Annotated in this window: 30 protein-coding genes and 6 pseudogenes (2 of these 36 cut by a window edge); 18 read left to right on the forward strand and 18 right to left on the reverse strand. The window is 49.9% G+C overall.

Annotated elements, in window-relative coordinates:
• A pseudogene (locus tag UNDKW_RS29730) lies at positions 1 to 90 on the reverse strand (IS6 family transposase) (its annotated part extends 479 nt beyond the left edge of the window); the annotation flags it as partial.
• 75 nt (positions 91 to 165) lie between these two features.
• A complete protein-coding gene (locus tag UNDKW_RS29735; RefSeq protein WP_162062192.1) occupies positions 166 to 792 on the reverse strand; it encodes a hypothetical protein in 627 nt (208 codons plus the stop codon).
• A 359-nt stretch (positions 793 to 1151) separates the two neighbouring features.
• Here UNDKW_RS29735 and UNDKW_RS29740 point away from each other — a divergent pair, with 359 nt between their 5' ends.
• The 3 genes from UNDKW_RS29740 to UNDKW_RS29750 are packed head-to-tail and all read left to right on the forward strand — an operon-like array spanning position 1152 to position 28626.
• Positions 1152 to 25817, forward strand: coding sequence for a LysM peptidoglycan-binding domain-containing protein (locus UNDKW_RS29740; protein ID WP_162062193.1), 24666 nt, complete (start codon positions 1152 to 1154; stop codon positions 25815 to 25817).
• A 38-nt stretch (positions 25818 to 25855) separates the two neighbouring features.
• Entirely contained in the window at positions 25856 to 28054 is a 2199-nt protein-coding gene (locus UNDKW_RS29745; RefSeq protein WP_162062194.1) for a polymorphic toxin-type HINT domain-containing protein, read from the forward strand.
• Between the two features lie 14 nt (positions 28055 to 28068).
• Positions 28069 to 28626: an SMI1/KNR4 family protein gene (locus tag UNDKW_RS29750; RefSeq protein ID WP_162062195.1), complete on the forward strand. Its 558-nt coding sequence runs from the start codon at positions 28069 to 28071 to the stop codon at positions 28624 to 28626.
• 252 nt (positions 28627 to 28878) lie between these two features.
• Here UNDKW_RS29750 and UNDKW_RS29755 read toward each other — a convergent pair whose 3' ends face one another.
• From UNDKW_RS29755 to UNDKW_RS29800, 10 genes are all read right to left on the reverse strand, one after another.
• Positions 28879 to 29067, reverse strand: a complete 189-nt coding sequence (locus tag UNDKW_RS29755; protein ID WP_162060115.1) for a hypothetical protein — start codon at positions 29065 to 29067, stop codon at positions 28879 to 28881.
• Between the two features lie 367 nt (positions 29068 to 29434).
• On the reverse strand, positions 29435 to 29623 hold the full coding sequence (locus tag UNDKW_RS29760; protein ID WP_162060115.1) for a hypothetical protein: 189 nt from the start codon (positions 29621 to 29623) through the stop codon (positions 29435 to 29437).
• Positions 29620 to 30291, reverse strand: a complete 672-nt coding sequence (locus UNDKW_RS29765; RefSeq protein WP_162062196.1) for an AAA family ATPase — start codon at positions 30289 to 30291, stop codon at positions 29620 to 29622. The genes UNDKW_RS29760 and UNDKW_RS29765 overlap by 4 nt, the downstream gene beginning before the upstream one ends.
• A 200-nt stretch (positions 30292 to 30491) precedes the next feature.
• Positions 30492 to 30680: a hypothetical protein gene (locus UNDKW_RS29770; RefSeq protein ID WP_162060115.1), complete on the reverse strand. Its 189-nt coding sequence runs from the start codon at positions 30678 to 30680 to the stop codon at positions 30492 to 30494.
• Positions 30677 to 31540, reverse strand: coding sequence for an AAA family ATPase (locus tag UNDKW_RS29775; RefSeq protein ID WP_162060114.1), 864 nt, complete (start codon positions 31538 to 31540; stop codon positions 30677 to 30679). Before UNDKW_RS29775 ends, UNDKW_RS29770 begins: the two co-directional genes overlap by 4 nt.
• The gene (locus UNDKW_RS29780; protein ID WP_162060113.1) at positions 31494 to 32738 is read right to left on the reverse strand and encodes a DDE-type integrase/transposase/recombinase; all 1245 of its coding nucleotides are present in this window, start codon (positions 32736 to 32738) and stop codon (positions 31494 to 31496) included. The genes UNDKW_RS29775 and UNDKW_RS29780 overlap by 47 nt, the downstream gene beginning before the upstream one ends.
• Positions 32739 to 32902: 164 nt before the next feature.
• Positions 32903 to 33460, reverse strand: a complete 558-nt coding sequence (locus UNDKW_RS29785; RefSeq protein WP_162060112.1) for a hypothetical protein — start codon at positions 33458 to 33460, stop codon at positions 32903 to 32905.
• 26 nt (positions 33461 to 33486) lie between these two features.
• Positions 33487 to 33786 carry a hypothetical protein gene (locus tag UNDKW_RS29790; protein ID WP_162062197.1) on the reverse strand — a complete coding sequence of 100 codons (300 nt, stop codon included), beginning with the start codon at positions 33784 to 33786 and terminating at the stop codon, positions 33487 to 33489.
• Entirely contained in the window at positions 33779 to 35023 is a 1245-nt protein-coding gene (locus UNDKW_RS29795) for a DDE-type integrase/transposase/recombinase (RefSeq protein ID WP_162060113.1), read from the reverse strand. The genes UNDKW_RS29790 and UNDKW_RS29795 overlap by 8 nt, the downstream gene beginning before the upstream one ends.
• 164 nt (positions 35024 to 35187) lie before the next feature.
• The gene (locus UNDKW_RS29800; protein WP_162060112.1) at positions 35188 to 35745 is read right to left on the reverse strand and encodes a hypothetical protein; all 558 of its coding nucleotides are present in this window, start codon (positions 35743 to 35745) and stop codon (positions 35188 to 35190) included.
• A 298-nt stretch (positions 35746 to 36043) separates the two neighbouring features.
• Between UNDKW_RS29800 and UNDKW_RS30790 the strand changes: the two are divergent.
• The 3 genes and pseudogenes from UNDKW_RS30790 to UNDKW_RS29820 form a co-directional block, all read left to right on the forward strand.
• Positions 36044 to 36741 (forward strand): annotated as a pseudogene (locus UNDKW_RS30790) (IS3 family transposase); the annotation flags it as partial.
• A gap of 512 nt (positions 36742 to 37253) precedes the next feature.
• The gene (gene ltrA, locus UNDKW_RS29815) at positions 37254 to 38495 is read left to right on the forward strand and encodes a group II intron reverse transcriptase/maturase (protein WP_162058968.1); all 1242 of its coding nucleotides are present in this window, start codon (positions 37254 to 37256) and stop codon (positions 38493 to 38495) included.
• Positions 38496 to 38574: 79 nt separating this feature from the next.
• Positions 38575 to 39045 (forward strand): annotated as a pseudogene (locus UNDKW_RS29820) (IS3 family transposase); the annotation flags it as partial.
• Between the two features lie 102 nt (positions 39046 to 39147).
• On the opposite strand, the gene UNDKW_RS29825 reads toward UNDKW_RS29820, so the two are convergent.
• Together UNDKW_RS29825 and UNDKW_RS29830 are read right to left on the reverse strand one after the other, a co-directional pair.
• On the reverse strand, positions 39148 to 39900 hold the full coding sequence (locus tag UNDKW_RS29825; RefSeq protein WP_162062200.1) for an SIMPL domain-containing protein: 753 nt from the start codon (positions 39898 to 39900) through the stop codon (positions 39148 to 39150).
• A gap of 187 nt (positions 39901 to 40087) precedes the next feature.
• Positions 40088 to 40383, reverse strand: a pseudogene (locus tag UNDKW_RS29830) (IS3 family transposase); the annotation flags it as partial.
• 619 nt (positions 40384 to 41002) lie between these two features.
• On the opposite strand from UNDKW_RS29830, the gene UNDKW_RS29835 reads away from it, so the two are divergent.
• Positions 41003 to 41760 (forward strand): IS5 family transposase gene (locus UNDKW_RS29835; RefSeq protein ID WP_162062201.1). Its coding sequence is split into 2 segments (ribosomal slippage): positions 41003 to 41333 and positions 41333 to 41760, totalling 759 coding nucleotides; the frame shifts between segments, so codons are not numbered across the junction.
• A 149-nt stretch (positions 41761 to 41909) separates the two neighbouring features.
• On the opposite strand, the pseudogene UNDKW_RS29840 reads toward UNDKW_RS29835, so the two are convergent.
• Both UNDKW_RS29840 and UNDKW_RS29845 read right to left on the reverse strand, forming a co-directional pair.
• Positions 41910 to 42032: pseudogene (locus UNDKW_RS29840) on the reverse strand (IS5/IS1182 family transposase); the annotation flags it as partial.
• Positions 42033 to 42147: 115 nt separating this feature from the next.
• Positions 42148 to 47163: a FliJ family protein gene (locus UNDKW_RS29845; RefSeq protein ID WP_162062202.1), complete on the reverse strand. Its 5016-nt coding sequence runs from the start codon at positions 47161 to 47163 to the stop codon at positions 42148 to 42150.
• A 1504-nt stretch (positions 47164 to 48667) separates the two neighbouring features.
• On the opposite strand from UNDKW_RS29845, the gene UNDKW_RS29850 reads away from it, so the two are divergent.
• The 10 genes from UNDKW_RS29850 (at position 48668) to UNDKW_RS29895 (ending at position 54179) form a co-directional block, all read left to right on the forward strand.
• Positions 48668 to 48910 carry a hypothetical protein gene (locus tag UNDKW_RS29850; RefSeq protein ID WP_162062203.1) on the forward strand — a complete coding sequence of 81 codons (243 nt, stop codon included), beginning with the start codon at positions 48668 to 48670 and terminating at the stop codon, positions 48908 to 48910.
• Positions 48911 to 48990: 80 nt separating this feature from the next.
• A complete protein-coding gene (locus UNDKW_RS29855) occupies positions 48991 to 49530 on the forward strand; it encodes a hypothetical protein (RefSeq protein WP_162062204.1) in 540 nt (179 codons plus the stop codon).
• Between the two features lie 417 nt (positions 49531 to 49947).
• Positions 49948 to 50172: a hypothetical protein gene (locus UNDKW_RS29860; RefSeq protein WP_162062205.1), complete on the forward strand. Its 225-nt coding sequence runs from the start codon at positions 49948 to 49950 to the stop codon at positions 50170 to 50172.
• A 26-nt stretch (positions 50173 to 50198) separates the two neighbouring features.
• The gene (locus UNDKW_RS29865; RefSeq protein ID WP_162062206.1) at positions 50199 to 50480 is read left to right on the forward strand and encodes a hypothetical protein; all 282 of its coding nucleotides are present in this window, start codon (positions 50199 to 50201) and stop codon (positions 50478 to 50480) included.
• A gap of 37 nt (positions 50481 to 50517) precedes the next feature.
• Entirely contained in the window at positions 50518 to 50817 is a 300-nt protein-coding gene (locus tag UNDKW_RS29870) for a hypothetical protein (RefSeq protein WP_162062207.1), read from the forward strand.
• 55 nt (positions 50818 to 50872) lie between these two features.
• Positions 50873 to 51106, forward strand: a complete 234-nt coding sequence (locus UNDKW_RS31260) for a Lar family restriction alleviation protein (RefSeq protein ID WP_370529159.1) — start codon at positions 50873 to 50875, stop codon at positions 51104 to 51106.
• 774 nt (positions 51107 to 51880) lie between these two features.
• A complete protein-coding gene (locus UNDKW_RS29880; protein WP_162062208.1) occupies positions 51881 to 52849 on the forward strand; it encodes a hypothetical protein in 969 nt (322 codons plus the stop codon).
• 58 nt (positions 52850 to 52907) lie between these two features.
• Entirely contained in the window at positions 52908 to 53294 is a 387-nt protein-coding gene (locus UNDKW_RS29885; RefSeq protein ID WP_162062209.1) for a hypothetical protein, read from the forward strand.
• A gap of 46 nt (positions 53295 to 53340) precedes the next feature.
• Entirely contained in the window at positions 53341 to 53805 is a 465-nt protein-coding gene (locus UNDKW_RS29890; protein WP_232063481.1) for a hypothetical protein, read from the forward strand.
• Entirely contained in the window at positions 53781 to 54179 is a 399-nt protein-coding gene (locus tag UNDKW_RS29895) for a hypothetical protein (RefSeq protein ID WP_162062211.1), read from the forward strand. The genes UNDKW_RS29890 and UNDKW_RS29895 overlap by 25 nt, the downstream gene beginning before the upstream one ends.
• 317 nt (positions 54180 to 54496) lie before the next feature.
• Here the strand turns inward: UNDKW_RS29895 and UNDKW_RS29900 are convergent.
• Positions 54497 to 55490 (reverse strand): annotated as a pseudogene (locus UNDKW_RS29900) (IS3 family transposase).
• Between the two features lie 162 nt (positions 55491 to 55652).
• Between UNDKW_RS29900 and UNDKW_RS29905 the strand changes: the two are divergent.
• A protein-coding gene (locus tag UNDKW_RS29905; RefSeq protein WP_162062212.1) for an IS5 family transposase occupies positions 55653 to 56445 on the forward strand; the annotation gives its coding sequence in 2 pieces (ribosomal slippage) (positions 55653 to 55918 and positions 55917 to 56445; 795 coding nt in all).
• Between the two features lie 630 nt (positions 56446 to 57075).
• On the opposite strand, the gene UNDKW_RS29910 is transcribed toward UNDKW_RS29905, so the two are convergent.
• Positions 57076 to 57671, reverse strand: partial view of a DNA-binding protein gene (locus tag UNDKW_RS29910; protein WP_162062213.1) — the 3' portion only. It continues 475 nt past the right edge of the window; only the last 596 of its 1071 coding nucleotides appear in the window; its start codon lies beyond the right edge, outside the window; it ends in the stop codon at positions 57076 to 57078.

Raw genomic sequence — 57671 nt, forward strand, 5'->3', positions numbered from 1 at the left:
ACTCAGCGCGAACCGGGAGTAGAGCCACACTACGTGACTGATGATTTCTGCCGAATAGCGGAAGCTGCAGTAAAGTAGGGATTTTTTCATCCCCCTACCTTATAAAATTTTTCTAGACTCCGTAAGTTGACAATACCTGTTTTTGAGCTGCAATTGATGATTTACTCAATGCAAAGGTTCATGCTGTTGGTAATTCGAGAGCAAAAAATGTACATTTGCATCTTCATCTTCGTTACTGCCATCTGCGGTTGGAGCGATAGTCGAAGTTGCATTAGCTTGGTCCGCAGCGGTTAATGCTGACTTGTCTTGCAGACCCTTGATCTCCGCAATCACGCGCTGGATATCGGTATTTAAAGGTGGAATATCTGCATTGACCTTGATGCCGCGTTCAAAGTAATTGATGGCTACTTCAAAATCATCTCGCGCTATATGAGCGAAGCCCATCACGAACAATTTCAATGCATTTTCATCTGACAACGCCAATAACGGCTGCCATGTCAGTAGCGCTACTGGTACCCTGGCAGATGTGAACTGCAGTAAGCCCATCTGAAAACGTGCCAAATGAAACTCTGGTGCCAACATCAACGCATTGGCATAAGCTGCTTCACTTTCTGCGACTTGACCTAGCGTAATGTACTCTGCCGCCAGCAAACAATATGTCGCTGCCGATTGGGGGTTGATGGCCAGCGCCTCCTGAAACAGCTTGATCGCGGTTGGACCATCATTTGCCTGGCTGAGACGTAAGGCTTCTTGCAAAATCTCATCAAAACTTGCGGCGGTAGCAGTATTCATCGATAAATTCCTAATTATTGTTGCTGCAAATGCGCAAACACGACGTCATTCTAGCCAACAAATTAGGGCGTAAGCAGATTTAAATAGGCTTCTTTCAGAATAATTCCAGCAGTTTTGATCTCTAAGCAAATTAAGGAGTAGCATTTTTTGAAATTTAGATGCCGCTATTTATTCTGTAATTATTTGTCTAATTACTTATATTCGGCATAAAAATTAATAAATATCAAAATAATCAACGGATATGCAAATTATTTTCGATTTCACCTAAACAAATTTCTAAATCTTTGGACTATTACCTCAGAACGAACATCACAGTATGTTTTGCATTTGGAAAAATATTTCGAAATTTAGGAAAAGATATGTCATCGATTGTTACCGGCAGTGGACTTGGTTTGCAAAATACTTCCCTCTCGACTTTGGGTAACCGGGGATCGTCAGGAAATGCTAGGGCAGGGGCGAACAATGACAATGTTTACCTCAATGCTGCCAATGGCAATTTGCTGATTCAGCGCCAGGAGGAGTTTCTGGTGTCGAATGGTATCGATCTATCAATACTGCGCACCTATAACAGCCAGGGACAATTGAATGATGGAGATAATGACGACAACTGGCGCATTGGCGTCTATAAGTCGGTGGCGTTGCAAAGTGGAGTCATTAATACTGCTGGTAGCACGGTTATCCGCATAGACGGCGATGGAAGTAAGCAACTGTACACGTATGATGTCACCAAAAGTCTCTATGTCAGTACTGACGGCGGCGGTGCTTATGACAATTTGACTTTCAAAGGTGACTCTACCTGGGAATGGCGGGATAGCGACACTCTACAAGTTGAGTCCTACAATGACCAGGGTTTGATAACGACTATTGCCGATCCGGTTGGTTATCTAACGAGATTCACTTACAACGCCGACAAATTAATTACGACTATCACGGATGGTACTGGTGACGCCGTCTACATGGACTACGTAGGCAAAAACTTAGTCAGCTTACGCACAAATGCCTACGGCTATGCAGAAAACACGACTAAGTACACCTATGACAATTTGAATCGTTTGACCAAGGTGACGCTTGATCTCGGTACGACGACAAACGGCGTCGCCAATAAATACGAAACTATTTATACCTATGATGGTGATAGCACACGTGTCGCCAGCATTAGCCAGACCGACGGCAGCGTGCAGAGTTTTACGTATGTACAGGTCGGTGATAAGTACAAAATCGCCACAATGACGGATGCCCAGGGCAACGTCACGACCCTTAATTACGATCCGGCTTCTGGTCGCACTGATCTGATTGACCCTCTAGGTTATCTGACCAGCTATTTTTATGACGTAGATGGGCAGCTCACTAAAGTGCAGAGTCCCGCTGTTAATGGTGTTCGTTCTGAAACTCGTTATACCTATGATGACAAGGGCAATGTGACCCAAATCATTGATGGTAATGGCAACATCACCTCAATGACTTATGACGCTAATGGCAATCAGATCGAACGTAAAGATGCATTGGGAAACACCGTCACTCGCGTTTATGATGGCAGGAATCAGTTATTACTCGAGACCGTTGCAACGCCTGGCTCAGGTCCCGCTCCGGCAGCAAGTCGCTATGTCTATGACACAAAAAATCATTTGCGCTTCAGCATTAGTGCGGAAGGCAGAGTCGTTGAGTACCGTTACACATGGCAAGGTTTTGTTGACAGGAAGTATTCCTATGGTACTGCTGCCTATGACGTCAGCAGCCTAAATCAGAGTGCGCCGACAGAAGCAGAAATGGTCGCATGGGCCGCAACTCAAGACTATTCTAAGGCTGGCTTAACTCAATATTATTACGATTATCGTGGGCAGGTACAGACTACAACTACCTTTAAAAACCTCAATAGCGATGGTTCTCCGATTTATTCATATGGTGGCTACGATTACTGGTATAGCTCATACGATCAGCATGGAAAATTGCTGCAAGAGGGCAATCCATCATTATATGGTCGGTACTCGTACTTCACATACGATAGTCTGGGTCGTTTACTGAGCAGTAATAAAATGGGGGCCATTACCCTCAATCAATACGATGATGCCAATCGCACGATAATCACGAAATTGCCGAATGGTCTGGCAACAAGCTCTGTTTATGACACTGCGGGCAATTTGATCAACGTCATTCAAAGTGACTCGACAAGCAATGCCGTCCTTGCGCAAGCCAAAAACTTCTTTGATGCCGATGGCCGTTTGTTAACTGCGCAAGATACACACGGAGTACGTACGCATTATCTTTATGATGCGGTGGGAAGGCAAGTTGGTGAAATTAACGGCTTTGGCAGCTTGACCGAAAAGATCTTTGACGCTACTGGCAATCTGATCAAATCCATTCATTACGCATACATTGTCGACACCAGTTTGCTGGCAGATGTAAATGGAGCACCTTTACACCCTAGCCTGGATCAAATCAGGCCAGCATCATCAAATGAGGACAGGATAATACGTAAAGTATATGACAAGGATAATCGCGAGATTTATTCGGTTGATGAATTAGGTTATGTCACTCAGCAGATGTTCGACAGTAATTCGCATTTGATTGGGAAATTGTCTTATGCCAATGCCATTGATGCGGGGAGTCTGCCTGTTCAGTTGAGTGCAAACGATCTGCATATTCTGACTTCAACTGAAGACAGGCTGACCAGGTATTTCTACGACAATGACGGCAAGCAGACTGCTGTTCTTGATGCAGAGGGCTACCTCACCCAAAATGTCCTTGATACTTTGGGGAGAACTGTTGAGACAATAAAATATGCACGGGCAACAAATACTACGCTGAGAGCAACTGGTAGCCTTGCGCAGCTCTTGCCACAAACGTCAACATCAGATATCAGTAATAAGACCTTTTATAATGCAACGGGACAAATCCTGGCAACTCTCGATGGTGAAAATTACCTGACAGAGTATGGTTATGATATGGACGGTAATAAATCGCAAATGACGCGATATGCAAACAAGGTCAGCAACTACACGCCTGGCAGTACCTTGGATCAATTGCGGCCGCTGACAAATAGTCAGGATAAGGTCGAGCAATATGGATACCGTGCCGATCATCTGCTCATTCAAGAAACAGCTACCCAAAAAAATGCCAAGTTTTATAAATACGATGAATTGGGGCGTTTGGTTTTGTCACAGAATGCTGGTAATTCGACTGGCAATATGGCAGTTCGCTATGATCTTTTGGGTAGAAAAATTGCAGAAATTGTCGGCATTGGGGCGTTATCAATTTCTGATTACGATGCGAAAAGTGGCTACTCCATTTATGACGAAGCGACCTGGCAAAAATACCAGACCACTTATGAATACGATGCCAATGGCTACCTCGCGCGTTCCCGAAATGTAGCTACGGGTGCCACGACTCTGTATTTTTATGACGAGGCTGGTCGCCGCACTCATACCGTCAATAGCTTGGGCGAGGTTGAAACAGTTCGTTATAACAGTTTTGGTGAAGTCATTGCAACGACAAAACTAGCGAATCGCATAGATACTGCAGGATTGGTCGGTGGTAGTAATTCTGCTCTGCAGGCAAAGCTGAGCGGTACAGCAGACCCCTTGCATGACTCACTAAAACAAACTGAATACAATCTGCGCGGACAAATCAAAAACGCCTTTGATGCCATGGGAAACAAAACAGCCTATGTCTACAACGCATTTGGTCAGCTCGCGCGCGAAAATCTCATTGCAGGCAATGTGGTGCTGGAGACTCATGCCTACCAATATGATCATCGTGGTTTTAAAATTGCCGATACTGCAGGTGCTGGCCCGACAGTATCAACTCAATCCACGCAATTTGATGCATTTGGTCGCGTTACGGCAGTGACAGATGGAAACGGCCAAACAGTTACCAATCAATATGACAGAGATGGTCGCTTAATCGTCACGACGGATGGTAACAATGCGCAAAAGACCATGTCTTATGATGCCTTTAGCCGCACACTGGAGGTCAAAGATGCTTTAGGTCATTCAACTATCTACCGCTACAACGATGTTGAGCATAGTATGATTATGACTACGCCTGAAGGCTTGTCAACGAAAACCACCTACAACGGATCTGGACTGGTTTTCATGGTTGACGATCCTGTTGGTAATGCAGAGTATTACACCTACAGAAACGACGGCAGCATAGATTATGCATTGACTGAACATGCTAACAAACTTGTCCGTAATTATTACGACAATGCTGACCGCGTCATACAAACGACGGACAACGCCGGTGTGATCACTCAGTTTACGTATGACACAGAAAACCGTGTCCTGACAAAAATCTTTGATCCGAACGGGCTCAAACTCAAGACCAGTTATACATACGATGCGCAAGGTCGCGTCAGCACTACTACCGATGCTAGCGGAGTCGTTACGCAGAATGAATACGACCTCAATGGAAACATTGCCAAAGTAACTGTCGATCCAACCGGTTTGAATCTGCAGACTGAATACACGCATGATGCTAAGGGCAGGGAACTGACAGTCAAGCGTAGCCAGGGAGGTGTTTTGGCTACCTCCGTAAAATATGTGTATAACGATCAGGGACAGCGCATACAGGAAATCAAAGATCCTGATGGTCTGGCATTAACTACAGCCTATGAGTATGACGGTGTCGGCAATGTTATTCACGTTACCGATGGCAATGGACACGTCACGACGTATTCCTATGACGCAGCGAATCGTTTGCTTAGTACCACGGATGCTCTTGGTAACGTCAGTAGCAATGTTTACGATGGCATAGGCAACAAAATCAGTAGTACGGATGGGCTGGGAAAAACGACCACCTATAAGTACGACAAAGATAGCCGATTGCTTGAGCAAACGAGTCCGCTAGGTGTCGTATTGAAGTACACCTACGACGTCGGTGGTAACCGTATTACGGCAACCGATGGAAATGGGCAGGTTACCAAATACACCTACGACGTTGCGCACCGCGTACAGACAGTAACAGACCCACTGGGCCGTGTCCGTACCAATTTCTGGGATACATATGGACATTTAACAACTGAGAGAGATTGGTCTGGTGGCCTGACAAATCATTCTTATGATGCAGCCGGGCGAATGACTTCAGAGTCTGTTCCCTTTGGCAATCGTATTTATACATATGATGCCTCTGGTAATCGTCTGAGTGCGACGCAGCCAGGTAATCTGACTACCAAGTATACATATGATTCCGCGAACAGACTTACTTCACAGATCGATCCAGAGGGTAATGTCACCCGCTATACCTATGATGCTGTGGGCAATCGACTGACCGAAACCGACGCACGAGGTAATACAAAGAGCTATGCTTACAATGCGGCCAATCTGCTTGTGCAAGAGACGGATCCATTAGGTAATAAAACGCAATATGCTTACGATGCGGCGGGTAATCGCATCAGTGCAACGTTGGCGAATGGCTCAAAAATTCTCTATGGCTATGATGCTGATAGCCAATTGGTCCAGGTTACAGATGCTGTTGGTAATATCACCCGCTATGGCTATGACGCAAATCATAACCGCACAAGCGTGACTGATGGATTGGGTAATATCAAACGCTTCGAGTTTGATGCGGCAAACCGACTGACCGCCGAGATAAATGCTCTTGGCAAGAGCAAGGTCTATGTCTACGATCTGAATGGAAACAGGACCTCGCAGAAGGATGAGAATGGTAATGTCACGCTCTATGAGTATGACAAGGCAAATCGTCTGATCAAAGAAACCAATGCATTAGGGCAGATAAAATCGTTTTCTTACGATGTAATGAATAACCTCATTAGCTCAAGTGAAAATGGGGTAACTGTTCAGCGAGAATACAACTACGATACGCCAGCTCAACTCACTCGGATTTATGACAATACGTCCCTCCGGGAAGGTGATCTGCAATACACGCTGGATGACGCCAGAAACCGAACCTCGGTCTACATAGCCAGAAGAAATTCTCGCATCTCCTACACTTACGATAAAAATGGACGGTTACTGACAGAAAAGGATGAGCTCAATAACGGTGTCGCAAAAACATATTCTTACGATGCCGTCGGCAATCTGATCAAATCTACAGATACCATGGGTCGTGTCACGACCTATACCTATGATGCCCTGAATCACCTGACAAAAGAAACAGATGCACTGGGTTACACCAGACTGTACGCCTACGATGTCATGGGTAACCGTACCAGCATCACGGACGAGAACGGCCATGTGACCCAGTTTGCTTACGATGGCGATAGCCGCCTTGTCAGCCAAACTGATGCACTTGGGAAAGTAACGCAATACAGCTATGATGCCGCAGGTAATCGTACATTAGTCACCGACGCGTTGAACCAGGTCACGAAGTATGACTACGATGCAGAACACAGGCTCATTTCCGTCACCGATGCGCTGGGTAACAAGACCAGCTATACCTATGATAATGTTGGCAATCGCACAGAAATAAAGGATGCCAAGGGCTTTGTCCAAAAAACGACCTATGATGCAGCTAATCGTGTTACCAGCCATATCGATGAACTTGGTGGAATCGAGACATACGCCTATGATGCAGGTGGAAGCCTTGCCTCAGTAATCGATGCAAACGGCGGTACGACCAGTTATACCTACGATACTGGCCACCGTCTGGTCAGCAAAACGGATGCTCTCGGCAAGGTAACAACCTACAGCTACAGGAATTATGGCTATGAACGAGACCAAACCGTAATAAGCACCACTGATGCCAATGGCAATATTGTAGACGATATTGTCAATACCTCTGGCAAGGTGACCATGCATGGTCATGATTATGTATGGGCAAAAAATACATATGATGCTGCTGGCAATAAGATCGCATCCTATGATGAAAAAAATCAAGCCACTACCTATGCCTACGATGACAAAAACCGTTTGACTAGCAAGACGGATGCACTTGGCAATAAAATCAGCTACGAATACGACGGAGTAGGCAATCTCACTAAAATGACAGATGCCAATGGCAAAGTCACCACCTACGTCTACGACGCCAACAACCAGCTCACCAGCACCACTGATGCGCTTGGTAATGTACAAAGCCAGAACTACAATGCCGTAGGCAATATCAGTAGCAAAACTGACGGTAATGGCAATACCACCAGCTATTACTACGATGCTGATAATCGTCTGAACAAAACAGTCGACGCCTTGGGCGTAGCAGAAACCTACACCTATGACAGCGTGGGCAATCGTGCAACGGTCACAGACCGCAATGGCAATACCGTCAGCTACGAGTACAACGGCAAGCATCAACTCAGCAAGCTGACGTCTGCACTTGGTTTTAACGAAAGCTATGCCTATGACAAAGTTGGTAACCTCACCGCAGTCACCAACAAAAACGGCTTTACGACGCTGTATGAATACGATGCCGATAACCGCATCACCAAAAAAACGGATGCACTTGGTTTCACCACCAGCTATACCTACGACAATGTGGGTAACCTGCTCAAGGAAATCAACACCAACGGCATCGTCATTACCAGTAATACTTACGATGACCACAATCGCTTGACCAAGACAGTTGATGCGCTCGGCAATACGACGTCATACACCTACGATAATATTGGCAATCGCCTGACGATGACGAATGCCAACGGTAATCTCACCAGTTATAGCTATGATGCGCTCAATCGCATCAAGGTCGTGACCGATGCATTGTCAAAGACAACGGTCTTTACTTATGATGCTGCTGGCAATCGCACCAAGATCACCGACAAGAATGGCAATGCCACCACTTATACGTATGATGGCCTCAACCGTGTCGTGGCAGAGACTGATGCGCTAAACAACGTTACGTCTTACACCTATGATGCTGCCGGTAACCGCACCTTGCTGACCGACGCAAATGGACACGCTATCACCTACATCTATGATGCTGACAATCGTCTCACGAGTATCAGGGACGCACTGAATCAATCCACAGTCATCGAGTACGATAAAGTTGGCAATAGCAGCAAAGTCATCGATGGCAATGGTCACGCGACCACCTACAGCTATGACGCTGACAATCGACTGGTCAGCGAACAAGACGCGTTGGGTCACATCACCAGCTACGAATACGACAGCATAGGCAATCGCAGCAAAGTCATTGATGCCAATGCTCATGCGACCAGCTACACTTATGATGGCATGAATCGCGTCACCAGTCAGACAGACGCACTGGGCCATGTCACCACTATCGAATATGATGCCTTCGGTAATCGCAGCAAGGTCACGGATGCCAATGGCCATGCAGTCAGCTACACCTATGATGTCAACAACCAACTCCTGACTGAAAAAGATGCACTCGGCAAGATCAGCACGTATACCTATGATGCCATGGGTAACCGCATCACCAGTACCGATGCCAGAGGTAACACCACCAGCTACAGTTACGACAAGCTCAACCGCCTCATCAGTAGCACTGATGCATACGGCAAAATCACCAGCTTCACCTATGATGCCGTCGGTAACCGTATCAGCAGCATTGATGCCAATGGTGTCACTACCAGCTATGCTTATGATCTTGCAAACCACCTCATCAGTGAAACCGATGCCTACAACAAGGTAATCAGCTACGCCTATGACGCCAAGGGCAATCGCGTCAAAGTGACCGACAAAAATGGCCATGCCACATTGTACGTCTATGATGCTGATGACCAGCTCACCAGCCTGACAGATGCAGATGGCAATGTGACTACCTATGCCTACGACGCAATTGGTAAGCTCACAAAACTGACCGACCCTAACGGCCATGTCACAAGCTATACCTACGATGCAGCTAATCGCCTTGCTAGTGAAAAAGATGCGCTGGGCCAAATCACGTCCTATGCCTACGACGCCGTTGGTAACCGCACTACATATACAGACAGAAATGGCCACACCACGACTTATGTCTATGATGCCGATGACCGTCTTGTCAGCGAAACTGACCCTATGGGCTTTGTTACTGCCTATGAGTACGACGCCGTCAATAATCGCAGCAAGGTGACAGACAAAAACGGTCACGCCACGCTTTACACTTACGATGCCAATAACCGCATCAGCTCGGAAACTGATGCGCTCGGCAATGTCACTGCAATCAGCTATGATGCCAACGGTAACCGCAGCACAGTCACTGATGCCAAGGGCAATGTCAGCAGTTTTGCCTATGACAAGCTCAATCGCCTCGTTGCTCAGACGGACACACTTGGCAATGTCACCAGCTACACTTATGATGCAGTCGGTAACCAACTCAGCAGTACGGACGCCAACGCACATGTCCGTACTGCCACCTACGACAAACTCAACCGTATGGTCACCCAGACCGATGCCTTGGGTAAGGTCACCAGTTTTATCTATGACGCTGTAGGTAATCGTATCAGCAGCACCAACGCCAGATTAGCTACCACCACTTACACTTACGATGCCGCCAATCGCCTTATCGCGCAGACAGATGCATTGGGTAAAATCAGCCGTGTAGATTACGATGCAGCCGGTAACCGCGTTAAATTGACCGATGCGAACGGCAATGCGATAACTTACGTCTATGATGCGAACAACCGTGTTGCCAGCGAAACTGATGCTCTAGGCAAGATCACTGCCTATGAATATGATGCCGAAGGTAACCGTACCAAAACCACAGATGCCAACGGCCATGTCACCACCTTCGTCTATGACGCAGATGATCGCCTGGTCAGTGAAACTGACCCTATGGGCTTCGTCACAGCCTATGAGTACGATGCAGTAGGCAAGCGCACCAAGGTGACGGATGCCAATGGTAATGCCACCACTTATGCCTACGATGCCGATAATCGCGTCATCAGTCAGACCAATGCGCTGGGTCACGTTACCACCATAGAATACGATGCTCTGGGTAACCGTAGCAAAGTCACCGATGCCAATGGCCACGCTACCAGCTACACCTATGATGCTGAAAACCGTTTGCTCACTGAGACAGATGCTTTGGGCAATGTCACGAGCTACGCATATGATGCGGTCGGCAATCGTATCAAGCGCACAGATGCGAATTTGCATGCAACCACGTATGCCTATGACGCCAATGACCGCCTGATTAGTGAGACAGATCCTTTCGGCAAAGTCACGTCCTATACTTATGATGCCGTTGGCAACCGTGCCACCATTACCGACAGGAATCTGCATGTCACCAGCTTTGCCTACGACTTGCTGAACCGCGTAAGTAGCGAGACAGATGGTACAGGTGCTACTACCAGCTATGTCTATGACAATGTAGGTAACCGCATCAAGGTGACGGATGGCAATAACCATGCCACTACCTATGTCTATGATGCTGATAACCGCGTCACCAGCATGACTGACGCGCTGAGCAAGGTCACCAGCTATGTCTATGATGCCGTTGGCAACCGGACCAAGGTCACCGACGCCAATTTGCACAGCACTACTTACATCTACGATGCCGATGATCGCCTTGTCAGCGAAACTGATGCGTTGGGCCATATCACCAGTTATGAATACGACAAAGTAGGGACTTTGACCAAGCGCACAGACGCCAATGGTCATGCAACGACTTATGCTTACGATGCCATTTATCGCCTGCTCAGCAAGACTGATCCGCTCGCTCTGGTCACTGCCTTTGCCTACGATGCCGTCGGTAACCGCACCAAAGTAACAGATGCCAATGGTCATGCAACGACCTATACCTACGACGCCGACAATCGCCTGACATCAGAAAAAGATGCGCTAGGCAATATCACAGCCTATGGCTACGACGCCGTTGGCAACTGTACCAAGGTGACAGACGCTAACAATCATGCCACCAACTTTGCCTATGATGCAGAAAACCGACTCATCAGCCAGACCGATGCATTAGGCAAAATCACGACCTATGCCTACAATGATGGTGGCAACCGTATCAAGATGACCGACGCCAACGGCCACAGCACCAGCTATACCTATGATGGTGTCAATCGTCTTGCCAGTGTCACCGATGCCTTGGGTAACAGTAGCTACCTCACTTATGACGGTATAGGTTTGCTGATCAGCCGTAATGAAGGAATAGGGCACGTCACCGGTTTCACCTATGATGCCGCCAACCACCTGATTAAGCAGACAGATGGCCTGGGTAATTTCAAGACCTTCGACTACGATGCTGTTGGTAACCGTACCAAAATGACCGATGCCAACGGCAATGTCACTACCTACGTCTATGATGCCGACAACCGCCTCAGCAGTCAGACAGATGCCCTGGGTGACATTACCGGTTACATTTATGATGCCGTTGGCAATCGCGCCAAGTTCACCGATGCCAATGGCCATGCCACGACCTACGTATTTGATGCTGACGACAGACTCATCAGTGAAACCGATGCACTGGGGCAGGTCACAGCTTATGAATACGATGGCGTAGGCAAACTCACTAAACGCACAGACGCCAACGGACATGCCACGACCTACGTCTATGACGCAGTCAACCGCCTGTTGAGTGAAACTGATCCCATGGGTTTCGTGACATCTTACGTCTATGATGCGGTAGGTAAACTCACCAAACGCACCGACGCCAATGGCCATGAAACCAGCTTTACCTATGATGCCGATAATCGCCTGGTGACAGAAAAAGACGCGCTGGGTAATATCACCAGCTACGACTACGACGCCGTTGGTAACCGCATCACCATGACAGATGCCAACCTGCACGTCACGACATATACTTATGATGCAGATAACCGCCTGAGTACTGCAAAAGATGCCCTGGGCAATGTCACCAGTTATGCCTATGACGAAGTAGGCAATCGCGTCAAGGTCACCGACGCAAATGGACACGCAGTCAAATTTTCCTTTGATAAAGCCAACCAGCTCATCAGCGAAACTGATGGCGTTGGCGCTGTAACATCCTATGCTTATGATAAGCAAGGCAACCTCATCACCAAAACCGATGCCCGTGGCGCTGTCACGACATTTGGATATGATGCTGCCAACCGCATGGTCAACCAGCAAGATGCTCTGGGCAAAATCACGACATTTGAATACGATGCCGTCGGCAAACGCACAAAGGCCATAGACGCCAATGGCCATGCCACAACCTATGCCTATGACGCCGATAATCGTCTTGTCAGCGAAACGGATGCGCTGGGTAAAATCACCAGCTACGCCTATGATGCAGTTGGCAACCGCACTAAAGCGACAGATGCCAATGGTCACTCCACAACCTATATCTATGACGCTGATGACCGCCTCACCAGTGAAACAGATCCGCTGGGCTATGTTACTGCCTATGAATATGATTCAGTCGGCAAACGTACCAAGCGCACTGATGCTCATGGCAATGTCACCATTTTTGCGTATGATGCCGATGACCGTCTGGTCAGCCAGACCGATGCGCTGGGCAATGTCACCACCATAGAATACGATGCAGTTGGCAACCGCAGTAAAGTCACTGACGCCAATGGCCACGCTACCAGCTATGGCTACAACGCCGCCAACCGCCTGGTCACGCAAACAGATGCACTCGGCAATGTCACTTCCTATGGCTATGACGCAGCCGGTAACCGCATCACCGTAACTGACCCCAATCTCAATGTCACCACCTTCAGCTACGACGCAGACAATCGTCTTGCAGGTGAAAAAGATGCCTACGGTAATACCATCGTCTATAACTATGATGCTGTCGGTAACCGCAGCAAAGTCACAGACAGGAACAATAACGTCACCATCTATGGCTACGACTTACTCAATCGTCTCACAAAAGTCACCAATGCCCTTGGTGAAATAAGCACCTATGCCTATGATGATGTAGGTAATCGCATCAAGGCTACCGATGCCAATGGTGGCATCACAAGCTACAGCTACGACGCTAATAACCGCCTACTCACACAGACGGATGCGCTCGGCAATGTCAGTACTCTTGAATACGATGCAGTCGGCAATCGTAGCAAAATCACTGACGCCAATGGTCATTTCACTATCTACGTCTATGATGCTGACGACCGCCTGGTCAGTGATACAGACCCGTTGGGTCATGTCACTTCTTATGAATACAACAAAGTAGGCAAGCTGACCAAGCGCACTGATGCCAATGGCCATGTCACCACTTACAAGTATGACGACATCTACCGTCTCACCAGTGAAACAGACCCAATGGGTTTCATCACGGTCTACGCCTATGATGCCGTCGGTAATCGCACCAAAATCACGGATAAAAACGGCAATGCCCTTACTTACACCTATGACGCAGTCAACCGTGTCCTCAGTGAAAAAGATGCACTGAACAAGCTGACCTCTTATGCCTATGATGCTGCTGGCAACAGGACTGCACTCACAGATAAAAATGGTCACACCACCACTTGGGGCTTTGATGCCGATAACCGCATCATCAGCGAAACCGACGCTCTTGGTAAAGTCACCAGTATTGAATACGACGCTGTCGGCAACCGCGTCAAAGTTACTGACCCTAATCTGAATGTCACCAAATATGCCTATGATGCACTCAACCGTCTGGCAATAGAGACTGACGCATTAGGTAAATTCACAACTTATAATTACGATGCCGTCGGCAATCGCAGCAAGATCACCGACAAGAATGGTCATGAAACTACTTTCATCTACGATCTCGCCAACCGCCTGACAGGTCAGGTCGATGGCGTCGGCCAGCTCACCAGCTATGCCTACGATGCTGTTGGTAACCGTATCAAGACCACAGATGCCAACAAGCATGCCACCATTTTTGCATACGATGCTAATGACCGCCTCATCAGTCAGACAGATGCACTCGGTCAAGTCACCAGCCTGGAGTACGATGCCGTCGGCAATCGCACTAAATTTATTGATGGCAATGGCCATGCCACCAGCTATGCTTATGATGCAGATGACCGCCTCATCAGCCAGACTGATGCACTCGGCAATATCACCTCGTATGAGCTTGATGCCGAAGGCCACCGTATCAAACTGACAGACGCCAATGGCCATGCCACCAGCTACGTGTACGATGCTATTTATCGCCTGACCAGCGAAAAAGATGCATTGAACCACATCACCGCCTACGAATACGATGCCGTCGGCAACCGCAGCAAGATCACTGATGCAAACGGTCACGCCACCAGCTTCACCTATGATGCCGTTGACCGCCTCGTCAGCCGTACAGATGCACTGGGCAAGACCGCAGGCTACACCTACGATGCCGCAGGCAACCGCGTCAGCACGACAGATGAAAACGGCCATACCGTCAGTTACGCTTACGACAAGGTCAATCGTCTCATTACCCAGACAGATGCGCTGGGTTATGTAGTCGCATTTGAATACGATGCCGTAGGTAACCGCAGCAAGATGACAGACCAGAACGGTAATGTCACCAAATACGGCTACGATAGTAATAACCGCCTGTTCACAGTCACCGATGCCCTCAGTGGCATGACCCAATACAGCTATGATGCCGTAGGTAACCGCATTAAAGTCACCGACGCCAATCAGCACAGCAATTATTTCCAGTACGATGCCGTCAATCAACTGGTTGCCAGTGTCGATGCCGAGGGTTATGTTGTCAGCCGTCACTATGACCAGGCAGGCAACCTCGCATCGCTAACACATTTCGCCAACAAGTTTGCAGTTGCCAACTGGGATGGCAAAACGGTCATCAGCGTTACCGGCAATGCAGCCCTGGATCAGTCCGAGGGCTATGCCTATGACGCCGTCAACCGCCAGATTCAACACACCGATGGTGAGGGCCATACCAGCAGCCAAAGCTATGATGCAGTAGGTAATGTCCTCAGTGTCACCGACGCAAATGGTCACGCCACTACAATGGCTTATGATGCCGTCAATCGCATGACGACTCAAACCAATGCCGTCGGTGCCACTAATACACTGGAATACGATGCAGTCGGCAACCGCAGCAAAGTCACTGATGCTTTAGGCAATGCCACCGGCTATGCCTACGATGCCAATAACCGCATGATCAGCTCTACGGCAGCCAACGGCATCATTACCGCCTTTGCCTACGACGGCATAGGCACCATGATCAGCCGTACCGAGGCCTCAGGCAGTAGCAAAGCGGCCAAAACCAGTTGGGCTTACAATGCCGCCAACCAGAAAGTCAGCGAGACTGATGCCATGGGCGGCGTCACCACCTATGTCAATGACAAAGTTGGCAATCTCATCACCAAGACAGATGCACTTGGTAATAGTATCGTATACGACTATGACGCTAAAAACCGTCTGATCAAACAGACAGATGCACTTGAATTTGTCACCCAATATACCTACGACGCCAAAGACAATCTGCTCAGCACGACAGATGCGCGTCATGGCGTCGCAAGCAATAGCTACGATGCGAATGACAGACTGATCAGTGCAACTGACCGCAATAGCAATGCCACTACCCATGCTTACGACCAAAGCGGCAATGAAGTGCGTCAAAGCCGTGGCGGATTCACCGTTGAATACCGCTACAACCGCGCTGGCCAACGCACCGGCTTGACCGACGGTAATGGCTATGCCACAAACTTCGTTCTGGATGCCGTTGGCAATGTCTTGCAAAGCAGCCAGCAGATAGACAAGAATGGCAAATACGCCACCACTACCTACACCTACGATGCAGTCAATCGCCGTGCATCAGAAAAGTCTGCTGAAGGTTACCTGACCACCTTCGCTTACGATCTGGTCAATAATCTCACCAGCAAAACCGGCCATACCAGTATTGCCGCCGGTGGGGCAGGGGATGTCGCTTACACCCAAAGCTACCGCTACGACACCGTCTATCAGATGACCGGCATGACCGACATCAACGGCGCCATCAGCAGCTTTGGCTATGACGAACTTGGTAACCGCGTCAGCGTCGGCCAATTCATCGGTACCGCGCAAGAGCGTCATTCCAGCAGCAGCTATGACTTGCTGAACCGTAAAGTCACTGATATCGATGTGCTCGGCAAAGTCACCAGCTATCAATACGACGCTGTTGACAACCTGCTCGTTACAACCGATGGTGACCGCGTCACCACCAATGTCTATGATGCTGTCCACAATCTGGTTAAATCGACTAACCCACTGGGTCACATCAGCCTGTTTGAATACGACGCCAATGGCAACAAGATCAGGCAAACCGTTGCTGCAGGCTTGGCAGAAGAGCAGAAATTCATCTACTCCTACGATGCAGAAAACCAGCTCGTCCTCAGCACCAACCTGACCATAGGCAACCGCAAGACAGCCATTGCCTATGATGCGCTGGGTAACCGTATCAGCATTGCCGAGGTCAATGGCAGCACTATCAGTGAACAGACCTTCCACTATGATGCCAATCATAACGTCGATAGCAGTACCGACAATGCCCACGTCAAGACCACTTATGTCTATGATGGTGCCGGCAACCTCATCAGCAGCACCGAAGCAAAAGGCACGGCAGGCAAAGAACGTACCACCAGCTACAGCTATAACCTCGACAAGCAACTCACCAGCATTACTGACCCCATGGGCTTCAGCACCAGCTTTGTCGTTGATGGCCGTGGCAACCGAGTACAGATTCGCGATGCCGAAGGTCACCTGACGCAGCAGACATTCGACATCAGCAATCACCTGCTGACAGTGCAAACAGAAACTGCCAAGTTCACCAGCAACAACTACAATATTGCCGGCAACCTGGTCAGTACAACTACAGGCAAGGCAGATGGCAGCGACGCCCGCACGGTAAGCTATGGCTATGACAAAAAAGACCGTGTCATTTCCACGATAGATGGCGAAGGCTATCAGACCGTCATCGGCTATGACCTGTTCGACAACAAGCTCAGCATCACAGGCGGCAACTTTGTTGCTACTCCGGCAGCGCCTGCAAATGCCCCAACTCCGGCGCCTGTTCCAGCACTCAGCGATGCCGACAAATCAGCGCTGTCCAAACCATCTACCCATACAGCTGTGTATGACAAGCTCAACCGTCTCATCAGCAGCACAGATGGTGAGGGCAATGTCACCACCTATGGCTATGACGCCCGTGGCAACCGCACCAGCGTTACCGAAGCCAGCAATACACGTCCCGCCACTACGACCTATACCTATGACGGTGCTGACCGCGTCATCAAGATCGTCAGCCCAGAAGGTGCAGAAACCATCTACACCTATGGCGAACAACACACCACCAAGCCAGCGAGTGAAACACGCAAGAACCGCACTGGCCCGGCAGTCACTACTACCTATGATTACGATGCCAATGGCCGATTGATACAGCAAACTATTGCTGGTGTCAGCCTCATCAAGCACGAGTTTGATGTGCTCGGCAATGAAATCAGCACCACCAATGGTACACAAACCATCAAGCATGAATACGATGTCGATGGCAGGGAAATCGCCAGCATAGACAATGCTGGCAAACGCACTGAATATACCTACGACAAAAACGGTAACCGCAACAGTGTCAAAGACGTTAAAGGCAACACCAGCTACTTCTGGTATGACGCCGATAAACGCATGGTCGCCAGCCTTGATGCCGAAGGCTACCTGACCAGTTACCAGTACGACACAGCGAATAACCGTACCGGCATGACCCAGTACGCCGCCCGCTACACTGGTGGCATCAATCTTGGCCAGGTGCCGCAGGCTGCCCAGCAAGCCATGGACCGCAGCGTTGTTATTGAATACGATAAAAACAACCACGTCATCGCCCAGACCACTGCAGACCATGTCCGCAGCGAGTTCGTCAATGACGGCGCAGGTAACAAGGTACTTGATAAAAACTTTGTCGATACCGCCGTCAAGCGCAACACCAGCTACAGCTATGACAATAATGGCCGCCTGCTGAGCAAGACCACAGCAGACGGCGTGACCGCTTCCTACACCTATGATGGGGCAGGGCGCGTCATCACAGAGCAACTCCAGAAAGCAGGCGAAGTCATCAAGCTCAGCCGCAATGCCTATGATCTTGATGGCCACCTCGTCAGCACCACGCTCGACCCTAGTGGCATAGCCATCACCCAGACCCAGAAAGTCGATGATCTTGGCAATGTCCTGGAAAGTCGTGACGGCGAAGGCCGCCTGACCACCATGCAATATGACGCCATGGGCAGGCTAAAGCAAGTCAAGGATGCATCCGGCACAATCTTGCAGTCCTTTGACTACGACATCAACGGCAACGTCACCAGTGAATACGGCAAGGACGGTCACAAGACCTATACCTATGATGCCAATAACCATCGCACCAGTGTCACTTACGACAGCGTAGGCAAGTTTGAACTTGAAAGCGGTTACGGCACCAGCAATGGCCTGACCACCATGCAATACGATGCCGTGGGCAATGTCATCCAGGTCACCAATGCGGCTGGCTTTAAAACCACCAATTACTATGACCGCGACAATCGCCTGATTGCCCAGCTTGATACCGACAATGTCCTGCATGAGTTTGACTATGACGCCTTTGGCGACAAAATCGGCGAACGCATGTACATGACACGCCTGGACAAGTCAGCACAAGACCCGGCAGCTCGCCCGGTCGCACCGGCAGGCGAAATGCGCCTCTATGGTTTTGAGTTTGACCAGATGGGCAGACAGGTGCGCAAGCTCTACCCGCAAGTCATCATCACCCATCTGGGCAATAGCGCCACCAGCAACCCCACGGCCAGCCAGAACCTGGAAAGGCCAGAAGAAACAGCACGTTATGACGCCGCAGGCAATGTCATTGAATCCGTCGCCGTCAATGGCAGCCATACCTATGGCTATTACGACGCCGTTGGCCGCCTCATCGCCCAGGTGGATGCCCTTGGTTATCTGACCCGCTTTGACTATGACAAGAGCGGTAACCTGCTGCAAAAACGCATGTATACCGCAGCAATTGACCTCAGCAAGTTTGACCCGGCCAAGATACCTGTGGCAGTGGGTGGCAAGGTCGCCATCAGCAACTATGTCTATGATGCAGCCAACCGTCTGGTAGAACAACGTTCACCAGCCAGCCTGCTGATGGACCAGGACAGCCATACAGAAACCAGTGACATCACCATCACCCGCTACCGTTACGACAAGAGCGGCAACCTGGTGCAAAAAACCGTTGGTGCTGGCAGCAGCGTAGAGCAGAGTGAATACAATTACTATGACAGCCGCAACCGCCGCATCGCCAGCGTCAGCCTGGGCCGCGCGCTGACACTGTATAGCTACGACGACCAAAACCGTCTGCAAGCCAAGCTCAGCTACGTCACAGCCATACCACGCAGCGCAGACCTGGCCAGTGTTGCAGCTAACACCACTGCATTGCTGGCACTCGTCGCCTCCAACCCTGGCGACAAGGCTACCCGTTATACCTATGACGCGCGTGGTCAGGTTACTAGCGAGGCAGAAGCAATCAACCAGGCCAGTGCTTCTGTCAAAGACGCAGAGAGCTTTAATATCGTCTTCACCAGCGCCTATACCAAGAACTATCAGTACGATGCCATGGGCAACCGTACTCTGCTTGACGACAATGGCCATGTAACCCGCTCACAATATGATGCCGCCAATCGCGTCACCCATATCGTCGGCCCTGACGGCACAGGCTCGCGCCAGGCCTATGATGCCGCTGGCAATGTCACCCATAGTGTCACTGGTGAGCGCGCCAGCGAAGCCATTGCCGCCACCAATGTCCACGCCAGCCTCAGCGATGCCTTGAGTACCACCCTCAATATCAGCTACCACCTGAGCGATTTGCGCATCCCATCCTACGTCGTGTGGGACAGCGTTTCGCACGCCACGCTGGATGGCTATACCGGCAAGTCCGGGCTCACCGTCAATGGCACTTCGCAAGATGGCTACAGCAGCGTTCCACGCCCAGCCTATAACAGCACCACCTACTACCGTGTGGTCACACAAGACAAGGCAGGCAATCTCGCCTATAGCGAAGAAATCAAGCTGGAAATGCCGCCAGAAGTACAAGACGTCAAGGCCAGTGTCGATCTGTATGGCCAGGTTCACGTCAAGGCACGCTTTGGTCCCGGCATCAATACCCCAACCCTGATCTACGGCCCGCACGGTGCAACCAATACCGGCGTGACCATGAACGCCACAGGCGACGGTTATTACGAAGGCATACTGCCAGCAGGGCTGGACCCCAATACCCTGGCATTCCGCCTCGGTTGGGCCAATGCCAACGGCGTCGCCTTTGCCAGTACCGAACAAAGCTTTGAAGCCCCGGCCAAACGCCAGGGCAGCGTCAACACGCTCTCAGAAGTCGTCACCGACAAAGGCCTGCTGCTCAAGTTCGACAGCCAGATGCAACCGCTGGGTGCCACCAACATCAGTTTGTTGACAGCCAAATGGCGCGTCTATAAAAAAGGCGTCAATACCGACCCGTTTGCCTCTACCGGCAATACCCTCGACAATGGCCAGTACCACCTCGTATTAGGTGACACCAAGGCCATGAACGCCGGTGTTGAATATGAAATCGTGATCGAAGGCGTCGATAAAGACGGCAAAGAAGTCATCGTCGATCACATGATCTACAAAATGACAGGCAACACCGCCAATACCACTGTGTACAACACCGTTGCCTGGTCAGCCCCACCAGATGGCGATTCACAAGTCATCATCGTCAAAGGCCAGCCAGTACCAACAGAACGCATCAAAGGCAGTGCCCCCGTCGCCAACGACCCGGGCAACCCAGGTGTAGATGACCGCGTCATCGCCCACCTGCCGCTGGCCGTCAACAGCAGCAGTGTAGGCATCTACTACACCAACCACAACGAAGACCAGAACCAGACCGGTATCAGCAGCAGCAAATGGATGGAATGGGTTCCCAACTTCGTCAATGGCGAAGACAAAGGCTACTTCGTCCACAAAGGCTACGACCTCAACCTCTACACCATCCTGCCGCCTAGCGACAGCAGCCGCATGGCCACAGGTTTGCATTTCTCCTGGAACGATGCCGCCACCGGTGGCCTTACCTTTGCCAACGACATCGTCATGGAACAATATGGCGGTGGTTACAAAGGCCTCATAGAACACATCCCATTACCAGCCAAAGCCATCAACTACAAAGTCTGGTACCGAGATGCGCTCGGCCATGAAGTCATCGTCGATTGGTACAAGGCCAACACCAACCTCACCAGCAACCACCAGGCCAATAGCGAAACCGTGCTCGCAGTAGAGACAGGTGCCGCCATCACCGGCCTCGTCATGAGCAATGGCCGTTTCAATGGCGGCAGCCTCAACGTGCGCCCAGCGGCAGAATTCATGGACACCATGGTCGTCGCCACCAGCGCCACCGGCCAGGGCAGCGGCAAACAAGATATCGTCCCCGGTGTTGCCGGTTACTACCGCGATAACCGCTACAACGCCATGAACGCCTTGGTCGGCAGCAGCAGCGACGACCACGTCTGGCGCAACTTTGGTGTCGATGCCGACGGCCATGCCGTAGAAACCGACGTCACCGTCACAGAAGGTGGCAATGCCGTCTCCACCAGCTACGCCCACTACGATGCACTTGGCCGCCAGGACGCCAGCTACAGCGACGTCTTCACCGCCACCACCATCGTCGGCGGTAGCCCCGTTCAGACCACCCAGCGCAGCGTCACCCGCCAAGGCTACGACTACGCAGGCAACGTCAACAGCCAGACCGATGCCACAGGCAACACCAGCACTGCAACATACGACGAAGCAGGCCGCCTCGCCAGCCAGACCGACGCCTTGGGTCACACCAAGACCTTCCACTACGACGCCCAGAACCGCCTGGTTGCCACCACCGATGAAAACGGCCACACCAGCTACCGTCACTACGACCAAAGTGGTCAGGTCGATAAAACTACCGACGGCACTGGCCTCAGCCAGCAATACCAGCACGACGCCTTTGGCCGCACCATCCGCCAGATCGATGGCAATGCCAACACCACCGACCTGCGTTACGACCAGCGTGACCATGTCCTGCAACAAGGCGATACCGTCTTCGAACTCGACACCTGGGGCCAGCGCATCGCCCAGCATGATGTAGGCGACGCCACCGCCGCCAACGGCCACCGCCGTCGAACCACCTATGACGAATATGGCCGCGTCACCAGCGTCACAGAATGGAAACAACTCAAAGACCAGGCACTGCCACAAGCAGTCACTACCTACCGCAGCTATGACACCTACGGCAACCTCAAAGCAGAGGTCGATGGTAACGGCAAAGGCACCACCTACGAGTACGACGGTTTTGCCCGCCTGATCCGCCGTACAGACCAGGCAGGGCATACCACCGTCTATACCTACGACGAACAAGGCCGCCAGATCAAACAGACAGGTAGCGAAGGCCAGAACATAGAAAAACGCTATGACAACGCCGGTCACCTCATCCAGGTCACCGACTACGCCACCGGTACGCAAACTGACTACGGCTACAACCTCAACGGCCAGCGGACCCAGGAAAAAGTCCACAGCCAGCGCGACGCCCAGGGCCAGGCCCATGACCGCGATGTGCGCAACGACTACGACGCCCTAGGCCGCCTCACCGGCTGGAGCGACGTCATCAACGGCGTCACAGAAAGCATGCAATACGACGCCGTTGGCAACCGCACCCGCGTCTATGGCAGCGGTGGTGGTGCCAGCGCCGACCACATCAGCGTCTATGATGCTGCCGACCGCCTCACCAGCACCATCACCGCCGATGGCGAAGTCAGCCTCACCTATGACGCTGCGGGCAACCGCAAGACCAGCACCGTAGGCGGCGTCACCACCACCTACGGCTACGACAACCACAACCGCGTCATCGGTGCCAGCAGCACCGATGGCACCAGCCAGCAATGGGACTACGACAACGCAGGCAACATCACCATGCATGGTGAATTCAAAAACGGCCAGGTCGTCAAACTCACCCGCAGCCGCTACGACCAGACCGGCCAGGTCCTTTGGACCCGCGTTGATGAAAACACCGGCACCCCCAAAGCCAGCATGCAAGAAACCGCCAATCAATACGACGCCGCAGGCCACCTGTTAGCCAGCAGCCTCCACATGATTGACGACAAGGTCAACAAAACCTACCAGTACCTGCACGATATCGACGCCACCGGACAAGAAAACCGCATCCGCGCCTATGGCGACGCCAACGGCAGCAGCATCATGGTCTATAACGCCGACCACCAGCTCGTCATCGTCAACCAGGGCAAAGGCGATGGCAAAGACCGCCAAGAACTTACCAGTTACATCTATAACGCCGACAACCAGATCATCAGCAAAATCCACGATGACGGCAAACACGGTGTAGAGCGGATGGAATACCACTACACCAACGGCAACATCCAGGCCCAGACCGGGACAGATGCCGAAGGCAAAAACCAGAGCAAGATCGACACCGGCAACTACGCCCTGTTCCAGATGCTTGACGACGCCCACCCCGGTGCCGTCAGCCACTACACCATCAGGACAGGCGACACCCTGCAAGGCATCGCCAGCGCCGTGTATGGCACCAGCAGCTTGTGGTACCTCATTGCGGATGCCAATGGATTAACTGCCGACAGCAGCCTCGTCGATGGCAGCGTTATTACCATCCCCAATACTGCACAGACGGGGCGCATCGACAGCAACCGCTTCAAGGTTTATAACGCCAGTGAGATTGAGGGTAGCAAGATGCCTAACCTGGCGGCGCCAGGGCAGGGGAATTGCGCGACAGTCACCAAAATCATCATGATTGTCGTCGCCGTTGTTGTGGCAGCCTATTCAGCCGGAACAATGGCAGGAGTCGCAGGCAACTTCATGCAGGTTCTGGCAGGAGGGGCCAGCGTCTTGACAGGTGGCGTGGTTGGCGCAAGCAGTGTTGCAGCGTCAGTCGCTGGAGGCGTTGGGCTGACAGCAGTCACCACTGTTGGCTCTCTCGGTGCAGTCCTGACCACCGCAGGCACCGCTTTCGTTGCCGGAGCCGCAGGCTCAGTGGCCAGCCAGCTCGTAGGTAGAGCCATCAATCCCGATATGGAGTTTAGCTGGAAGCAGGTTGGCTTGGCAGGGCTTGCAGCAGGCATCACCGCAGGTGTGGGTGGTGTATTAGGTCCTGTTTCCAACACAGACGCATTCGCACGCGCCGCCAACGTTGCGGGCCGCACCATGGCTGGTAATGCAATTACCCAAAAAATTGCAGTTGTAGCCCACTGGCAACAAGAGTTCGACTGGAAAGGTGTGGCAGCCGCAGGTATAGGTAGCGTAGCCAGTTCTGCTGCCAATGGCATCATGGGCGACAAACTCTTTAACAGCACCTTCACTGACTGGGGTGGCAAACTTGCCCGCGCCACCATCAGCAGCATCGCCTCTGGTGTCGCTGCCAATGCTTACCAGAATGGCCGTGTCGATCTGACCCAGATCGTCTTGAATTCCTTTGCCAGTTCGCTGGGCAATGGGATTGTGGAGACGGGGATGGAGGAATTGCGCAAGAAAGATGAGGCAGAACAAAGAGAACTTCAACTTCAACACGATGAAGACATGCGCGATGCCGCGATGGCCCAAGCGTTGGGGCAGACTGCGTTGACGAATCAGAGCAAAAATACATCGCCAAATAAGGGGTACATAAATAATACAGTTTTGGAGAAGCCCTCTGAAAACAGCGGCTATAGCGGGCCAAGTATTGATAGTTTATTGAACTCAATGCCTGACATTGACGTGGCTGGTGGTGGTAGTGTCAGTATCAAAGTTAATAAATCAATCTCGTATAGTAGTGTCGATATGTTCAATGACACTGTACGCGAAGCTAAACGCGGGCCACTGGGTAGCGATGGCATATCGATTGATGAATTGGAAAAAATACTGCCTAAGCGAGGTGATGTAGCAATACTTCCTGGTAATCGAGTTCTATTTTCAGATGGCCACATGAAAATAAACAGGAGCATAGGTTATTCTAACGAAGAGAATCTTAGCACCAATGACTTACCCTTTAACGGGAAAATGGGCACTATCATCTTTGTCGACACAAACGCCAAAAAAACTTTCGATGGTCCTGTGGTTGAGCATAACGAAAATTTGCGAACCGTTCCTTCAAAAATACCAGATGCGGATACTTCACTAAGAAGGGGGCAGGAGTCGAGAACATTGAATATTCTGCCAAAGAGGAACTTGATAATGGAGACACGCGCTACCATTACCTTGAATCTGTCGTACAAGTGCATAAAGACGGAGGGTATTCATCCCAAAATGTGCCATTGAGTACCGAGATTCCATTGCGTGAGGGCGCATACGAAGCGATGCAAATACGCTTAAAGGAAAGTCCTGACGAGATCGAGCGAATGTATATTGGCGACTATTTGAAACGAGTAGACGCTGAAATCCAATCTGGAGACAGAGCGACTATTGAGGCAGTATTTGAGACACGTTCTGCCGAAGCCAGACGTGGCGATTATCGAAATTACGATGAGCTCATGATGTTGGGTCGCGCCTTGCATCCAGAAAATAAATCGGGGCAGGTCGTCGATATGAAAAGCGCACTCAAGGATGTTGTAAAAATTTCTGCAATCAGCGCAGTTGCGGGCGTCTTTGTCCCGCCACCAGTTGCACGAGGAATATTGACCGCGACAAGCAGATTTGTTGGCACTTGGTGGAAGGCCGGTCTCGGTGTGGCGGTTGCCGACCAGTCAGCTGCATTTTATGCAACAAGTATCACTGGAGCTGAATTGACCTTGCAAATGGGAACAGGTGCAGTAATACCTAGTCTTGCTGGCGAGCTCGCTATGGAATTCAAAGGAGCAAAAAATGTATTGAGTGCCCAAAAGACGTTCGCAGGAACATCGGAAGAGCTTGCTGCACTCATGCTGAAAAATGATGCCAGATTAAAAGACTTGGCAGCTTCAACACGAAGTCTGGAAAAAGAGATCGGTGTAGCTCCAGCAGCAAAAACTGAGCTGGAAATAACATCTCAAGCGTCAAATGTTGGTAATAGAAGTGTGGCGACGCCAAGTTCTTCAGCAAGTCAAACTGAGTTGCAAGCGACTAATAGCACTTTGAGAAATGAGTCAAGAGGAGCCTCAGTCGCCAAAGTAGAGCAGGAACTTGCAACAGAGTCAGGCGCTGCAAAGTCATTGAACCAGGAAGGTAATTGGGGAGCTTCGGCAATCAAAAATGACGCAGCTCTGGCTAATTCGGAAAGACAAGTGGGAGCTAGTGCTGCCAGAAACGAAGCCGGTGCTACTAATCCAGCTAGGGAAATAGGGCAATCAGAAAGAAATCTCGGAGGAGGGCAAGCAAATATAGGTAGTGGAGCTGAGCGCGTTGAAAATGCAGCCGCAGCTCAGGCTTTAAGGAGTGATAGCGCAATTGCACGTGCAGAAACACAAGCGGCGTCTGCCGCAGATAATTTAGCTACCAGGGGAAATCTGCAGCAAATTTTAGGTACCTCAACGTCCAAAGTCTCGGGCAACCTACAAGTCACAAGACGAGCGTGCTTTGTTGCAGGCACATTGGTGCAAACAAACGCGGGCTTGAAAGCCATTGACCAGTTGACGGTTGGCGAACGTGTACTCTCCATGAGCGAAGAGACAAGCGAGATCACTTACAAAGGTGTTGTGCGTACCATGCGCATACCTGACAAGGAGATTTACCGCATCTCAGTAAGCGGTAATAACAATGACATAGAAGTAATTCGCGCCACAGAAAACCATCCGTTCTGGTTGGAAGGCACGGGTTGGGTACAGGCGGGCGATCTGCAAGCTGACGACAAACTGACCACTCCAGAAGGCCAGGTTGTTGGTGTTGTCGCTGTTGAGAACGAGTCTGCTACAGAGACCGTGTATAACATTGAAGTGGCTGATTTCCATACTTACTTCGTTGGGCATTCACAGGTTCTTGTTCACAATGATGATTGTGAAATCCTAGAAGTACTCCATACTAGAGCGAAGGGTAATGTTGTATCGTTCAAATTTGATCCTAGTGGCAATGTTAAAATTGGATACGGTGCTAATGCTGAGACTGGGGTGACGCATTCTGTTTCTGCGGAGACGATGGCTGCGGCAAGGGCTAGGTCTGGGATGCAAAGCAGTACCGGTAAAACAGGTAATGTAGGGTCTTTTTCTGCTGATGCACCATATGTTCATAGATTTGATCCTACAGTACCAGGCAGACCAGATCCTAAATTTTCATTAGACTCAATGAATTTTGAAAATCCAATCGGACATAATGCTCAAGGTTTCCCAAGGGACGCTGGAAAGTTCTGGAAACAGTGGATTGAATTGAATCCGGAATCAATTAGCAAGAATAATAGGTATTTAATTGAAAATTATGATCGACTAAAAGTTTCTCCTAGGGTCGATCAAACTTGGATACAATCATTTCCAGAACATGGTAATTATTTGAGTGATGTCCTTATTCATCACCATGTTGATCACGGAAAATACACAATCCCTGTTCCTGGTAAAACGCATGTCGGATCTGGTGGTCCCTGGCATTTATAAAAATGGAAGTTAATATGAAATTACTATCTATCGAAAAAATTCAAGCTGGGCTTGATAAGGAATTTTTTCCTTTAGAGCCTATGTTAAGTGGTTATCGAATAATAAGAAAAATTTTACCCGAGGATAAGGTTGCAAAGACTGAGGCAACTTTAGGGGTTAAATTTCCAAATGAATTTCGAACTATTATTTCAGAATTCGATTTTGGAATGCTTACTATTGGTCCTATTGTTTTTTGCGCAAAAGGTGATTACATCCAAGAGCTGATTGATCTAAATACAAGCGTTTGTTGGTGGAGGGAGGGGCAAAGACCCGAAAATATGATCATGATAGGAAACTCAGATCCGTTTACTATCTTGCTTGATGTGAATTCGGGATGCGTATTTGCTATGGACCCTGAGGTTGGTTGGGAAAAATCTAAAATAATCGCAGGAAATTTTTTGGATTTTTTTCGCGGGATTGGAACGGCGATGCTTATGAGAAATGAGATAGATGATCGAAGAGGTTTGGCTCAAGGCATTTTTGAGAATGTAAAAAGTGAAGACCTTGAGTTTTGGTCTCAGTTGGCACAGTAATTTGATTGCTGCTGCCCTGTTCACCGTTCAGTTAAACCAAATTGTTGCGCACGCCGCTTCCATCGTACTTCCTCCCAAATTGTCATCGCACGATTTTGGCAAGATTGAGCCGGGATTACCCCATTCCGGTCATACGATTTTGCATGTCCAGCTTCACTTAAATCATAACGACAACCAAATTGCCGTCATATCGAATGTCGTGTAAAAGGGGGCATGTCGCCCCCCGAAAGATATGATGATATCGGCTACCCGCTAAAACGACTCATCATCATCCGACTCCCTCTGTATTGGATTGTGCTGTGACGCTTCTTGCAGCATGATTTTTATATCATCGCCGTAAGCCTGCATCAACATGTCACGCACCTGATCAAGAAACTCAACGATGGTGTACGCGTCCTCTGGCCGAAGGTAAGTGTTGAGCTTGTGGATACGCATGCTCATGATGGCACCCGCTGCGGTTTGACCTGTTGCTTAAGCAAAGCATCGTGTGAACGCCAGTGCGGCTGCAGAAGCGCGGCATTGACATGCGACACCGTGCAAATGCGTTGATGATCGAGGCAAGCAGCAATCAGACTAGCGTAACAAAGGTTACGACATATGTTGCGCACGCCGCTTCCATCGTACTTCCTCCCAAATTGTCATCGCACGATTTTGGCAAGATTGAGCCGGGATTACCCCATTCCGGTCATACGATTTTGCATGTCCAGCTTCACTTAAATCATAACGACAACCAAATTGCCGTCATATCGAATGTCGTGTAAAAGGGGGCATGTCGCCCCCCGAAAGATATGATGATATCGGCTACCCGCTAAAACGACTCATCATCATCCGACTCCCTCTGTATTGGATTGTGCTGTGACGCTTCTTGCAGCATGATTTTTATATCATCGCCGTAAGCCTGCATCAACATGTCACGCACCTGATCAAGAAACTCAACGATGGTGTACGCGTCCTCTGGCCGAAGGTAAGTGTTGAGCTTGTGGATACGCATGCTCATGATGGCACCCGCTGCGGTTTGACCTGTTGCTTAAGCAAAGCATCGTGTGAACGCCAGTGCGGCTGCAGAAGCGCGGCATTGACATGCGACACCGTGCAAATGCGTTGATGATCGAGGCAAGCAGCAATCAGACTAGCGTAACAAAGGTTACGACATAGCCGCAAATTACCCTGCACCGCCCGCAATACGACCTGCAAGGCTGCCTCATCGAAAGTGTTGGCACCCAAACCAACAGCAGCCAGCTCGGTGACGACAAATTTGGTCAAGTCATCGTCATGCAACGGCAACACCTGCCTGGAATAACTGATCCGGCTCTTGATGTCTTCATTACACGTCATTGACAAACGAAACATCAACTCAGGATGCCCCAGCAACACCAGATTGTGCTTTTTAGGGAAACGCTCAAACAACAAGCGCAATTTACGTAAAATGCCCACATCCAGCAAGTGCGCCTCATCGATCACGATATACAGCGTTTTTTGCGATTGTACATGACGGTAAGCCGCTTGTATCAGCTCTTTTTCAATGTCTTTCATTGGCGCATTCACCTGCAACGACTCCGCCAATTGCTTCAAGATAGGCTGATAAGTATGCATCGTCTGGCTAAAAGACACCACCACCGTATCGCGCTCCTTACCCAAGTGTTCCAGATGTTCGCTGTTGCGCACGCCGCTTCCATCGTACTTCCTCCCAAATTGTCATCGCACGATTTTGGCAAGATTGAGCCGGGATTACCCCATTCCGGTCATACGATTTTGCATGTCCAGCTTCACTTAAATCATAACGACAACCAAATTGCCGTCATATCGAATGTCGTGTAAAAGGGGGCATGTCGCCCCCCGAAAGATATGATGATATCGGCTACCCGCTAAAACGACTCATCATCATCCGACTCCCTCTGTATTGGATTGTGCTGTGACGCTTCTTGCAGCATGATTTTTATATCATCGCCGTAAGCCTGCATCAACATGTCACGCACCTGATCAAGAAACTCAACGATGGTGTACGCGTCCTCTGGCCGAAGGTAAGTGTTGAGCTTGTGGATACGCATGCTCATGATGGCACCCGCTGCGGTTTGACCTGTTGCTTAAGCAAAGCATCGTGTGAACGCCAGTGCGGCTGCAGAAGCGCGGCATTGACATGCGACACCGTGCAAATGCGTTGATGATCGAGGCAAGCAGCAATCAGACTAGCGTAACAAAGGTTACGACATAGCCGCAAATTACCCTGCACCGCCCGCAATACGACCTGCAAGGCTGCCTCATCGAAAGTGTTGGCACCCAAACCAACAGCAGCCAGCTCGGTGACGACAAATTTGGTCAAGTCATCGTCATGCAACGGCAACACCTGCCTGGAATAACTGATCCGGCTCTTGATGTCTTCATTACACGTCATTGACAAACGAAACATCAACTCAGGATGCCCCAGCAACACCAGATTGTGCTTTTTAGGGAAACGCTCAAACAACAAGCGCAATTTACGTAAAATGCCCACATCCAGCAAGTGCGCCTCATCGATCACGATATACAGCGTTTTTTGCGATTGTACATGACGGTAAGCCGCTTGTATCAGCTCTTTTTCAATGTCTTTCATTGGCGCATTCACCTGCAACGACTCCGCCAATTGCTTCAAGATAGGCTGATAAGTATGCATCGTCTGGCTAAAAGACACCACCACCGTATCGCGCTCCTTACCCAAGTGTTCCAGATGTTCGCGAATGACAGATTTGCCGACGCCAGGATGACCCACAATCACCGAGAAGCCCCCGTGCTGCGCATGAACCCTGATCATCTCCACGGCTTCGGCCTGCTGCGGCAACAACGCCACCTCACTGCGGTAAAACGGCTCTTTAGTTAAACCGAAGGTGGCCTTAATCATCATGCCCCCCAACCGTTGCCGGCAGACGCAAGCGCGCATTGGCGTATAAATCCAGCACCGTTGCTTCCCCCATGCGGTGGCCGTTGAAATACACCACAAAACGGTCACGGCGCATGCGGTCATAGCGCACCTGAATGGATTTGTCGCGTAAATCGACCGGGCATTCATAGCGCTGCGAATGGATCGAGAATACGTTGGTCTTACTCACCTTACGCGTCTCCTCCATAAAAAACACTTCTGCAGAAAACGCATCGTCAGTCAAAAACTTCACCCGGTTACGGTCCAGATTGAAACGATCAACCGGCGTCATCCCTATGGCACTATGAGACTTCGAATTGTATTCCCCCTCCACCCATTCATGCGTCAGGCGATTCAATTCTTCCAGAGACGTGAAGCTGGGATGCAAGGTCAGAAAGCGATCCCGGAACCCCCTGAAGAAACGCTCGATCTTGCCCTTGGCCGCACCGTCACGAATCGGCGCATGAGAGAGATGAATATCCAGCCGCACACAAGCCTGCAGAATTTCCTTGGCGGAATAATTCGCGCCATTGTCGAAATAGAGCCGCTCCGGCTTACCGCGCTTGTATAAAGCCGATCGGAAGGCCAACACCATGTTCTCGGTATTGTCGCGGTAGAAAAACTCGGCATGTGTCACCACCCTGGACGCATCATCGATGAAGGCGATCAGGAAAGTCTTTCTCCAATGACCATCCGCCTGTTTGATGGTCGGGCCATACAAGGTGTCAGCTTGCCACAATTGATTGGCGAACTGCATGGCAAACGACAAGCGTTGCTTTTGCACAGCCTTGTCATCCAGTAACTGGTGGGTGCGTATCATCCTATAAAACGTGGTCGGTGCTAATTGCGAGCGGGTGAACAAACCGCGCTGCAAAAGTACCCGGTATAGAACGCTTTTGGGGATCACGCCGACCTTATTGTGTGTCAGCGTCGGCAGCACTTCATGGATTGCCTCGGCCAACTGATTCACCTGCACCTTGCGATAAGCATCTTTATCGGAACGGGTCTTGTTTTGCAGGGTGGTCATGCCATGGCTTTTATGACGATACAGCCATGTACTGATGGTGCGCCAGGTGAACTGGTGCAGGTGACCTGACAAGCCATCGATAAAGGTTTTATCGGCGACGAACTTGATGCGCTCGCGCATGCTATTGCCGGGGGCATCATGCACGGCATTCAACACCCGTAGTCGTAATTCAAATGAAGGTTTAGCAGCCATGCGTTCTCCTGTTGAGTCAAAAAAGAAGGCAAAGCCTATCTGCGTCATCCAAAATGATCGAGAGTCAAAACCTGTTGCACGGGCAAGGAAAGAGAAATCAATGGAGCTGAATCTACAGAAACGATGGGAATGTGGAAAAAAGTCTGACGACCGGCGAACACGCATCACAGAAATGATCGTTGCAATTGCGACTGATAGGCCGTGCAAAGGTGCTGTCCAAAGCGCTGCAATAAGGTTTGGAATGTTGACATCAATGACCCCAGACGCGCAGAACGATGTGTTGTCATGAACGGATTGGCATCCTGTAGTGGTGGTCGGTGCGGTAAGCTACGGTAGACACTCGCCTGCATGTGTAAGCGATGCAACCATCGATACGCATTGCGCGGCATGCTGACACCGGTCGCCTGGTGATAAGCGTGCTGGACGGTCATGCCCGCCATCAGCAAGAGCACCAACGCCACCACACAGCAGCCAGCATGATGTAAATAGCGGATGGTCGAGTCCAGATAAAGCTGCATGGTACGCCCGCAACCGGTGCGATGATGGCGGTTGGAGCAGTAGACGCGTTTGCCAACTGCTTGCGGTTCGGCACCCAAGCGTTTCTTGCGGATGAAGCCGTGCGAAACCAAGTGCTGTGTTTGCTGACAATGCTTGCATTGCGCGTACTCCAGCTGCATGGTCTGTTGGTGAATGGCTTGAAGGTTGGGATAGTAGCGTTGCATGACGGCACCTGAATCGGAAAAGATGCCTATTTTGCAGTATTCAATTTGGTACAGGAAAATTCGCTTGGGCGAATTGGCGTTATAGCTGACAGGTTCTTTGATGATGGGAAATCGGTACAGATAGGCTGATTTGTACGGTGGGAGCTGGGGAAATTACATTCGCGAATGACAGATTTGCCGACGCCAGGATGACCCACAATCACCGAGAAGCCCCCGTGCTGCGCATGAACCCTGATCATCTCCACGGCTTCGGCCTGCTGCGGCAACAACGCCACCTCACTGCGGTAAAACGGCTCTTTAGTTAAACCGAAGGTGGCCTTAATCATCATGCCCCCCAACCGTTGCCGGCAGACGCAAGCGCGCATTGGCGTATAAATCCAGCACCGTTGCTTCCCCCATGCGGTGGCCGTTGAAATACACCACAAAACGGTCACGGCGCATGCGGTCATAGCGCACCTGAATGGATTTGTCGCGTAAATCGACCGGGCATTCATAGCGCTGCGAATGGATCGAGAATACGTTGGTCTTACTCACCTTACGCGTCTCCTCCATAAAAAACACTTCTGCAGAAAACGCATCGTCAGTCAAAAACTTCACCCGGTTACGGTCCAGATTGAAACGATCAACCGGCGTCATCCCTATGGCACTATGAGACTTCGAATTGTATTCCCCCTCCACCCATTCATGCGTCAGGCGATTCAATTCTTCCAGAGACGTGAAGCTGGGATGCAAGGTCAGAAAGCGATCCCGGAACCCCCTGAAGAAACGCTCGATCTTGCCCTTGGCCGCACCGTCACGAATCGGCGCATGAGAGAGATGAATATCCAGCCGCACACAAGCCTGCAGAATTTCCTTGGCGGAATAATTCGCGCCATTGTCGAAATAGAGCCGCTCCGGCTTACCGCGCTTGTATAAAGCCGATCGGAAGGCCAACACCATGTTCTCGGTATTGTCGCGGTAGAAAAACTCGGCATGTGTCACCACCCTGGACGCATCATCGATGAAGGCGATCAGGAAAGTCTTTCTCCAATGACCATCCGCCTGTTTGATGGTCGGGCCATACAAGGTGTCAGCTTGCCACAATTGATTGGCGAACTGCATGGCAAACGACAAGCGTTGCTTTTGCACAGCCTTGTCATCCAGTAACTGGTGGGTGCGTATCATCCTATAAAACGTGGTCGGTGCTAATTGCGAGCGGGTGAACAAACCGCGCTGCAAAAGTACCCGGTATAGAACGCTTTTGGGGATCACGCCGACCTTATTGTGTGTCAGCGTCGGCAGCACTTCATGGATTGCCTCGGCCAACTGATTCACCTGCACCTTGCGATAAGCATCTTTATCGGAACGGGTCTTGTTTTGCAGGGTGGTCATGCCATGGCTTTTATGACGATACAGCCATGTACTGATGGTGCGCCAGGTGAACTGGTGCAGGTGACCTGACAAGCCATCGATAAAGGTTTTATCGGCGACGAACTTGATGCGCTCGCGCATGCTATTGCCGGGGGCATCATGCACGGCATTCAACACCCGTAGTCGTAATTCAAATGAAGGTTTAGCAGCCATGCGTTCTCCTGTTGAGTCAAAAAAGAAGGCAAAGCCTATCTGCGTCATCCAAAATGATCGAGAGTCAAAACCTGTTGCACGGGCAAGGAAAGAGAAATCAATGGAGCTGAATCTACAGAAACGATGGGAATGTGGAAAAAAGTCTGACGACCGGCGAACACGCATCACAGAAATGATCGTTGCAATTGCGACTGATAGGCCGTGCAAAGGTGCTGTCCAAAGCGCTGCAATAAGGTTTGGAATGTTGACATCAATGACCCCAGACGCGCAGAACGATGTGTTGTCATGAACGGATTGGCATCCTGTAGTGGTGGTCGGTGCGGTAAGCTACGGTAGACACTCGCCTGCATGTGTAAGCGATGCAACCATCGATACGCATTGCGCGGCATGCTGACACCGGTCGCCTGGTGATAAGCGTGCTGGACGGTCATGCCCGCCATCAGCAAGAGCACCAACGCCACCACACAGCAGCCAGCATGATGTAAATAGCGGATGGTCGAGTCCAGATAAAGCTGCATGGTACGCCCGCAACCGGTGCGATGATGGCGGTTGGAGCAGTAGACGCGTTTGCCAACTGCTTGCGGTTCGGCACCCAAGCGTTTCTTGCGGATGAAGCCGTGCGAAACCAAGTGCTGTGTTTGCTGACAATGCTTGCATTGCGCGTACTCCAGCTGCATGGTCTGTTGGTGAATGGCTTGAAGGTTGGGATAGTAGCGTTGCATGACGGCACCTGAATCGGAAAAGATGCCTATTTTGCAGTATTCAATTTGGTACAGGAAAATTCGCTTGGGCGAATTGGCGTTATAACTGACAGGTTCTTTGATGATGGGAAATCGGTACAGATAGGCTGATTTGTACGGTGGGAGCTGGGGAAATTACATTCCATGCGAACTTGCGTCTGCCCGGGTACAACGGTGTCACGGATTAGGCATTTTTTGCTACGTCGGTGACCTCATTCCATGAGGTATCCTGACTTTTTCGGACATTCCTGTTTGTTAAAATAAACGATCAGGAGAAATAATGAAACAGAAAAAGAGATATACACCGGAATTGCGGGAAGAAGCAGTGAAACTTGTGTTGGCACAAGGATTGACACTAGAGGAAGCGGCATCTCGTATCGCCATTCCGAAAGGGACTTTGGTTGGTTGGGTGAATGCGGCCAAGAGTGGACAGACACAGAAGACAGCCCCAGGAAGTCGCACGGTGCCGGAGCTCGAAGCGGAAGTCGCCAAACTGCGCAAGGAGCTGGCCCAGGCAAAGATGGAGCGCGATATCGTAAAAAAGGCGGCAGCGTACTTTGCGCAGGAGTCGCTGCCAAATACGCGTTCATGAAGACCATGCGACTCGACTACCCCGTTGCCAGCTTATGCCGCAGCTTTGGCGTCTCACGCAGTGGTTTCTATGCCTGGCTCAACAGTATCCCGTCGGAACGTGCCAAGGTGGATGAACGTCTCAAGCTGGCCATCACAGCGGTTCACAAGCAAAGCCGGGAGACTTATGGTCCCCTGCGTATGCAACCGGAGCTGGCAGCGCAAGGGTTTAAAGCGGGTCGTGACCGTATTATTCGATTGCGCCGGGTGCTAGCACTACGTTGCAAGCAAAAACGGAAATTTAAGGCGACAACCAACTCGAATCATCAATTTCCTGTTGCAGAAAATCTGCTGAACCAAACATTTACTCCACGCAGTCCAAATGAAGCATGGGTGACCGATATCAGTGTGCCGCAGCAAGCGGCGTAAGAGATGAGGGTATGGCCCCTCGCAATCGGCTTGCAGGAGCGAGTTGCAAACCACCATAAGCGGCACTGGTCAAAAGCCTTTGTCGTGAGCGTTATGGAAAAGGCGCCTCAAGGCGTCAGGTATGGAACAGGAAGACGAACAACCGTGAACTGCCGTTCAAGTGTCGAAAGTACTCAGATGACATCAAAACCGGGGAGTGATGTTGCCCCGCGATCAGTCTGGCCGTTACCTGCTTACGGGCCAGGCGGTGTCCGGCATAGAGGCAGCGTGATCCTGCTCCGGGCTCTTACGTTGAACTGCGGGAACCTTCGGTGGCGATGCGAAGCGAAAGGCACAAGTCCGAAAGGCGAGGCCGATAGTAGCGATGCGCCACCAAGGGACGGAGCAGCTCGTAGTAGCGTCGAAACCGCTGTAATGACGGTGGAGCGAAGGAGCTGCGTTATCCCGGCATTGTGTTGCGTCAACCGCGTAAGCGGGAGGAGCGTAGCCTAATGACCAAGCCTTATGACATTCCCAAGGCGCTTGTCTGGGAAGCTTATCAATGTGTGAAAGCGAACGGAGGATCAGCAGGTATAGACAGTGAATCACTGGAACAATTCGAGAGCCATCTCAGTGGCAACCTGTATAAGCTCTGGAACCGTATGTGTTCGGGAAGTTATTTGCCACCTCCGGTCAAAGGTGTGCCCATTCCGAAGAAGTCTGGCGGAGTGCGCATGCTAGGTGTACCGACCGTGGCGGATAGAGTGGCGCAAACGGTAGTCAAGCGGCTGCTGGAGCCAGTCATTGATCCCATGTTCCACACTAATTCCTATGGCTATCGTCCCGGGCGCTCGGCGCACGACGCGATTGCCATGGTGAGGCGGCGAAGCTGGGAATATGACTGGGTGATCGAGTTCGATATCAAGGGACTCTTTGATAACATCGATCATGAACTGCTCATGCGAGCAGTTAGAAAACACTGCCAGATTCCATGGGTACTGCTGTATGTCGAGCGTTGGCTTAAAGCGCCAATGCAAGCGCCAGATGGCACTCTTGTGGAGAGGACTCGGGGCGCGCCTCAAGGTGGTGTCGTCAGTCCTTTGCTAGCCAACTTGTTTATGCACTATGCGTTTGACAAATGGGTAGGCCGCCATCTCCCAAGCGTGCGGTTCTGCCGATACGCCGATGACGGCGTCGTCCACTGTCGAAGTCTAGCGCAGGCCGAGTTTGCATTGGCAAAAATTGACGCCCGCTTCCGAGAATGCGGGCTTGAGCTGCATCCAGAGAAAACACGAATCGTATACTGCAAAGACATCAATCGGCAGGGAGAATTCCCGTGCGTGCAATTCACCTTCCTTGGCTACACGTTTCGACCGCGTAAAGCGATGGATAAGTATGGTCGCGCTTATGTGAACTTCGCTCCCGCCGTTAGCCGTAATGCCCTCAAGACAATGCGGCAGACGATACGAGGGTGGCACCTGCAGCTGAAATGTGACAAGAATGTGGCCGATCTGTCGGCCATGTTCAATCCGATACTTCGTGGCTGGCATCAATATTACGGTCGGTTCTATGAATCGGCCATGTCTGCCGTGTGGAAACACTTGAATGACTACCTGACGCGTTGGATGATGCGCAAGTACAAGCACGTGGTCCGGCATAAGACCCGGGCACGTCACGCCCTTGGGCAGCTTGCGCGCAAGTATCCCGAGGCCTTCTGGCATTGGAAACTGGGATGTTTGCCTAATGCTGGATGATGGGAGCCGGATGAGCTGAGAGGTTCACGTCCGGTTCTGAGAGGGGCCGCGGGTGCAATTCCCGCGGTCTACTCACCCCTATATCAGCACTGGAGAAGGCTGGCTTTATCTAGCAGGAATCAAGGATGTTTATACCTGCGAGATTGTTGGCTATGCCATGGGAGAACGCATGACGCAGGCCTTGACAGCAAAGGCACTGTGGAAGGCAGTCAGCAATAAACGACCACCACCTGGTCTGATTCATCACTCAGACCGTGGTAGCCAATACTGCGCACTGGGCTACAGAGAATTGCTAGAGCAATTTGGCATGCAGGCATCCATGTCACGCAAAGGAAACTGCTATGACAATGCGCCTATGGAGAGTTTCTGGGGAAGCCTGAAAAATGAACTCATACATCACCAGCACTATGCAACACGTGCTGATGCACAGGCGGCTATCCAGGAATACATCGAAAGCTTTTATAACCGCCAGCGACGTCACTCGCGTCTTGGCAATATACCGCCAGCCTTGTTTGCTGAAAATTTTAATCGGCACTCACAGGCAGCTTAGAACATGAGTGTCCGTTATTGACAGTACACCTCAGGCTAAATGAAACTGTGGGGTGCGGACAATAACTTGGAATAGTTTTAGATGCAAATCAACACAATTAGGCTATTTGATTCGAAATATGACATCAACGGCCGACCTCAACTTTAAAGGGGGAATAGAAAATAAGTCTTCCCCAATTGCTTTGCGGCGCTCAACTTCTGAATAAGAAGTTGATTTCTCACTCACCAATCCAATTGCGGTACTTAGATTTTTAAGCTTTCCTTCAGTGATTGCCGTTACGGCACCCAAGCGCTTGCCATAGGCGCTCAACAATCCACTGGCTTTTCTTTGAGCGTCTTTGGCCGCCTCAATAGACAAATCCAATTCAATTTGGTCTCGTAAAGTGGAATCGAAAGAGGTTTCAACTTTATCGATGTTACTCAACTTGAGAAGGGAAAACATAATGGCTTGCCAATTTTTCAAGTCACGTATTTTGAGAACAACTCTATAACTCAGTTGATAAATTGGCTCAGCCGTATTTGGGTTGGCAACATCTTTTTTCATCTCTTTTCTCGCGTCGCGAATAATCATGTCTTCTTCCTGTATACCTTGCATTGCAACTATAGACTTAATTTCCGACACTCGCGCCATCGCGATGGAAAGCGCCTTTTCTGAATCAATATCGCTAACGTTTACGTCAAAATTGATTTCTCCAAAGTCTGGATTTACCTGTATATAGGCGATACCTGTACTATGAATAAACGGATAATCTGGTAATTGAGATGCAATTCCCGAATTATGAAAACACAACGCGATACCAAGGAAAAGTATTTTCTTAATCGCAGTGGCGAAATCTTGAAATGAGCGAGTTAGCATAATCCGTTTATTTAGAACGAGGGGTTGAAAAAAAACAAAAACTTGATAGGGATTAATATTATTCTTTTAACAATTACAAATCAAGCTCAATTTATAAATTTGCTGAGTCAGGAAGTTCATAGGTCACTACATGTTGATTTACACTGAAAATTGCCCCTAGGAAGTGCAGCGTAAAACTTGGACTGGTTTATGCCGTGAATCCGAAGCTTTCTCGGTATTCTAGGGGACTGAGTGAGCCAAGGGATATTTTAATGCGCTTTTCGTTATACCAGCGAATATAAGAATCAACTACCTGAATGAATTGCTCAACGGTCGTAGTCTGCCAGTCCCGAGGGTAGAGCAACTCTGTCTTCAACCGTCCGAAGAAGCCCTCGCAGGCGGCATTGTCGGGTAAGCATCCTTTGCGCATCATCGAACGAACAGCTTTGCGTTGTGTATCCTTGAGAGCCACCAAGGCCAACGATAGTGGGTGCCACGATAAGACTAAACGACAGGTCGGTCTTCGCCGCCGTTGGCTAGCCCAATGTGCCCCCCGCTCCTTTTATAAGAAAACTAAGCCGGTGATGCCATATTGGTAAAAGAGTCTAAAAGCCACCTTTTGGTGGCTTTGACTTTCTGGATGGCGATCTTTGATTATACGTCACATTAGTTCTCTATTTTCAGGACTAGCTGCAGTTAAATATTAATTTACTAAGTTTGGGATTGTAGCTATAACTCGACGTTTCTCAAACGTTCTGACCCTGTCATAGTCCCAGAAACCAACAGTGCTACTAGATACATCAACTACCACGCGGGGCTCCAGGATATTTCCTGGCACGACGCAATACCCCCCAACGCGCAGATCGCCAGTTTCTAAATAGCCACTTCGCCACTCATCGCCAAAACGCAAATGGCGCTTGAGCCAGTTATTGGCGCGTTCAGTTGCCTCCGGGGTTGGCTTGACGGTAAGCTCACAACCTACCTACCGTGTGCAAGTACGGAGCCATCGAATGCTCTAGGGAACGTCAGATTTAGTTCTAAGGAATATCTGATTAAGTTCTAGGGGCTGTTAACATTCAATAAAATGTGTTTACATTCGGTATTCGACAAATAGGATACCGAAATGCAAAGCGACCGCAAGATGTTAAGAGATGATCAATGGAAGAAGATAGAAGCCTTGTTACCTGGGAAAGTGGGTGATCCGGGGCGGTCAGGAGAGAATAATCGTCAATTTGTTGAAGCTGTTTTATGGATAGTGCGAACCAGTTCACCCTGGCGTGATTTACCAGCGGAATTAGGGAATTGGCATACGACCAATACGCGTTTTAAGCGCTGGGGTGAAGCAGGTGTATGGCAAGAAATAGTGGAAGCAGTGAGCGGCGATCGGGATATGGAAGCGCTGATGATTGATAGCACGGTGGTGAGAGCACATCAACATGCCTCAGGTGCTGCAAAAAAGAAGGGCGTCAAGCGATAGGACGTTCACGCGGCGGCCTGACCAGCAAAATACACGTCGCGGTGGATGCGCTTGGCAATCCTGTGCGCTGGTTACTGACAGGGGGAGAGCAATCCGATATGAATCAAGGTTTGCCATTGATTAAAGGGTTTCAGGCGAAGGCGATATTGGCCGACAAAGGTTATGACTCGAATGTTTTTGTGGATTACATTCATGCCAACGGGATGCTGGCCGTTATTCCGCCAAAGAAAAACAGATTGGTGCAGCGTGAATATGACCGCCACTTATACAAAGATAGAAATGTTGTTGAACGTTTTTTCAATCGCATAAAGCAATTCCGTAGGCTTGCAACACGGTATGAAAAATTGGATAGAAACTTCCTTTCCTTCATCAATCTTGTATTTGCTTACCTTTGGATTTATTGAATGTTAACAGCCCCTAATTTTCTTTGATTTTCAATCATGTGACGAACAGAGAATAAAAGCGTCTTCATAACATGATTATCTTCAGAGATTTGGGGAGGTAACTCGCCAATTTTTTCACTTTTCGTGCGATGTCTCGCACCTTGGGCACACTATGACCCTTGCATGCGCATCAAGCGCCTGCGAACCCTAGACAAGTTCGCCAGTGCACAGGTCACAAACAAGCGATGCGCATTCTTTTGCAAACCACGATATCTGACTTTGGTAAATCCAAAGGTCGCGGTAGGGTTATGATATACACAGGTCAATGAACAAGGCGTCAATTCAATATTGAATTGACGCCTTGTCTGTTTTGGTCATGCGGTTTTTACGAGAACGTCTGGCTTGTTTTTATTTCGCCTGTATATTCCCCAGCAGGAGCAAATCACCTGGTACATCACAACTGCTGAAGCTGATGTAATTGCCTGAAGGGAATAGCAGGTTTTTCAGCGCAAAGACAGAAACCGCTTCAAAATTGATGGACAGTTTTTTCTCTATCTGTGGTGGGATCTGGCTATTGATACGCTGGTTGACCTGGCTCTTGAGGTCATCTGATCCGCTGGGTCCGCCGCCTGACATATGGCCTTCCACCTTGACCCCTGTGCTTTGCATGGCGATGTTGATCTTCTGGTTGCGGCCGTCACCGCCCACTGACAAAGGCATGAAGGCTTGTACATTCAGACTGACTTCGGTGCTGAGGTCTTTGTCTGAGGTGCTGGTGCAATTGAAGAAGCAGGGATAGAACGTGGTTGACGAATGCTCTTTATAATTCATGACCTGATTTTGGGTGCCGCCATAAACAAGCTGTCCATTCGACTGGACTTTCAGGGTGGTGCCGTTCAGACTCCAGGCGATGTCATTACCGCCGGGGATGGAGTAGGTATAGCGCGTCGTTGATCCGCCGCCCTGACCGGAAACACTGCTGCTATGGTTGAGCGGGCTCAGGTCGACGGTGGCAGTCACGCTGGCGCTGGTGAAGGTGGCTGTCCAGGCCTTGGCGCTGCTGCCGGGGTTCTGGCCTTGCAGTGTCCAGCCATTATTGCGCAGGCTTTGCGGCAGTATGTCGCGGAACACCAGTTGAGAGCTGACGATCATGCTGGTGTTCTGACCCTGTGGCAGCGGTTCAGGCACGTTGTTGAGTGAAGCCAGCGAGTAATTGAGCAGGTCACGCCCTCCAGTCATAATGTAGAGCTGCAACATCTGGTTGCCGCTGGCGGTCTGCAGGGGCTTGAACAGGAAGTTGCTGGGTTTTAAGGCGGGCAGGGTGGGGATCTCCGTCAGGTCCAGCTGGTTGATCAGGTAGACCACCGGGTTCTGCGTGAAGTAAGCCTGTACAGCCTTGTTGAATTCGACCTTGGTGGCGTCACTGAGCCGGATATTGCCTATCGAAAATGCACCTTGCAGCATATTCAGTTCTACCCTGAGTACGTCATGGTTCTGGTTGCCAACCTTGACCTGGCCGTTGACCTTGCCCAAGGGTACGTAGGCCGTCATGGTTTCGCCGGTGATGTTTTGCGGCGGATCACATACCTCCGGAGCAGAACCTATCTTGGTACATACCTTCATCGTACCCTTGAGAATTTCCATGTCCAGCCTGGCTGTATTGTTGCTGTTGACGCTGAATTCCAGTTTGGGGTAACCATACTCGACTTCAAAATAGGTGTTGATGGTGACATTGCCCGGATATTTTTCTGAAGTAGAGACGACGATCCTGTTCTTGTAAGTGGTCGATGTCTTTAACTCTTCATACTGGATGGCAAGGACGCGGTTGATTTCTGACAAGCCCATGTTGAACACGACGTCCCAGCCATTGGTGCAGCTGCCTTGCTGATATAGCGCTGTCAGCAGGTTTTCTTTGGATGGCAGGGCGAATGCCTTGAGGGCGGCATGATCCGCTTCTGGCGCAATTGCCCTGCGTGCTACCGGGCCTGCCAGTGCACTGACAGCAGGTGTGACCATGCGCAGCCTGGCCAGCATGGCCGGGTCGACGATACGCGCTTCCAGTACAAAGGATAGACGCAGGGTGACTGTGCCTGAGGTAAAACGCAAGCCGCGATTGGTCTGGGTTGCTGGGAAAGAAATTTCCCAGGTAGAGAACGGTGTCACCCGGCTGACACCTTCTGACCAGGATTCACCATGATCAGAGAAGGTCGGGCTGTTATCTTCACACTGATAGCCATAGATGCGTTCGCGCCATGGTGTGCGGAAGCTCAACCGGTCACGGTTCATGTCGCGGTCATTGAAAGGGTTGCCGTTATAGGCAAGCCGCAGCAGGTATTGCCCGCTGTCGGTACCCGCGACACCTTCGACAGTGGCCAGCACGGCAATGATGCGGGCATTGGCATACTTATAGAAGACAGCATTGTCCAGGAAGATGGTCTGGCTGTAGATATTGCCGTTGGTCAGCTCTTGCGGATTGACGCCCTCGATCACGAATTCTATGGGTTTGGTGCGCACCGGCTGGTAAGGTGCCAGCGCACTCTTTGCCGCCAGGGTGCGGCCGTGTTGCTGCACGATGGCGGCGCTGAACTTGAGCAGACTGAAAGACGTAATTGGTGTAGCTGCCTGCAGGTAGGCATATTGCAATGCCTGGTCCTGCGTCAGGAAAGCCCTGGCCAGTATGGTCAGCATCTGGTTCTGCATATAGGTCAGCTGGCCAGTCAGGCCCATCAGATCGATGGCAGAACGGTCAAGGTCCTTGACATTGGCAGGATTGAGTTTATTTTGCAGCTCGGCCAGTCGGGCTGCCTGACGGGCATTGAGTTCTTGCTGCAATTGATTGGTATAGATGTTGCGCTGTATGGTGTGCAATGAAGATTCTGCACCGGCGACAGCCTTGCCGCGCAATACCATGATCTTGAAGGCGGTCTGCAATGCAGCCTTTTCTGCCTTGACATCGGGGCCGGTTGCCATCACCTGGTCAAAATAAAGCGACATCTCATCCCATGACTGGCTTGAGGGATTGCCAAACTGCCCGGCATCGAGGCCGTCAAGTGCGGCTTGTGCACCATTGAGTCCTGTCAGGCCGGTGCTGATGCCGGTATACAGTTTTTGCGTGGCGTTGAGTACATTCAGGGTTTTCTGTATGCGTTGCGCCATCAGCCCCAGGTCCTTGACAGCAGAAATGGACGAGGCCGGAATCAAGAAGGACGTACCCAGGCTGAACAGGTTGGTCGCCACATCCAGACCAAACTTGATGATCTCCATGGTTTCCCATTTTTCGACCGCGGACTTGTACTGTTGCGTGGCGACATCCACATCCCCTCTGGCATGCAACAGTTGCTTGTTGAGTTCATTGAGTTTTGTCTGCTGTTGTGCAGCTTCAGCCTTGCCCTGGTCTATCATTGACTGGTAAAAGCCCTGCATGTCTTTTTGCTGAGCGATATTAGCATCGACAATGCCACTGACCAGCTTGCCTGATTCGATGATGTTTTCATTGAGGGTCTTGCCGACATCGATGACCAGTTCCTGCAGGCGGCGGTTAGCCATGCGCTGTTCATTCTGCACCAGTTGCAGCTGGATACGGTCAAGGTAGCCGAGAATTTTCTGTACATATTGCTGGTAATCGTCGAATGGCAGAATCGGTACGAAGGCGCCTGATTCCGGGTCGTTGACAAAATTCGCCAGGTCCATGGCGCGCACGCGCAGGACGATCACTTCGGGGTCGTCGGGCAGGACAGGTATCCAGCTGGCTATCCAGTTCAGGTAACGGCGCATCAGTAATTGCAGGCCATCGTTTGCGCAGGCTGACTGGTCGCTCAGCACGGCTTCGGCAAAGCTCATTGAATATTGCAGACTGTTGATCAGCTTCGGTACAGCTTCCTGATCAGGCGACAGGCGCACATCTCCAGCCAGTATGGGTACTGCGCCGGCGCCGCTGCCTTGCAGACCAAAGCGCAGGCCGTCCACAATCACGCTATAGCGGTCACCTGCCCGGTTGCGCACTACCAGTGCCCCGAGAAATTCGTCGCAGGCCAGCTTGAGCTGGTCGTAACCGGCGTCACTCAATTCCAGCTGGCGCGGCTGCCCCTTGCTGCGCATGTCAAACACTTGGGCATACAGGCTCAGGTTCTTGCCAGGCACAGCAAAGGCGGCATTGGTCTTCAGGGCCAGCACATTGGCAAACAGGGTGAAATTGATGACCTCGGAGGCGGCGACGAACTGCATCTCGCCTATGTCAAGGCGGGCCTTGTAGACATTGATGTTTGGCGTAGCGATGAAGGATGTTACATCATTGAAATCGGCTGGCAGCATGCGTTCAAAATCGCGGTCGTCATAGACCATGAAGTTGGCTTGCACATTGTCGCGATATTTCTGCACCATCGCCCCCTTGAATACCCGCTGCCAGAGCAAGAGCCGCTTCTGTTCTATCATCACCCCCATGCTGGCGAGCGTTACCTTGCTGACGGTCTGTTCGGTAAACTGTTCTTGCAGGGTAAACAGGCTAAAGCTGGCATTGGGGTTGAACAAGGCAAAGATACTGTTCTTTTGCGACCAGATTTTGTCCAGCCAGGACTGGTTTTGCAGGCTGTTAGTAAATGCCGCGCTATTGCTGAGGCACAAGACCTTGCCATATTCAGCCACCAGGCCAAATACGCCTGTCTTGCTGTCAGTGGTGAACTGCACAAAATCCTGTGAACCCGGGCCGGACAGGATGTTATTGCCATTGGCATAGGCTTCTTCGATGCGGGTAAATTTTTCTGGCATGTAGGCAAATACCTGCAGGATGGTGTCGCCAAATTCCAGTGCCGACACATAGTGCGTGCCGTATTGCTTAAAGGACGCCAGAACCCGTTCTGCATCGCTTTGCACCAATTGATCACCATAGTCTTGCTGACGACTGCGGCCTGCATGGGGCAGCTTGGTGATGTCAGACATGAAGCTCTCTGTCAGGTGATAGGCTGCATCGGGCTGACGTGGCCGCGCATGCACCAGAATGCCGCCAGTCTGTGACGCATGAGTGACTTCACTGTCAACACGACGCAATTTCACCAATGCATAGCGATAGTCTGCCTTGGTCAGGTCAACGCCGATTGCGCCGGACAACTGTTGTAGCGAAGCGGTGCTCTGATAGGCGCCGCCAAGCAGGGCGCCGGCGCCGATCTGTACCGCGTCAATGTCAGCAGCCGGGGTCAGTATCTGGTAAGGGATAAGCGCATCAAGCAGGCTCAGTGCATTGTTGTGCAGGCTGATGTCGGGATAAGTCCAGGTACCGCGTTCCATCGATACGGCGGGCGCGGCGGGCGTCATGGCTTCGTCCGTGGTCGGGTAGAGAATATTGAGTTTGTTTCGTGCCGGATCCCAGTCTGGATTGAGGCCGATGGTGAGGTTGGTGGAAAATCCCAAGACAAAGCTGGAGGTAGTCATCATGTCTTCCTTGTGTATTGCCGGTCAGTCATGATGCATGGGTACAGGTCACGAGTAGGCCACGAATTGTGGTCATGCCTGATCGTACCGGACACCCGCCGGGCAGGCTGCCAGGGAGGGGAGGGCACAAGGACGCAACATGCTTGCCGGGCTGTTTGATCTTGTTGAACAACGATTCATGTGTTGCGCGGCAAAAATTCATACAACGTACTCTTGCTGCCGGCACCGCATGTGCTGCCTGGTTGGATAACGGTGTTCTTTTTAGCAACAACAATTATCTAATAGGCTAGATTAATTATAAATATTAGACCTTGAGGCAGCAAGGAAGATTTCAAATAAATAACTATTATTTGATTTCCTGGTATCACCCGGCGGGCTGGAATTGCCGGTGCAGTCAAGCTGGGGTCGTGCCGAGATAATGGCAAAATTATCACATAACACTTTCAGTTATATAGAGTGAAAAAATTCGCAATTATTTGCATAAGTGCCTATTTTCCCGACCCAGCATCTTGCAACAGCATTTCCCTTTTCCTGATCACTACTCTCATCTTCCTATCGCAGATCTTGAGAATGAAGAACAGCGACGTTTAGAAAGCGCACGCGACTGACATTTACAGAACTCACGCAAAGCGCATAGATATAGTATGTAGCACTGGGGTAATGGCTCCTTCCATCTGGATGCACGTAGCATGCTCAAGAGCGCCTATCGATCATCGCCACCTGTTGAAAACAGACTAATCGTTGGTGATGCCATCAATTAGGGAAGTCTTAATAGTTCCCAATAGGTTATCGCACAATCACTTGAATGAATTGCCGACGGAGGGGATTAGCGCAAATTGCGTGACTAACCCTTCGCGCAATGGCGCGATTCAATTTTGCCAGGCTATCACGCTCTTTTTTACCCATTCTTTCATGAGCAAGATTTGAAGAAATATATATGAGTGAAGCAAATTAAATTAACAATCATTATCAAAATATAATTCTTAATTAGCAATTATACATGATAAATTGTTGTCTATTACTTACTTTTTAATTGGGCAGTCAAATGAACAAAACTTGAAATAACTTCTAAAGCTAATGGTCAAACTCAAGGCAAGCAAGAATCTAAGTGTCTTTGTAAGTGCTTTGGGTATGTAAGTTGATGACAAAGTGCCCTGTCTTCTTGTCCCACCATTTCATTATCTACGATGCTGTTGTTAAGAAAAAACCTGGTGTTGAATTGTTGAGTCGGGCAGCATTGCGGCCTTTAGATCCAATTCTTGTGGTAGGTAGGCCCACCTGGTCGGAAATGATAGGTAATCGAAGTTGGAGATCCCTGGGAGGTGTGGAAGGAAAGGGATTTTTAGCATCCGCTGAGTTTTAGGCTATTTCGACGATGGCGAAAGGTGTCCGTGCATTGTCTTTGGGGACGTGGGATCTGTACATGTATTCTGGTGAATTGCCAACGAATACTGGCGTTAGCGCCCCGCAGCCGGTTAACTGCTAACGAAAGGGAAATAATAGAATGTTTGATAACATTGAATCTATGCAGGAAATGAAGAAGCGGCTTGGGGACTCTGGCGCTGCTGGTCAAGTCAATGCGGTCATCGCTGCAATTGCTGCAATCAACAGGGCTTCAGGCCAGCTAGACCAAGGTAATCGCGCCACTGCTCTCTTCCACCTGGCTGCTGCGCTGACTGGCACCCAAGAATCCGCAGTAGCGGCGCTTGAGGATGCTGTTTTCATTGCGCAACCATCGACCTACTGACCGAGGAAAATATAGTAGTCATGCATAAATTTTGTGATTCGTGCCAAGCGTGGGAGCCATCTGCCAGTCAGCAAAGCGGAATGGTTGGTGGCAAAGGCCAGTGTCGGGTCAATCCGCCATTTATGAATGGCTGGCCGAAGACTTCCAACAGGGACTGGTGTCTCGCGTGGGTTGAAGACAAAAGAATAAAGCCAGCAGCAGCGCAAAGAAAAAAATCGGAACCACTCCCGATAGGTTTTGATTACACTTTCGTTCGTGATTTTCCTGATTTGGCCAATATGTGGTTAAAAGCTGCCCGTTCAGAAGAGAACATCCCTGCTATTCTTCAGCCACTTATTGAGCATCCGTTAGAAAATCTTATGACGCCCCCGTTGTCAGACGATGACGAAGTCTGTAATGATTTGCTGCTTTGGGCAGAAAAGTTGCCTGGCTCGGGCACACCAGAGGAACTTGATGATGTTGGTTATCGCAGTGTACTGACTTCTTTCGAATATCCCGAATATATCGAAGAATGTAAACAGGCACTTGCGTCTTTACCAGATAATCATCCTTGGAAAATACAAAAAATTGTAGGCCAATCAGCTACAAAACGGTCAAAGAAAACCAAGTCTCCAGTTTAATTCGAAGAAGGAAAATGTTTTGGAAAATGAACGTAACAACCGCGACTGGATTGGGTCGGTTCTGATTACAGTACTGATTGCTATCCCAAGTGTGATGGCTTACCAATCATTCGGAGTGCAGACAGCCAAGTTTACTGTCGTTTCAATGTCCGGCCCCGACGTTTCTCGACTTGTGACAGTCAAAATGGAGAATGAAGATCGTTACGGTGTTAAGCGGAAATGCACTCAGACTGTCAAAGTAGAAGTCACGGCTGCCGATCATACTGCTCTAATTTCACCAGTGTTGGACGGCTGCAAGTCGGATAGACAATAAAGGAAAAAAATTGAACGACAAAACCACATCACACATGCTCATTACAAGCGAACATGGTTCCGGTGTTTCAATATTAGCGATTTGCTCAGCTAGAGGGCAAGAAGTTGGTCGTAGTACACGAGCACGTTGATACGACGGAAGAAAGAGAGGCGGGGGAACCGATAGCCCGTGACGAAATCGAAGCATTCCTGAAGACCAAGATAGAAGCTGATGAAGCGGAAACAGGTTTGTATGATACTGGGGAATGGTTCGTTGTCGTTGATCGCGTGGATGATGAATTTACTTTCCAATGGTTCGACAGCCCGATACATTTAGACGACGTGCTGTAATTAACAGTTAACCAAAGGAAAACAGAATGATTGCTCCCGAAAGACTTATTGCAGCCGGTTTCAAAAAAAGGGCCAGTTCGGACGGGAGCGCGCAAGAATTTTTGAAAACTGTCCCCGTCAAATTTCTCAGTAAGGAAATACGTGATCTATTCAAAGGAACCGATGTGAATGATTCCGATATTGCGACAGTTTGGATTGAAATGGAGGTCGGAGTGGGGATTAGTGTATGGGATTGCAATGCACATTATGGCACCTATTCATTTGAAGAACCACTAGGTAGATTGATTCTACAAGGTGCTGGACTATAACTTTTGTTTGGCTTTGAAATTGACTGAGGAAATAATAATGGGACAAGCAAAAAATCGTGGAACATTGGAACAGCGGGCAGCTGATGCGAAGGCGAAGCTAGACTCTATAAAACCGGCTGGAATTGTCTGTAATGAATGCAAAGCAGATATACTTGAGATTCAGACAATGAACACGCGTGGTATGCCTGGCATTGCCGGAGTGTTTGCTGGCGTTTGTGCGTGCGGAAGCACCACTTACGCGATGCAGGGTGACAAGGAGGCAATTGCTGACTTGATGCTGGCAATGGAGTCTGCTAATGCAAGTGAGGCCAAAATAACTCTGCAAAAGTTGTCTTGATAGAAGATCGTTGGAACAGGAAAAAAGCGATGCATGAATATGAATTGGGGACGTCATAGAGGCATTAAAGCCCTGTCCATTTTGCGGCGGTGCTGGTAGGCTGATATCTGGCACTGGACAAAACGGACTAAACAAGCACTCCTGCATGTGCTCTATGTGCTGCGCTCAAATTGGCTGGTCGGATGCGGAATCAAGGGAAAATGAAGCTGATGCCATCAGCGGAGCCATTGCCTTTTGGAATTGTAGGGAATGCGCTCAAGAGCGCAGCGACGGAGGGAAAACGTTCTAGCTAACCACCTGGAAGCAAATTTAAGGCTAAGCTATGGAAGCAATAATTGCAATTGTCATCATCATCTACATTCTCAATCGAGTTTTTCGGCCATTCCAGGTTCGTTGTCCGGAATGTGGTGGTAAGGGGGTGAAGCACATTCCAAGAGATTACAGCAATGAATACCCGCAGGGCGGTTTCGACGTGAATTGTCGAAACTGTGGCGGTGACGGCCAAGCTACGACGAAAACGAAGTCATATTTGTGGGGACCACCATATTCGAAAGAAGTTGAGAATCCAGGCCGTAAGGGTTCAGGCTGGGTCTGGAAGTAAAAGAAAACGAGGAAAACGCATGTACTTTTACCTTATGATTGGTTTGCTAACCGTCATCTCGCCGATTGTATATCTTTCTGCGTGTAGGGTTAAAGCCCGTCGCAGCGGCAATCCTGCCCCTCGGCTGTTTGAGAAGCCTGTCCAAGTTGGCGCGGTAATTGCGCTATCGTGGATAGCATATTTTTTTGCCATTCAAGCGTGCTACCAGGGCGCTTGCCACTATGTGCTCTACAGGGATGGCCGGTCGGGAACACTACCGACATTTGAAGAATCGCGTGAACTCGCTGCCTGGCACGAATGGCTGCCGCCATCGGAGATATTAGTTCACAGCGCAAGTGCGCGCTAAAAGCAGAGAAAAATGACTTCGGATCGAGGAAAATCGTTCCATCATTGAAACTATTTGAGGGCAACTGTTTAGTACGTAGATAAATTCATTTGAAGCTAAATTCTTGGGAGAAGATTATGATTGATGAAAGTTCAATAGACTCAATAGAAGCCACACGCACTTTAGTCATGGCCGCAAAAAATGCTTTGTATGAGGCATTAAGACAGCGGCAGAGTGGTCCGGAAATTTGTTTGGCTGAGATGACAAATAAAAGGACAGGTAAGAGCGGATTACGTATTGACAACGGAGCAGAAGATGAAATTCGAAGTGTTCTTGAATTAAAACTTGGAAATAAAATAGTAATTATTGGTGAAGAAAGTTTGGTCAGCACGGATACCATTATGACTAATCTTGTTCCACACGGTAGCATTGCAGCCCTTATCGATCCGATCGATGGCACTGACTTACTTGAGCTGGGAATAGAAAATTGGTGTTGTGCTGGAATATTGTTTGATCCCCACGTTCCAGCGATTCTAGGTTCTGTTATTGCTCAGGCGAACGGCGATATATTTTTTGCTAGTACCTCTGATCCCGATGCGAAAGTTTGGGCCACGAAAGCAGGCGATTCGAATGAAACGATAATAAGTCGAAAAATGCGTGGCCCTGGTACGTGCAAGGAATTCAATGAATCTGTTATCTCATTCTACGGCCAAAAAATCAACGCTTTTAGGTCACTATCCAAGTTTCCAAAGCTCGAAGAAAAATTTACTCAAATGGAGAAGGCACCTCCTCCAAACTTCCGTTTGCATACCCTAAGTGGTAACCCTATGATGGTTCGACTAGCCGATCGTGCAAAAATGAAGGATGGAAAGAACACTTGTAAGGGTATCGATCTCCTCTTTTCTCTTCGGGACCAATTTCTTCATGATGTTGTTCCAGGCATGTTTATTGCCATGAAAGCTGGGGCACATGCTTATTTGCTCGATGGAACTCCTATCACCTATACAATGTTGGCTGAAAAGCTATTGCAACCAGGTACAAGAATGAAGTATGTCCTCTCATCTACGCCTGAATTAGCTAAAGAATTTTTATCCTATATTAACTAGCGCTTTGGTTAGCTAGTGAACCAAGTACTGCGCTTTGCTGTGAAAGGCAAAAAGCAGTATGGACGAGAGCGAGGTCGACGGACGCTGGACTGAACCGCAAGGTATCCCGGTTGGGGAGCTTGTCTGGCTCTCGCCAGACACGGGTGGCCTTCAAATTCATATTGCCACTACCGCAGGCAAGCAGGTTGCAACGATCCGCAAGCATGCGTATGTGACGGGTTTCAATGGTCACTTCAGCGGTTTGATGTGGAGTAAGCCGCTAGTGGGATCGGTGGCCGAACTGATTGCGGAGAAAGAGACGGCAGTGAAGGAATTTACTGATTTTCGCACGCCGAAAGCTGCTGTGAAATACGCAGTGGACCGCTTACCTGAGAGCGCTTGCAATGACCAAAGGAAAACGCACCAGGTAACACCATTGCCAGCCACGAGTTGGCAGTACCACTGAGAAGGCCGGCACCCCGCCAGGCCGTGGAAAGGAAACAAGGTAATAGATGGGTGATCTTACAAAATTTATTCTCTGCGCAAAACTTGATTGCAATAGTGCAAGTGACATGATGGATATTATCAGCAACTATGCTGATAAAGATTTCATTCTGCCAGAGCACGAATTTTTTTCTGCTGAGAGGTGGCAATTGCTCTTGTATAGATGCAGTGTAGAAGTAATCAATGACGACGTTACCCTGAATGTGTCCGCTAAATTCAAGCATTACGATAATGAAATTGAAAAGTTTTGCGACTGGATCACCTCAAAACTGTCACCAGAGATGGGTGAACAAGTTATTGGATCGATTGAAGTATTGGCGTGCGCAGAGGGTTATCCAGGAAATAGCCGGGAAACCCTTGCTTGGAAAAATAATGAGATAGTGTTTCAAGACTTCAAACCACATGAAGATAACCCAGACAACTGGGATAACTGTCCAAGGAATACAGAATGGATGAAAATAAAAGCGTGCTGAGAGTCAAATTCGACATTTGCTATCAAGGCGAAAGAGTGTCGATTGAACGCATCGACCAACTGAAAGAGAAGATACTTACCGCCGGTATCGACGAAATGTTGGCAAGCAAGCTGGAATCAGAGGCGCTGAGTTACAGCATGGACATCCAGCATGTTGGGCCGTCTGGTTATCGCTCCCCCGTTTTGAATGCCGAACAATTGAAAGAAGATGTGTCGAATTTTGTCGGGTCAATTCTCAACGATTTCAAATTGGGCGCAATTGATGCTACACAAGTTACCACGGCCATAGAAAACGTCATCGGTGCTGTGGATGAAGGTGATTGCGAAAAGGCAGTGCATTGGTTGCGTGCTGGACGAAAATTGATCCGACAGTAAAGCAATAATTGTGAGCTTGAACAAATCGAAAATAGGCATGACAGTTCAAGATGCCTACAGCCTGGTTACTATGATTGATGCAGGGACTTTCCCGACGTCGGCATTTGCAGACGGAAAAGGTCGAACGTTTGAAATATTCAAGACCGATATGCTGCCACATCGCCAGAAGTTCATAGCGCATTTATGCTTGAGTTCGAAGAATAGGAAAATACAATGATATCGATTGAATTATTGCACCAAAGATTGGAACTGGACCTCCAAAGCTATGCCCAAAGCAGGATGAGTGAGGTGTACTGTCAATAACGGACACTCATGTTCTAAGCTGCCTGCGATTGCCGATAAAAATTTTCAGCAAACAAGGCAGGCGACATATTGCCTAGACGCGAGTGACGTCGCTGGCGGTTATAAAAGCTTTCGATGTATTCCTGGATAGCAGCCTGTGCATCAGCACGTGTTGCATAGTGCTGGTGATGTATGAGTTCATTTTTCAGGCTTCCCCAGAAACTCTCCATAGGCGCATTGTCATAGCAGTTTCCTTTGCGTGACATGGATGCCTGCATGCCAAATTGTTCTAGCAATTCTCTGTAGCCCAGTGCGCAGTATTGGCTACCACGGTGATATCGGTCACCCATACTTCATTTGGACTGCGTGGAGTAAATGTTTGGTTCAGCAGATTTTCTGCAACAGGAAATTGATGATTCGAGTTGGTTGTCGCCTTAAATTTCCGTTTTTGCTTGCAACGTAGTGCTAGCACCCGGCGCAATCGAATAATACGGTCACGACCCGCTTTAAACCCTTGCGCTGCCAGCTCCGGTTGCATACGCAGGGGACCATAAGTCTCCCGGCTTTGCTTGTGAACCGCTGTGATGGCCAGCTTGAGACGTTCATCCACCTTGGCACGTTCCGACGGGATGCTGTTTAGCCAGGCATAGAAGCCGCTACGGGAGACGCCAAAGCTGCGACACAAGCTGGCAATGGGATAATCGAGTCGCATGGTCTTCATGAACGCGTATTTGGCAGCGACTCCTGCGCAAAGTACGCTGCCGCCTTTTTTACGATATCACGCTCCATCTTTGCCTGGGCCAGCTCCTTGCGCAGCTTGGCTACCTCCGCTTCGAGTTCCGGCACGGTACGGCTTCCTGGTGCTGTCTTCTGCGTCTGGCCATTCTTGGCCGCATTTACCCAGCCAACCAAAGTCCCTTTCGGAATGGCAAGGCGTGATGCAGCTTCCTCTAGTGTCAACCCTTGTGCCAACACAAGTTTCACTGCTTCTTCCCGTAACTCTGGCGTGTATCTCTTTTTCTGTTTCATTATTTCTCCTGATCGTTTATTTTAACAAACAGGAATGTCCGTAAAAGTCAGGATACCTCAGAGCTCTATGCTAGTGATTCCGATGTGATATTTGCTAGCAATTTCTAAGAGGCTGTTCGAGATCTTATTGTAAACAAAAGGAATATTGCGTAAACTTAGGTGATGAGAAAAGCCTACCCAAGCGACATCAGTAGAGAACAGTTTGCGAAGATAGAAGATATTCTGCTGAGCGCACGCAAGAAAACCAAGCCGCGCCAAGTGGATTTATATGATGTTTTTTGCGCGGTATTGTACGTGTTAAAAAGCGGCTGCCAGTGGGACATGATACCGAGCGACTTTCCTCCTAAAAGTACGGTGTACACGTACTTTAAGCAATGGAAAGAGAAGCCGTTGGGAAGTGAGTTAAGCCTGCTGGAGCAGGCTTTAAAAAAATCAGGTTGGCGCGGCCCGTACCAAACATGGTCGGAACGTACACAGCACCTTTTTGATCGTTGACGCCCAGAGTGTCAAAAACACGGATACGGCAAAACACAAAGGCTACGATGCAGGGAAGAAAATATCAGGAATCAAGCGCCATATTGCCGTTGACACAGAGGGGCTACCTCATGCCATTGCCGTGACAACAGCCGACATCACGGATAGAAAGGGAGCACTGGAAGCGTTTGAGCGGCACAAGCATTCCTTGGGCAAGGTTGCCAGCGTGCTTGTCGATGGTGGTTATACGGGGCGCCCTTTTGCTGAGGGTGTCCATCAAATTCTGGGGGCGTCCGTACAAGTTGCCAAGCGCAATGAACTCCACACCTTTAGTGTCATGCCTCAGCGGTGGGTGGTGGAACGCTCTTTTGCCTGGCTTGAGAAATGCCATCGCCTTTGGAAAAACTGTGAGCGACAATTGAATACCAGCTTGCAATTCGTTAATTTGGCATTCCTCACTTTGCTCTTGCGGCGCGGGTGATCAAAAAAGATCTCGAACAGGTTCTTAGATTTCGGTGCAGTTTAGGACATGAATGGATTGCCACCGCGAAACATATTGTTTATAGGAAAAGCTGGTGTCCTCAATGCCGTGGACAGCATTACAACAAACATGATTTGAAAACATTTCAGTTGATAGCTGAAAAGAGGGGCGGGAGATGTTTATCGATTGAATACGCAGGAATTCGCAAACACCTGCAATTTGTATGTGATCAAGGGCATGAATGGCGAGCCCAACCGTGTAATATTTTGCACCGTCAATCCTGGTGTCCAGTTTGTGCAAATGGGCGGAATGAAACGTTTAAAAGGCAGAATGCCCTACAAATGTTAAGGACTCCGCGCGCCTCGAGAACACCATCGAATCCCCTAACCATTCCCATGTCACCGTTAGGAAAGCGAATCGCTGAAATTTCTTGCGCCGACGCACGTATGAGGTCTGCGACCAAGGCCGGAAAAACAGTCCGCGCACGAAGCGTGTCTGCCCAAGTCTGTAAATGCAGTGCAGTGATCCAGCGCAATTTCGTGCTCCATTCATTTTAATGTAAGCGATCATCGACCAAGAATATCAAAAAGTCAATGAATCGTGTATAGACAAAGATCAATTTCGAAAACGCTATTCTCCATCACCATCTGGATCGGTCTCCCGCTCTCTTATTTGTGCAATACTCCCATTGCCAGTCGTTTTCAAACCATCTTCAAGACCACCCGCATCCAACAAATCCAACTGCCGACCATCTTCTTCAACGGCCAGGGCAGGGGAGAGAGCAACGGACGCCAGAGCCAATTCCTTAATCATCGCATCCCTCTGCAAATTCAAGGCAGTCAACTGACCCTTCAGCGCATTAATTTCCCCTCTGGAAGCATCGATCGTCGAACGGGCATTTTGCAACTGGCTTTTCACAAGATCCACCTCGGTCTGATTTCTGGAACGCAGAGAAAGTGCTTCCCCCTCCCAATGCAACGACTTGGCCCGAGCCTCCTCAATCTGCTGCAGCATATGCCGCTCCATCCCGCGATAACGCTGCTCATTCTGGATACCAGCCGCTTCAAACTCCGCCAACCGGCTCTTATGATCCGCATTCAGATTAGCCAGGCTGTCCTGGTATTGGGATGACAGTTGCTGCATCGCTTCCACATGCCGCCTGTCGCGCTCGTCAATCGCCTGCTGCATAGCCTCCAGCCTTTGTAACAGCACACCTTGTTCTGCTT

It is taken from the genome of Undibacterium sp. KW1, assembly GCF_009937955.1.
In the GTDB taxonomy this organism is placed as follows: Bacteria; Pseudomonadota; Gammaproteobacteria; order Burkholderiales; family Burkholderiaceae_D; genus Undibacterium.

Coding starts and splice junctions, on each gene's coding strand:
- UNDKW_RS29735 (WP_162062192.1), bottom strand. CDS start 792: ATGAATACTGCTACCGCCGCAAGTTTTGATGAGATTTTGCAAGAAGCC.
- UNDKW_RS29740 (WP_162062193.1), top strand. CDS start 1,152: ATGTCATCGATTGTTACCGGCAGTGGACTTGGTTTGCAAAATACTTCC.
- UNDKW_RS29745 (WP_162062194.1), top strand. CDS start 25,856: ATGCAAATACGCTTAAAGGAAAGTCCTGACGAGATCGAGCGAATGTAT.
- UNDKW_RS29750 (WP_162062195.1), top strand. CDS start 28,069: ATGAAATTACTATCTATCGAAAAAATTCAAGCTGGGCTTGATAAGGAA.
- UNDKW_RS29755 (WP_162060115.1), bottom strand. CDS start 29,067: ATGAGCATGCGTATCCACAAGCTCAACACTTACCTTCGGCCAGAGGAC.
- UNDKW_RS29760 (WP_162060115.1), bottom strand. CDS start 29,623: ATGAGCATGCGTATCCACAAGCTCAACACTTACCTTCGGCCAGAGGAC.
- UNDKW_RS29770 (WP_162060115.1), bottom strand. CDS start 30,680: ATGAGCATGCGTATCCACAAGCTCAACACTTACCTTCGGCCAGAGGAC.
- UNDKW_RS29775 (WP_162060114.1), bottom strand. CDS start 31,540: ATGCGCGCTTGCGTCTGCCGGCAACGGTTGGGGGGCATGATGATTAAG.
- UNDKW_RS29780 (WP_162060113.1), bottom strand. CDS start 32,738: ATGGCTGCTAAACCTTCATTTGAATTACGACTACGGGTGTTGAATGCC.
- UNDKW_RS29785 (WP_162060112.1), bottom strand. CDS start 33,460: ATGCAACGCTACTATCCCAACCTTCAAGCCATTCACCAACAGACCATG.
- UNDKW_RS29790 (WP_162062197.1), bottom strand. CDS start 33,786: ATGATTAAGGCCACCTTCGGTTTAACTAAAGAGCCGTTTTACCGCAGT.
- UNDKW_RS29795 (WP_162060113.1), bottom strand. CDS start 35,023: ATGGCTGCTAAACCTTCATTTGAATTACGACTACGGGTGTTGAATGCC.
- UNDKW_RS29800 (WP_162060112.1), bottom strand. CDS start 35,745: ATGCAACGCTACTATCCCAACCTTCAAGCCATTCACCAACAGACCATG.
- ltrA (WP_162058968.1), top strand. CDS start 37,254: ATGACCAAGCCTTATGACATTCCCAAGGCGCTTGTCTGGGAAGCTTAT.
- UNDKW_RS29825 (WP_162062200.1), bottom strand. CDS start 39,900: ATGCTAACTCGCTCATTTCAAGATTTCGCCACTGCGATTAAGAAAATA.
- UNDKW_RS29845 (WP_162062202.1), bottom strand. CDS start 47,163: ATGACTACCTCCAGCTTTGTCTTGGGATTTTCCACCAACCTCACCATC.
- UNDKW_RS29850 (WP_162062203.1), top strand. CDS start 48,668: ATGTTTGATAACATTGAATCTATGCAGGAAATGAAGAAGCGGCTTGGG.
- UNDKW_RS29855 (WP_162062204.1), top strand. CDS start 48,991: ATGGTTGGTGGCAAAGGCCAGTGTCGGGTCAATCCGCCATTTATGAAT.
- UNDKW_RS29865 (WP_162062206.1), top strand. CDS start 50,199: ATGATTGCTCCCGAAAGACTTATTGCAGCCGGTTTCAAAAAAAGGGCC.
- UNDKW_RS29870 (WP_162062207.1), top strand. CDS start 50,518: ATGGGACAAGCAAAAAATCGTGGAACATTGGAACAGCGGGCAGCTGAT.
- UNDKW_RS29880 (WP_162062208.1), top strand. CDS start 51,881: ATGATTGATGAAAGTTCAATAGACTCAATAGAAGCCACACGCACTTTA.
- UNDKW_RS29885 (WP_162062209.1), top strand. CDS start 52,908: ATGGACGAGAGCGAGGTCGACGGACGCTGGACTGAACCGCAAGGTATC.
- UNDKW_RS29890 (WP_232063481.1), top strand. CDS start 53,341: ATGGGTGATCTTACAAAATTTATTCTCTGCGCAAAACTTGATTGCAAT.
- UNDKW_RS29895 (WP_162062211.1), top strand. CDS start 53,781: ATGGATGAAAATAAAAGCGTGCTGAGAGTCAAATTCGACATTTGCTAT.